This window comes from Moraxella caprae DSM 19149 (assembly GCF_000426885.1).
GTDB classification, from domain to species: Bacteria; Pseudomonadota; Gammaproteobacteria; order Pseudomonadales; family Moraxellaceae; genus Moraxella; species Moraxella caprae.
Map to the genome: position 1 here is coordinate 1 of NZ_AUGF01000004.1, position 57,671 is coordinate 57,671.

A 57,671-nucleotide genomic window follows, 5' to 3' on the forward strand; every position below is an offset into this window, starting at 1 on the left:
AATTGTCGTCTTCATAACCGTAAATTACCACTGTTTGGTTAAGTTGTCTTTTTAGTTTTTGTTACAGCATACTTTTTGAACCACTGCCCTTTTTTAATGAAAATTAAGAATGTTTATTCATCTATGAAATAGGTGTTTAATTGTGGTTTATTATAAAAATAAGTGAAATGCTTGATTAAAATGAAAGCTATTATCATCGGAGCAACAGGCAAAGCCTTAACCCAAATGTTATTAAATAATGAGCATTATCAAAGTGTGGTTGTCTTTGTACGAAAGCTTGTGGCAATTAACCACCCAAAATTAACCGTGCATTTGATTGATTTTGACAAACCTTCTGATTGGGCGGATAAAATAAAAGGCGATGTGCTGTTTTGCTGTCTTGGCACAACTTTAAAACAAACAGGCAATCAACAAAATCAACGCAAAATAGATTATGATTATCCGCTCGTATTTGCCCATATCGCCAAACAAAATGGCATTGCACGCTTTTTGGTCTTATCATCGGACGGAGCGAGTGCAGATAGCCGATTGTTTTATTATCGTTTAAAAGGAGAATTGGAAACGGCTTTGCAAAATATTGGCTTAACCCATTTAACTATTTTGCGACCGCCTTTATTAAAACGAGAAAACAGCGACCGTTTGGGCGAAATGGTCAGCGAAAAAGCCTTATCATTTTTAAATCAATTTGGTTTATTGTTATCCGCCAAACCTATGCCGACCGATGTTTTGGCAAAGGCGATGATACAAGCAGTTGCTGAGAATAAAACGGGGATTTTGGAGAAGGGGGGATTTGGGAGTTGGGTGCTGTTTATGAGAAAAATGGTGTAAAAAGAAGAGCTGTATAGCATTATAAATGCGTACACCACACCAAATATAGAATTTTGGTAAAATGCCATGCGGTGTACGCTTTATTTATTTTTTACATATTATCTACATCTCCTTGCAAGACAGCTCTTGACCTAAAAGATTCTATGGCTTTTGCCAACTTAAATTGGTCGTCTGGTGAAGAAGCCATTGTTCGTGCTATCAATTCTAATTGAAAACCAAAACTTGTTCGGCTGACACAGTAGCCTTTTAGCTCAAAAAAAGTTTTGGTAAATTCCCACATTTCCTGAGTGCTTCTTTGTCGGTTAAGTGCTTGTCTGATTTCATCTTCTGATATGTTGTATTTACCAACAAAATTAGGACCATATGTGTCCACTAACTGAAAGAAATGGCTTTTACATTGGGTGTCAAATTGTTCAAGTGACATAATTATCTCCTATATTGGATGTTTAATCAAAATTAATAGTAGCATTTGAGAATATAGTATCAAAATAAAACAAAATAGTAAAGAAATAATTAAATTTAATAATAAAATAATGTATAAGTTATTGTTTTTATTTAAAATTATTTTATTATTTATTCTGCCCCCTTGACTTTCCCCACATTCTCCCTTATAATAGGTTTAAATTTTTAAACATATCAACTTAAAAGAGACCTTTTATGCTATTTCAACCCTTTACTTTCCCCAACGGCACGACCGCCAAAAACCGCTTTTTTAAATCCGCCATGGAAGAACAGCTCGCCCACGACAGTAAGCCAACCGACACGCTTGTCCGCCTATATGACACTTGGGCGATGGGCGGGGCGAGCGTGCTGGTTACGGGCAATGTGATGGTGTCGCCAAACGGCAAAGGCTCGGTGGGCGATGTCGTGGTGTCGGACGACCGCTTTCTCCCTATGCTCAAAGCGGGGCGGACGCTGGCAAAACCGCAGGCACGCTGATGATTATGCAAATCAACCACGCCGGCAAACAGTCGCCCAAAGCCGTCAATCGTGAACCTGTCGCCCCAAGTGCCGTGCCACTTGTGGGTATGGACGGCTTTATCAATCCGCCACGCCAATTGCAAAATTCTGAAATTTACGATTTAATTCAAGCATTTATCAATACCGCCAAACTTGCCGAACAAGCAGGTTTTTCAGGTGTACAAATTCATGCGGCTCATGGGTGTCTCATCAGCCAATTTTTATCGCCACACCACAACCGCCGTGATGATGAATGGGGCGGAAGTCTTGCCAACCGTATGAGTTTTTTATTAAAAATTTATGAAGGCATTCGGGCGAATGTGGGGGCGGATTTTTTGGTGGGGGTAAAGCTCAATTCTGCCGATTTTCAAAAGGGCGGATTTGATGAAAGCGAAAGCATTACCGTGGTGCAAGCCCTGTCCGATTTAGGCATTGATTTTATTGAAATCTCTGGCGGTAATTATGAAAATCCACAAATGCTGTCGGCAAAATCAAGCACGCAAAAACGTGAAGCCTTTTTCTTGGACTATGCCGAAAAAGCTCGCAAGGTTTGCTCTGTACCACTTATCATTACAGGTGGATTTCGCTCTAAGCAGGCGATGAATGACGCACTGTCAAGCGGACATTTGGACATGGTGGGCGTGGCTCGTCCTTTTGCCCTTGTGCCTGATTTACCTAATCAAATCAAAAATGGCGCTTATGAAACGGTGCAAACCGAGCGGATTAAAACAGGCGTTAAACCGCTTGATGATAAAATCGGCTCGGTGCTAGAAATGGACTGGTATATGAGCCAAATGACACTCATCGGACAAGGCAAATCGCCCAATCCTAAGCTGTCGGCGTGGCGTGTGCTTGCCAAGATCATTTGGGAAAATGGCAAGGCGGGGCTTAGTACGGGGAGAAGTTAAGAAATAAGTTGGCTTTGGATTTTGGTGTTATTGGATGTTAAGATGATACCTATCATCATCAATCCTCACCACCAGTTTATCGCCACGTTCTATCTTGCCCACACCTTTTGGTGAGCCTGTCATGATGATGTCGCCTGCTTGTATACCGTAGAGATTATCCAAGTAATCCACCAGATAGTCAAATGAATACATCATCTTTTTGGTGCTGTCGTCTTGACGAATCTCGCCATTGACGGCTAAGGATAAATGATAATGGCGTTCGCTAAATGGCTTAAATCCCCCAAGCCAACACGCTCCCTTAAAACCTTTGGCTTTAAGCCACGGCAAGCCCTTAGCTTTGCACACGTCTTGCACGTCTCTGGCAGTCAAGTCAAGCCCTACCGTGTAGGCGATGATTTGCTTGTTCTTGCCGATGAGTAGCACAAGCTCGGTCTCGTGATGGACGTTCTCCGAAAAGTCGGGCAAGGTGAGCGTATCGCCTGTTGTGATACTGCTGTTGGGTTTTAAAAAAACCAACGGTTCGGCAGGGATTTCGTTGTTAAGCTCGTGGATATGCTCCACATAGCTACGCCCGACGCAGTAGATGGTGTTGATGGGGTGGGCTTGCTTGTTGATAAAGACAGTAGTCATGGCAAAATTTCAAAAATTGGGGCAAAGGCACAGGGTTTATGCTTGTGATAATAAATGTCCCACTATCAAACTTGCCAAATACGGCTGATAATACACCGGCAGGTCATGTGCCAAGCCGTCTACCGCTACGAATCGGCTGTTTGGGATGATTTTGGCAATGTGTTTACCGTGGCTTTGGTGCAGTAGCCCGTCTTTGTTGCCGTGAATGACGAGTGTGGGGGTGGTCACTTGACGAGTATACTGGAAAATCGAGCCTGTGGCAAGGATGGCGTTCATCTGCTGTGCCATGCCAAGCGGATGATGACAGCGATGATAGCGGATTGAGGCGATGTGGCGAGTGCCTTTGACGTCTAGATGACCGGGGGAGCCGACCGCTGTCATGAACCATACTGCATGACGGAGCATGTCCCGTTCGCTGTTGCTTTGGGCTTTTTTAAAAAAGGTAGAGAACTCTTTGGGTTTGGGTGGCACCAAAAAGGGGTGGTTGGTGCTACTAAACAGCAGGGCAAGCCTGTCGACATAATGGGGGTATTTGGCACAGACGATTTGGGCAATCATACCGCCCATGCTCGCCCCGACCAGATGTGTTTTGCCCAAATTCATCGCCCCAATCAGCCCTGCGACATCGTCCGCCATGTCGGGTAGGGTGTAGGCGACTTTTTCACGGGCGTTGGATAAGCCAATTTGGTTTTTGGCAATCATTTTTAGGATGTTGGTGTGTGGCAGTTTGGTTAGGTGCTTGATTTTGGTGGAAAGACCCGTATCACGGTTGTCAAATCTGATGACAAAAAACCCTGCGTCCATAAACTTTTTTAAAAAAGTATCCGACCAAAACAGCATTTGCGAGCCAAAGCCTGTGATGAACAGTAAAGGTGGATGGTCAGGGTTGCCCCCTGCTTCGACACACAGCGTAATACCACGCCCAACATCAACCATGCTTTGATAAAAATGGGGCGATAGGTCGGATGCTCGCCAGTCTTGGTTAAATCTATCCCAGCTTGGCGGTGGCGTGTGGGCGATGGGCGGTGGCAAATAGGCCATGAATGATTAAATCTCAACCATCTCAAAGTCTTCTTTGCTCACGCCACAGTCGGGGCATGTCCAGTCGTTTGGGATGTCTTCCCAACGTGTGCCAGCAGGCAAACCCTCTTCGGGACAGCCTAAGGCTTCATCATAAATCCAACCGCAGACGATACATTGATATTTTTTCATGGCAAAAACTTCATTGATAAATGGGCATATAGTTTACACTCATACGCCCATTTTGTAAAGACTTTTTTGATTTAAAAAATCAATCGTATTATTTTTTTCAGTTATTTTGTCAATTACTTTTCAAATAACTGTTTTCGTAAGTCCGCCCGAGCCTTGACAAAGCCGTCAATGCCTTTTAAAAGCAGTTCATTGACAGGAGTGTGGTCTTGTAAGTTTTTAAAGCCTTGTTCGTCAAGGGGTGTAGGACGTTCTAGCACCGTTTGGCTTGGGTTTAATTGGCGGGCAACGTCCGTCTCCATGCTGGCAAGCTCATCAAGCAAGGCAGGCGAGATGGTGAGTAAGTCGCACCCTGCTAGGGCAAGGATTTGGGCGGTGGAGCGAAAACTTGCCCCCATGATTTCGGTGGCATATCCGTGCGATTTATAAAATTCATAAATATTTTTGACTGAGTTTACGCCCAAATCATCATTTATGTCAATGCTTTGGCGGTTTTCATGTGCCTTTTGCCAGTCGGTCAGTCGCCCCACAAACGGCGAGATGAGCTTAACCCCAGCGTCAGCACACGCACGGGCTTGGGTGTCGGTAAAGAGCAGGGTTAGGTTGCAGTGAATGCCTTGTTTTTCTAGGATTTCGGCAGACTTAATGCCTTGCCAAGTGGCGGCGATTTTGATGAGAATGCGACTGGTGTCTACGCCCAGTTTGTCATAGAGTTCGATGAATGCTAGGGCATTTTGCAGGGTCTTGTCGGTGTCAAATGAGTGGCGTGCGTCCACTTCGGTGGAGACCCGTCCGTCGATGTGCGACAGTATCCGCTTGCCCAGTTCGGCAGTGAGACGGTCGATGGTGTCATCATCAGACAGTCCTAAGCCTTTGATTTGGCGAATAAGCTCGTCATGCTCACCTGAGAGTAGGGCGGAGGTGACTAGGCTTGGGTTGGTGGTGGCGTCTCGTGGACGCAAGCGGGCGATGGCGGTTAGGTCACCTGTATCAGCAACGATGGTGGTGTGCTTAGCGAGAGCGGTTAGGGCGTTCATGGTCATGGGTATCCTTGATAATAGAAGTGCTTTAACATACCACAAATACGGACGTTTGGCAAAATATTTGTTGGGAAAAGTTGGAGTATGTCTGCTGCGGATGATACACCCAACCAACTTGATATTTACCATGGGTTTGTAGGGGTGTGCTGAGCACACCCTTTGATGACATTACTATACAAGGCGTGCTCAGCACGCCCTTACGTCCACACATCATTGTATTTGTAGTAATTTTAAAGTTTCTTGGGTGTACTTTGGCGGAATCTGATAAAGATTAAAACCAATCTTCTAATAAAAAGGACGGCTTTTCATAACGCTTGGCTTCTTTGGGGGTGCATGGCTTGAGGGCTAGGCGATTTTTGATGGCAGGATTTTTGGCAAAGCTAATGTCATCGCACATCGCTCTGCCATGATAGGGGTGGATGGGCAGGTGCTTTTGTCGTAGGTTGGGCGTGTGTTCGGGGGTGTTGGGGTTAAGGTTTGGGTTTAGGGTGACGGGCAGGGGGCTATCCACCCACTGGATGTGTTGGCAGGCACTGAGCATGCCACAAAGTAGCACTAAGCCAAAACGCACGAGCAGATGAGTCGTGCGTTTTTTTAGGATGACTGACAAGTCCAAATCAGTTGATACCACCACGTGACCATGTTGGTTCACGCACCGTCCCTTGGGTGTCAATGGTAAAGGCTTGCCCTGTTTTTAGAGAGCGAATGGTCATCTGACCACGTCCGCCTTTGTGAGATGAATAAACGATGCGATTGCCATTGGGTGAGAAACTTGCTGATTCATCAATGCCTGTCGTGTCAATCGTGCCAGCTCCTGTTACCACTAGGCTACGCCCTGAGACGTAGGCGATTTTGCTACCATCTGGGCTGACTCGGGGGTTTGCCCCTGCACCGCCAATGGCTGATGCTTGCCCTGTGTTCATGTTGTAGCGGTAGAGGCGTGGCGTGCGTGAGCCATTGTCAGCGGTAAAGACAAAAGAGCGACCGTCTGGGGTGTACTGCGGTGAGTTTTCTGCCCCTTTCATGTTGGTTAGGCGTTTTAGATGACCTGAGGCGATGTGTAGCTCATAGATGGACGGGTCATTATTTTCATGACTGCCTGAGAAAAGAATGCTGGTGCCGTCAGGCGAGAACGATGCCCCTAGGTTGTTACCCTTAAATGGGGTGATGACTTGACCGCCACCACTGCTACTGGCACTTTGCAGATGAATGACTGGCAAGCCGTTAGGTTTTTGTACAGAGTAGGCGATACGCTGACCGTCAGGCGACCATGTGGGACTAAAAATAGAGCCTTGCGTGCTAAATAGCACACGGACGTTTTGCCCGTCAGCGTCCATCACTTTTAGGGTGGAGGTTTTATTGCGTGGGTCGCCTGTCTCTTCGACATAAGCGATACGCCCTGTAAAGTCGCCTGGTTCGCCTGTGATGATTTCATAAATCTTATCGCTCACAACATGAGCGGTGTGGCGAAGTTTGCTTTGGTTGTTCTCGCTGTATTTGGTTTGTCTGCCTTGCATGACACGTCCCGTGGCGACTTCGATGACTTCAAAGACGATGGCGATTTTGCCCCCTGTGACGTTTTGGGTTTGTCCAACCACGACATAATTAAAACCAGCATTTTGCCAATGTGATAGGTTTTGGCTAATCTCGGCAGAGGAGTGGGCACGTTGGGGTAGGTTTTGACTGGTGGTTTTTAGTTCGGTGTGGCTTAAGTTGTTGTTGATGGTGTTGCTGACCACACTGTCGCCAGCAAAGGGAATGAGAGCGACTTGGTAGGGGTTTTGCACACCATCGACGTCAATGTCAAAGTTAAGCTCGCTGTCATTGGTGTTGCCCAGTGAGCCATAACCCACGGCAAAAGCAGGGCTCGCCACGACTAGGGCGACAGCCAGGGTTAGGTGGGATAGGGGGGTTTTGATGTTCATGAGGTATCCTTAAAAATGTTTAAATATGATATTTGGAAATGCAGGGCGTGCTAAACTTTTGTATTTGCAATGAAAATCACGAAAAATCGCACGTTTTTCAAGGAAAAAACTTGAGGCTGTGAGTTTTCTATCAGACAAGTTTTCGCCTTCGAGCCACAAGATTTAGCCATTTTTCATGCAAAAACGATCAGTTTTTCTAAAATATTTCTATATTGTAAATAGTGTTATAAAGGGCAGGCACGCCCTATATATTCTAATTGATTTTAAAATTAAAATTCAAGTCACGATAATTCGTGCCAACAATGGGCGTGAGTGGACTGGCTCGACGCACGGTATCTTCTAGCTGTTCACGCAAATAATCATCACCGCCTGAGACTTGCACGCTCAGCACGTTACCACCGCCATCCACTTTGAGCTTGACTTGCAAGGTTTGGTTTTTACCAGTGGCTCGCCAATGTGAGCGAATGTGGCGTTGCAAGGCAGAGATGACTTCGTTGGGGTTGCTACTTTGTCCGCTACTGCCACTGCTATTACCGCCACTGACCGCTCCGCCACGTCCTACGGTGGGGGTGGTGGGCGTGTCTTTGAAGGTGCTTTCATCACTGCTTGAACTTTTGTTTTCTTGTTTGTTGGCACGCTCCATTTGGGCGATTGCCTCATCACGGCGTTCACGAGCTTTGTTAAGTCCTTCGATGTTTTCACGGGCAATCTCATCATTACTGCGTTCACGAGCTTGAAACTCTGCCACTGCCTCTTGGCGTTCTCGTTCCTCTGCCTCCATTGCCTCTCGTTGTAGCTCTATTTCTGAGAGTATCTCCTCATCTAGGCTTTTGGCGTATTCTGCCATCTGTGCCTCATAAGCCCGTTCTTTTTCAGCTAAGTCATTGTAATACGCCTCTAACTGCTCACTGCGAGTGTCTGTGCTGTCTTGGTTGGTTTCTTGTGCTTGGGCATTGGCTTGATTTTGGGCAAATTTTTCGGCAATCATCGCCTCTGCCCCTGCCAAATCATCGCCCGTTACCAAACTTGCCTCTAAGGACACTACCTCTGGTGAGGGTTTTTTTTGGGTGTAGGCAAAAATAATCCCGCCCACAATCAGCCCATGTACCAGTAGGCTTACCATCATAGAGAGGGTGGAGCTGGGTTGTTTGGTGTTGATGTCGGTGGGTGTGTAATTCATGGATATTTGGGTTTTTAAAGTGAATTGATGGTGTGTTTTATCAAGGAGTTAAATACAAAACGCCAGTGGCGACTGTGTTATTTTTTGGCTTTTTTGTTCTCTTTGCCATTTTGACTGCTTAATAAGCCCACTTTGGTAACGCCAGCCCCTTGCACCAGTGCCATGACGTGCATGACCGCTTCATAGGCGTTATCTTTATCGGCATTAATCAGTACTTGGAGCTGGCTACTGCTCTCGCCGATGTTCGCCTGTGCCATGTCGGTAAGCAAGGCAGACAGCTCGCTCTCGCTGATGGCTTGGTCAATGGCCCTCTCATGACTGACAAACAGCTCACCATCTTTGGTGAGAGAGACGATGACAGGGGTCAGCTCACTTTTGGTGATGTTACTGGTTTTCTCACTTGGCAAATTGACTTCTACCCCTGTCGTGAGCATGGGGGTGGTTACCATAAAGATGATGAGTAGCACGAGCATGACGTCAATGTAAGGGACGACATTCATCTCGCTATTTAGGGGTTTTTTGGCACGTGCGTAGCTGTTTTTCATGATGTCGCCTAACTCCGACCATTACGCTGTGCCATGGTGTACTCATGAGCAAATACACCCGTTAGCTCTTCACAAAATAGCGCCCGAGACTCGTACAACGCCCCTGCCTTGGCACTAAAATGGTTAAAGGCAAGACTGGCAGGAATGGCGGCAAATAACCCCATGGCGGTGGCAATCAAGGCTTCGGCAATACCAGGGGCGACGGTGGCAAGGCTCACGCTCTCAGCACTAGATAACCCAATAAAAGCGGTCATAATCCCCCACACTGTGCCAAACAGTCCGATATAAGGCGACACCGATGCGATACTGGCTAAGGTTGCCAAGCCTTGCTCTAATACGGCTTGTTGTTTGCCAATGGCGACTTTAAATTTACGCTCAACACTGTCTAGTGTGTCGGCTCGCATTGCCCCTGATTTTTGGGCTTTTAAAAACTCGCCATAACCGACAAAAAATACCTGCTCTAAGCCGGTGCGTTCAGGCTCATTGGCAACTGAGCTGTACTGTTTGGCAAGGGTGTTGCCTGACCATAGCCACGCTTCAAAATCATTATCAAAGCGTTTGGCACTGCCGAGTTTGGCGGACAGGCGAAAAATCAACCCCCAACCAATCAATGACAACAACAGTAGCAATCCCATGACCAGTTGCACCAGCAAACTGGCTTCTAAAATCAAATCTAAGACGTTAAGTTCGCTCATCGTATAAAATTTTGCCAAAAATGGCTTATTATAGCTGTTTTTTTAAAAAACCACACCAAAAAGTGTGCCTAAGTTTACAAACGGTATGAAAATTATCCTTAATGCCAGTGGCACGGCTTGTAAATCCTTGCATAAGCCCCATTTATCTGATTTTTAGAATGATTAATGATAACACAACAATGCCAAATACAACCCAAAATCCCAACACCATCCTACTCGCCAAAGACCGCCACATCGCTCATCGCTTAGAGCGTGAGTTGCGTGGCAATTTTCCGCCCGACATCAAAGCCAAAAAGCAAGCCCAGCTTGACAGTATCATTGAGCGTTCTAGTCAGGCGGTACAAGCTCGTATGGACAGCGTGCCGTCTGATTTAAAGGATAAGCTCAATGCCGATTTGCCCGTTACCGCCCGAGCCGATGAGATTATCCGTGCGATACAGGACAATCAAGTCATCATTGTCGCAGGCGAGACGGGTTCTGGCAAAACCACTCAGCTTCCCAAACTTGCCATGCTCGCAGGACAGGGCATCACAGGGCAAATCGGACACACTCAGCCCAGACGGCTTGCCGCTCGCAGTGTTGCTATGCGAATTGCAGACGAGCTTGGCGAGAGTTTGGGGCAGACGGTGAGTTTTAAGGTGCGATTTACCGAGCAGGGCAGTCGTGATAGTCTTATCAAACTCATGACGGACGGTATTTTGCTTGCCGAGCTGGGGTCGGACAAGTTTTTGACACGCTATGACACCATTATCATTGATGAAGCCCACGAACGTAGCCTAAATATTGACTTTATTTTGGGTTATCTAAAACGCCTACTGCCAAAACGCCCTGATTTAAAGGTCATCATCACGTCCGCCACCCTAGACACCGCCCGCTTTGCCGAGTATTTTAAAAGTGCGGGCAAAAATGGTATGGAGGGCGATGTGCCGATTATCAACGTAGAAGGGCGAAGCTATCCTGTGGAGACCCGCTATCGCCCCTTGATAGATGAGATTGTCAAAAGCCATGACGATGACGCTTTTGATGACATGGAAGACAAACTGCCCCGAGCCTTGATGTCTGCCGTTGCCGAGTGTTTTGAAGACGCACGCACCAAAGGACACCCCACGCAGTCGGACATATTGATTTTTGCCAGTACCGAAGCTGAGATTCGTGAGATACAGGACATTTTGACCGCTTACGCACCGCCCCATGCTCAGATTTTGCCCCTGTTTGCCCGCCAAAGTTTTGCCGAACAGCAGCGTATTTTTAAGCCCACAGGGGGCAGGCGGATTATCATTTCAACGAATGTGGCGGAGACCGCTCTTACCGTGCCAAACATCCGCTATGTGATAGATTTGGGCTTTGCCCGTGTGAGCCGTTATAATTACCGCTCACGCATTCAACGCTTGCCCATTGAAGCCATTAGCCAAGCGGCGGCGAACCAACGCCAAGGGCGGTGTGGACGGATTGGGGATGGTGTGTGTATACGTTTGTACTCAAAAGAAGATTTTGACAGCCGTCCGCCTTTTACCGAGCCTGAGATTTTGCGTACCAATTTGGCAAGCGTGATTTTGCAAATGGAGCATTTGGGGCTGGGCGATGTGGCAGAATTTGACTTTATCACACCGCCTGATTTACGCCTTATCAATGACGGACGCAAGCTCTTGCACGAGCTTGGGGCGTTATCCGACACGCCCACCAAAACCGCCTTTAAAAAAGCCCTAAAAGGAAAAACGAGCAAACAAAAACACTCCGCTTTGACCGACATTGGCAAAAAAATGGCTCGTATGCCGATAGACCCACGCCTTGCCCGTATGCTCATCGCAGGGCATGAATTTGCCTGCCTTGACAAAATGCTCATCATCGTCTCCGCCCTTGCCGTGCAAGACGTGCGTGAGCGACCTGCCGATAAACAGTCGCAAGCTGACCAAAAGCACGCCCTGTTTCGCCGTGAAAATTCGGACTTTTTGTTTTATGTAGAATTGTTTAACATACTGTTTAACGCCCATGAAATGCACGGTGGCAATAAGCTGACTGGCAACGGACGCAAGAATTTTGCCAAAAAGCATTATTTGTCATTTCCACGCATCAAAGAATGGCAAAAAACGCATGAACAGCTTAGTCAAATGGTGGCGGATTTGGGTTATCAGGTTGCTGATAATGACAATAAAATTGACGATAATAATGCCAAAAAAGCTGATGATAAAAAAGATGCCCCAAAAGGTCGCATTAGCTTAAAAGGCGGTAAAAAAGCTAAGGTGGGAAACAGTGCGATTTTAGCCAGTTTAAAAGAACAAGGCAAAACCAAACCGCAATTTAGCGAAGATTATGCCAGCATTCATCGGGCGTTATTGACCGCTCTGTTGTCCTTTGTTGCTCACAAAACCGACACGGTGGGCGAGTATCTCATGACCAAAAACCAAAAGGCACGTATTTTCCCTGCCAGCACCTTGCATAAAAAAGGCGTGGATTGGGTGCTTGCCTTTGAAGTAGTGGAAACTTCACAAGTGTATATGCGTACACTTGCCAAGATTGAGCCTGAGTGGATTTTGTTGGCAGGCAAAAATCTTTTAAAATATCATTATTTTGAGCCACATTGGTCAAAAAAAGCCGGAAGAGTGCAAGCCTATGCTCAGATTAGCCTGTTTGGGCTGATTATTGTTCATAAACAATTGGTTAATTATGAAACCATTGACCTGACCGCAAGCCGTGAGATATTTATCCGTGATGCTCTGGTGGGGGACGTACAGGACAGCCAAGCGGACGAGCGATACCCTAAAGCCCTGCCGTTTTTGACCCACAACCGCCAAAAAATCAAAGACGTGGGCGACACCGAAGACAAGCTAAGACGGCGAGATTTACTCGTGGACGAAGAGCGACTGTATGAATTTTATGATGATAAAATTCCGCCCCACATTGCGTCCGCCAAAGCCTTTGAAGATTGGCTTGGCAAAGTGGGCGATGATGAGTTTTTAAAATTTAAAGACGAAGATGTCGTAAACAATGTCGTCAATGTCGGACAAGAATTTCCCAAATTTTGGCAGGTGGGGGCAGTCAAATTCCCCTTGTCCTATGTCTTTGACCCAAGCTCGGACGATGACGGCGTAAGCGTCAAAGTGGGGGCAGGGGCGTTGTCTCAGCTTGATGGCGTGGATTTATTGTGGGGTGTGGCAGGGTGGCGGTATGAACTGGTGGCAAGCCTGTTAAAAACCTTGCCAAAAGACATTCGCAAAAAAATCGTCCCCATTCCTGACACTGCCCACGCTCTGATGGATAAGCTCGTGCAGGGCAATGGCGTGGGACTCTTAGACCAGCTTTGTGGACAGCTTCTTAGACTGGGCGTGAAGGTCGGTGCTGATGACTTTAAGCCAAGCAAGATTGACACTTATTTACAGCCCTTGATTTGTGTGCTTGATGACAAGGGGCGAGTGATTGAAAAAGGGCGAGATTTAGAAAAATTGCAAGCCAAGTACCGCACGCACGCCCAAGTACAGACCGTGTCCGAAGGCATTCACGACAGCTTCCCTGAGCATTTTGACTTTATCAAAACTCGTCATCATAAGGGCATGGTAACACAAGCCTTTTTTGCCCTAAGTCCTGATGAGACGGGCAAAGTGGCGGTGGTGGAGTTTGGCGACTTGGCAGGGGCATTAGCCATGCACAAAAAAGGCGTGTTGTCGCTTGTCAAGCTGACACTCGGAGCAAAACAAAAACAGCTGACTTCTCAAATTGATAAAGCCTTTAAAATGGCGTTCGCTCCTTTGGGTGATTTGGAAAAATTAAAAAGCGTTTTGGTGGATGCGACTTTGCAAGCGACTTTTGAAAAATACGCCAAGCCCTTTGTTGATACGAGCGTGCGTGAAAAGGTGGCGGGCTTTGTGCGTGATGATAAGATGGGCGATTTGCTTGACAAAGTGCCCCTAAATGCAGGCGAGTTTGGGGCGGTTAGGGAGCTGATAAGCGGTCAGTTTTTGAGCGTGGGACAAGAGATGTTAAAGGCGCTAAAAGAGATTTATACCACATGGCAAATCGTGCGTGGGCAACTGCTCATGCTTGACCGTGAGATTTTTGGCGAAAGCATTGATGACATTGAAGACCAGCTTGATGATTTGTGTTTGGGCGATTTTGTTTACCGTGTGCCTTATGACGCTTGGCGACAGTATCCCCGTTATTTGGGGGCATTAAAGGTGCGTCTTGACCGTTTGCCCAACAATCTGGACAATGATTTGGACGGGGTGTATGCCCTTGATGAGCATATGGAAAGGCTAGCAAACCGCATTCACGACCCAAAAATTAGCGAGTATCGCTGGCTTGTCGAAGAATACCGTATCCAGCTTTTTGCTCAGCCGATGAAAACGATGGGTTCGGTGTCGGCGAAGAAATTGGAGAAGTTGTGGGGGAGTTTAAATACTCGTTAAACACAAAAAACCATTATTGGTTTTTTAAACTATCATTAAAAATCACATTCACAGAATTTGAAAACTACCATAAGCTGTAAGGTGCGTAATACGCACCATTTAAGGTTATTTTTTATGGTGCGTGATATACACCTTGCACCAGAATTTATTTTGTGCCAATTTTAATATTCTTTGGGTGTGAATAAATGATTACAAACAAAACGGATTTAATTCGTCATTATTATCATCATTGGGTTTGATATTTACTTTTTCAAACTCCTCCAATACAGGCAAAAGACTGTTTGCCTCATGTGGTGGTAATACATCAAAGGCATTAAAATGATATTTGCCGAGTAGCTCTTTTAATTTGTCTTTGGCAAGGCGAACCGTGAGTATCTCATGTCCTGTATCGTCAAATTCGCTATGGGTGATGACCCCAAGCTCATGCAAGGCGTTTTTTAATTGTCCTGCGTGATAGGGTGGGGTTAAGTGAAAATCCGACAAGCCCCCCACCAAAAGTTCCTGCACCGCTTGGGTTAGTTCATCGATACCCAAATTTGCATGAGCCGACACATAAACACGGTGGGGTGTGGTAGCGTCCTTATAATGAATGGTGGGCTTTTCTTTGGTTTTGTCGATTTTGTTGTGGACAAGCAAGACAGGGGCGGTTGCACCAATTTCATGAAGGACGCTATTAACTGCGTCAATCTGCTCGTGCATGTTGGGACTGCTACTGTCAATAATATGCAATAACAAATCTGCTTCCAAAGTCTCTTCCAGTGTGGCGTGAAAGCTCTCCACCAGTTCGTGTGGCAGATTTTGCACAAAGCCGACCGTGTCCGCCAGCACCACTTTGCCCACGCCTTGCCAGTCAATTTGACGCAAAGTGGGATCAAGCGTGGCAAATAGCTGGTCGGCACTATAAATGTTCTCGTCCGTCAAGGCGTTGAACAGCGTGGATTTGCCTGCGTTGGTGTAGCCGACCAGCGAGACGGTGGGCGTGGACGATTTGGTGCGTTTGGCTCGTCCGATTTGGCGGGTTTGTTTGACTTTGGCGAGCTTGGCTTTGAGCTGATTTACCCGCACTTGGAGTAGCCGTCTATCGGTTTCAAGCTGAGTTTCGCCCGGCCCCCGAAGACCGATACCGCCTTTTTGTTGCCCAAGATGGGCATAGCCACGCACCAGCCTTGACGATAAATGGGTCAGCTGTGCCAATTCCACTTGCAATTTTCCTTCATAAGTCCTTGCTCGTTTGGCAAAAATGTCCAAAATTAGCCCCATACGGTCAATGACCTTACATTGCAAGATTTTTTCCAAATTGCGTTCTTGACTGGGCGTAAGTGTATGATTAAAAAGAACAATTTCCGCTCCCGTCTCAGCGACTTGCTTGGCGATTTCGTCCGCCTTGCCCATCCCTACAAAATATTTGGCAGAAGGTTTGTTCATTGTGCCTGTGATTTCGCCCAAAATCTGGGCATCGGCAGAAATGGCAAGTAGGCGAAATTCGTCCAAATCGTTTTGATTGTCGGCAAAATCCAAACTTTTAAAGGTGCAATGCACCAAAATCGCCCGCTCCCCGCTTTTGTGTTGTTCAAAATAGTGCAAAGTTTTTCCTTAACAAGGATTTTAAAATAAAGTATAATGGCATAATTAAAAATTTTTTTCAAGGTTTATTGTGTAATAAAAATTATTTTTTAAAGTTAATTAGATTGTGGTTTTTTTAAATGAAAAAAATAATAATTTTTCGGCTTTGGTTCAAAAAGTATGCTACAAAGAAAACCGTTCGTGGCGTGGTTGTCGAGCCATAACGGTTTTCCTACCCGCAGGCAGGCTCAGGGCGAACGGAAAACCTAGTTTGGCATACTTTTTAGACTACTACCAATTTTTCATTTTACTACTTTTTAAAATTAAGTTTGGCAAGGCGTGTATCAAGAACTATTAAAAGTTAATAACTACAAATGGCAATTTAATTATTTTATTTTTTAATTTGGAGTGTAAGGTGCGTATCACACACCATTAAAAATTATCATTATAAGATTATACCTTAATGGTTTTTATTTTAAAAAATACTTTATTATCAAAAAATAACCGATAAGTTAAATAAGGTGTTGTGTAATACGAACCTTATGATTTTAAAAATAAAAAACAATTTTAAAAAATACAATGTTTTTAATAAAATTATCTGCTATAATATTTTCAAAATTTAAAACCTATTTGGACAAATTGAAATGACCGACTTTAACGAAATCCAAAACCCATTATTCGCCCCTTTACCCAATTTTGCCTTATCCGCCAATGGCAAAATTTTAAATTTATCCAAACCCAGAATAATGGGAATTTTAAATGTAACGCCCGATTCTTTTTCGGACGGTGGGCAATTTACCGCCACCCACACCGCCCTTGCCCGAGTGGACGAGATGCTACAGCAAGGGGCAGACATTATTGACATTGGAGCGGAATCCACTCGCCCCAATGCCACGCCTGTTACAGACGAGTTGGAGCTGGCTCGCCTAACGCCCATTGTTACCGAAATCAAAAAAACCTACCCCAATCTTTGGCTATCCATTGACACGAGTAGTCCTGTCGTTATGGCACAAATGGCGGATTTGGGGGCGGACATTTGGAACGATGTGCGGGGCTTACAACGGGCAGGGGCGTGTGAGATGGCAAGCCGTTTGGCATTGCCTGTTGTCTTAATGCACAGTCGGGGCGAGCCTCTCACAATGAACAAAATGGCGGTGTATGACGATGTCCTAGCCGAAGTGTCGGCGGAGCTTGGCGGCTTGGCGGATAAGGCGTTGCAAGCAGGCGTTCGGCGAGAAAATATCGTCCTTGATGTGGGTATGGGCTTTGCCAAAGAATATGGACATCATATTGATATTGTTAAGAATTTGAGCGAATTTGGCAAACTAGGTTATCCGATGTTGTTTGGCGTGTCTCGTAAACGCTTTGTTGGCGAAATTCTAGCGGAGAGCGGTATTGAAATCCTAGCAAACACCAATCCTGCCGAGCGAGATACCGCCAGCACCGCTCTTGCAATGCTTGCGGTGGCACAGGGGGCGGGCATTGTGCGGACGCATAATGTGGCACAGGCGGCACAAAGTTTGGCGGTGTGGTATTCGCTTTCGGATAAGGTTGATGATGATTAAAACCTCTTGCACCCCTCAAAAAAATAGCGTATAATGGGGCGTTTTCATCCTAGTCTCGTCCGTTTTCAAGTGTTGGCAGGTCGCCAATCACGGCAGACAGGTTTCTTGGAGAGTACAGATGTACGCAGTTATCAAAAGTGGCGGTAAGCAACACCGTGTCAGCATTGGCGAGACTTTGAAAGTTGAGCTTCTAAAAGCAGAAGTTGGTGCAACCTTGAATATTGAGGAAGTGCTAATGGTAGTAAATGGCTCTGATGTAAAAATCGGTCAGCCTGTAGTTGTTGGTGCCAGCGTGGTTGCAGAAGTGGTTTCTCACGGTCGTGGTAAAAAAGTGCGTATCGTTAAGCATAAACGTCGCAAGCATTACCACAAAGAGCAAGGTCATCGCCAATGGTACACCGAGCTTAAAATCAACGCAATCAATGGTTAATTCATATACTTTATAAAAAGTATTCACAGGAGATATTCTCATGGCAACTAAAAAAGCTGGTGGTTCCACCAAAAATGGTCGCGATTCTAACCCAAAAATGCTCGGTGTAAAAGTATTTGGCGGTCAAGATGTCATCGCAGGTAACATCATCGTGCGTCAGCGTGGCACCGAGTTTCACGCAGGTGAAGGCGTAGGCATGGGTCGTGACCACACGCTATTTGCCTTGACTGATGGCGTGGTAAAATTTGAAAAGAAAGGCGAGTTCGGTCGCCGTTATGTGTCTGTTGTTGGCGAATAATTAGCCAAAGACCTCACACAAAGTCCCACGAGTATACACTAGTGGGATTTTTGTTTGGGTGATTAAAATTTATTTAACATAATACTTTTTGATGTTTGCGTGGTGTTTTGGATGGGGGGGTGGAATTGACTATAAAGTCTGCGTAAGGTTGATTTTGCGGTACTTTTAAAATTTTTGACCGTATTATTTTGACATGATGACCAACGTTTCCAACATCAAGGCGAAATTGTGTAAAAAATGCAAAAATATGGCAAAGGCAAGTGTTCCCCCTGCGGTTCTGGCAGAAACAAAAATAAAACTGCTGATAAAATAGAATATTACAGCGGTTGGGTCAAAGTTGTAGTGTGTAAAAGCAAAAACAGCACTGCTAAGAATTAAAGCAATGCGTTCGCTTTGAAAGGCATCTAAGGTTGCCCGCCATAAAAATCCACGAATCAAAATTTCTTCGCAAATGGGGGCGACAATCACGGTACTGATTAAGGTTGCCCAAAGTCCATAAGTTAAAATGTCTTCGCTTAACCTAATATGAATAGCTCGGGTGTGATTCGCCCATTGAAATGAATGCAAGCTGATAAAAATAATCGTCCATAATAATAAAAAATTCCAATTTGGTTTGTTAAATCCCAAATATGAAGACAAACTTTCATAAGAATAATGATAAAGGCGATAATGGACAAGCCAAATCACAACAAAGGTAAGTAAACATAAACTGCTTTTAAATAAAATCAAAAACCATAATTTCTCATTGTAAGCCAAAGGATAAATGACTTTAATAATTTCTTCATTAAAAAAATGAAAGATAAACGTTGAAAAAATGCCCAATGTGAGAGTTGCAATAGAAAAAATGAGAATTTCTATTTTTGAAAATAAGGGCTCTTCATATCCCCAGTTCTCATCAAAATTACCATCAAAATCATTGTCATGTGGTTCTAGGGGCATGGAGTCTCCTACTGATGAGCATGAGAAATAGGTGTGGTGGGGTATACATAGTAATGATTGCGATATTTCATATAACGCACAGGAATGCAAGCGGTAGCATAAAATTCATATAACGCTTCGTGTGAAGTGCTAAAGGAGCGATCAAATTTAGCAGAACGTTTGATGAGTTCATTGATGAAAGAATTTGTGATGTTATTTGTGCGATTGTCAATTGCCATAAGGTGATTCTCTTCAATGTGTGTGTTATTAAACTTGATAACTGCTTGAAATTCTTTTGAGATAAGTGAGGGCATGGTGGTTAGCTCCATTTGATGGGGTTGCTCATCTTTATCCCAGAAATATGTGTGTGAAAAACAAACGTGCCTGTAGTGAATACGTTTGTTGCCTATGTCATTAATGAGTGTTTGAGTCATGCTTTTAAAAATGAGCTTTGGTGCAGGTCATAATAGCGAAAAATCGGCTGAAAATATAATCTGGTTGCTAAGATTACTGCCATACAGCCAATACCAAGCAATATCAAGCCAATATTGTGTAAATTCATAAATATACGCCCAGTGTGATGAATGTATTGTAATCGTTCGGATATAATTTTTTCAACCAACAGATATTTTTTATAAACTGTGCTTTTATGATAAAGATTTTATAAAAAAAACGTGATATAATTACCAGTTAGATTAAAATATTTTGAGAAATTATGCGTTTTATTGATGAAGCTGTAATCAGCGTAAAAGCAGGCGATGGCGGTAATGGTATCGTGAGCTTTCGCCGTGAAAAATTCGTCCCCAAAGGCGGGCCCGATGGCGGAGACGGTGGCAAGGGTGGCGATGTTTATGTGATTGCTGATGACAACACCAACACGCTCGTGGATTTTCGTTATACTCGTAAATTTGAAGCCAAAAGGGGCGAAAACGGTCACTCAAAAAACTGCTCAGGCAAAGGGGCGGACGATGTTTATCTAAAAGTGCCTGTGGGGACGACCGTTATTGACACCGACCTTGATGTGGTGATTGGCGATTTGACCGAAGTGGGGCAAGTCGTGCTTGTTGCTAAAGGCGGAGACGGTGGGTTTGGTAATACCCGTTTTAAAACTTCTACCAACCAAGCTCCCCGTAAAGCTATTCCTGGTTTTGCTGGCGAAGCCAAAAATCTAAAATTAGAATTAAAGGTCGTGGCTGATGTCGGTTTGATTGGTTTACCCAATGCGGGCAAATCCACCTTTATCCGCCAAGTGTCGTCCGCTCGCCCAAAGGTGGCGGATTATCCTTTTACCACCCTTGTGCCAAACCTAGGCGTGGTGGATGTGGGGACGCACCAATCCTTTGTTATGGCGGACATTCCGGGTTTGATTGAAGGGGCGTCAGACGGGGCAGGGCTTGGCATTCGCTTTTTAAAGCACGTTGCCCGTACTCGCAGATTACTTCATATCGTGGACGTAAAGCCCATTGATGAGTCAAATCCTGTGGACAATGCACGGATTATCCTAAATGAGCTTGAAAAATTCTCTGCTGAATTGTCCAAATTGCCCCAAATTTTGGTGTTAAACAAAATTGACCAATTAGAAGATGATGAGATTGATGAAGTTTGTAATAATATCGTCAAAGAGCTAGACTGGCAGGGTGAAGTGTTTCGCACGTCTACCATTAGCGGACAAGGCGTGGATGAGATTAAGTATCATCTGATGAACGAAATTGAAGAAGAGCAAGAGCGTGAAGCGGACGATGAAGAGTTTGCCACAGCTCAAGCCGAGCGATTTGCCCGCTTAGAAGAAGAAGTTCGCCACAACACCGAGATTCAAAAAGAAGCCTACCGTGCCAAACGCAAAGCCGAACGAGAGGGCTTGTCCGATGAGGACGATGATGATTGGAATGATGACGACTATGATGTGGCAGTGGAATACGCTCCGTACTGATGATGAGCTGATATAAGGAAATAGCATGGATAATTCGCCAAAGCGTATCGTGGTAAAAATCGGCTCATCGCTACTGACCAACAACGGTCGGGGGCTTGACCGTACCGCCATTTATGAATGGGCAAGACAAATCGCCACCTTGCACGCTCGTGGGATTGAGGTGGTACTGGTATCTAGTGGGGCGGTGGCGGAAGGCGTGGTTCGTATGAACTTGCCCGAACGCCCCAAAAAATTGCCTGCCTTGCAAGCCTGTGCGTCCATTGGACAAATGGGGCTGATTGAGACATGGTGGCAAGCGTTAATCCAAAAAGGCGTACAGTCATCACAGATTCTCTTGACCCATGATGACCTAGTCCACCGCTCCCGTTATCTTAACATTAGCCAGACCATGAGCCAGCTTTTGGCGTGGCGTGTCGTGCCTGTCATCAATGAAAATGATACGGTCAGCTATGGCGAGATAAAATTTGGCGATAATGACACGCTTGGGGCGATGAGTGCGACCATGATAGGCGCGGATTTGTACATTATCCTAACCGACCAAGACGGTGTATTTACCGACAATCCACGCACCAATCCCAACGCCAAGCTTATCACAAGCGAGCGAGCGATGGCGGATTATCTGTTTGATGTGGCAGGGGACGGTGGTAAATGGGGGTCTGGCGGTATGCTAACCAAAATCCGTGCGGGGCGATTGACCGCCATGGCAAACTGCCCGACCATCATCGCCAATGGTAAGGTGGAAAATGTCATCGTGCGACTGGCGGATGGCGAGGCTATCGGCACACGACTCACGACCGACCATGCCGACCGCCTGATTGCCAAAAAACAATGGCTTGCCACGCACCTACGTATGGCGGGCACGCTCATCATCGATGATGGCGCAGTCAAGGCGATTACCGAACAGTACAAATCACTACTGCCTGTGGGCGTGCTAGACGTGCAAGGTGATTTTGACATGGGCGATGTGGTTGAGATTGTGAACGCCCAAAAAGTGCGATTGGCGGTGGGTCAAGTTGGTTTTGATAGCCATCAAGCCAAACAAATCATCCAAAAACACACCGATGAAGTCCTACAAATCCTAAACCTAAGCGACAACGACAAAGCCATTATGGTGCACCGTGATGACATGGCGGTTTTGTGATAGATATTTAAAACTTTGATATTGTTTAATAAAGATGCATTTTACAATTTGGGTGTGTAGGGACGAATTGCAATTTGCCCAAAAATCAACACGTTATTAAAGGGCAAGTGTCATTTGCCCTTACAAATTTACCCAAAGGTATAGTCAATTAACAATGAAAAAATTTTAAAAATTGATTTAACTAAAAGATAGTAGTCCAAAAAGTATGCTGAACTAGGTTTTCCGTTCGCCCTGAGCCTGCCTGCGGGTCGGAAAACCGTTAGGTTTCCCAAGCTCACCACGAAAGGTTTTCTTTGTAGCATACTTTTTGAACCAGAGCCAACTAAAAATTAACTTAACCAGTGGAATGACAATGACCCAGCAATTTGCCCTCCTAAAAAATGACCGCCTACTGCGTGCTTTGCGTTTTGAGCCCATTGATGTCACCCCTGTATGGATGATGAGGCAGGCAGGACGGTATCTACCAGAATACAAAGAAACCCGTGCCAAAGCAGGTGATTTTTTAAGCCTGTGTAAAGACACCGACATGGCGACCGAAGTTACGCTCCAACCTTTACGCCGTTTTGAGCTGGATGCGGCGATTTTGTTCAGTGATATTTTGACAATCCCTGATGCGTTTGGGCTTGGACTTTATTTTGAAGAAGGCGAAGGCCCTAAATTTAAATACACCGTACGCACACCGACCGACCTTGAACGTTTGCCAAAAATTGATGTAAACAGTCAGCTTGACTATGTCATGAAAGCGGTAACCAATATCCGTAAAGAGCTAAACGGACAAGTGCCACTGTTTGGATTTAGTGGCAGTCCTTGGACTTTGGCAACTTATATGGTGGAAGGCGGTTCTAGCCGTGAGTTTCGCCATACCAAAGAGATGATGTACGCCCGACCACAGTTTTTGCACGCCTTACTTGCCAAAATCTCGGACGCTGTCGTGGATTATCTGGACGCTCAAATCATCGCAGGGGCTCAGATTGTGCAGATTTTTGACAGTTGGGGTGGGGCGTTGGGTCATCGTCAATTTGTGGAATTTAGCCATAATTATAATCGTGAAATCATCGCCCGCTTAAAAGCCAAGCACCCCGATGTGCCTGTGGTCATGTTTACCAAAGGGGGCGGGCTGTGGCTTGACATACAGGCGGACAGCGAGGCGGATTGTTTGGGTCTTGACTGGACGACACCGCTTGATAGGGCAAGACGGGAGCTGAACAATGCTCAAAAAATCCTAACCATCAAGCACAAAAAGCTACAACGTCAAAAAGCCATTCAAGGTAACCTTGATCCTGCCACGCTTTACGGCTCGCCTGCCGACATCAAAAAGGCGGTACATGATATGCTATCAGATGTCTATGTGAATGACAAAACGGGCTATGTGGCAAATTTTGGGCATGGCATTACCCAGTGGGTCAAGCCCGAACACGCTAAGGTGTTTGTGGATAGCGTGCATGAGTTTAAACTGTAAGCTACTGTCAAAAGCAAAAAAACAGGGAGAAAATACTTCCTGTTTTTTTATGATTAAGCCAAGTGATTTTTTGTGATTTGGCTGTTTGATAAATTATCAGCGAAACGCCATAGGTAGACGACAGGGGCGAATGCCGTGTTCGCTGTTCATGACGCAAGCAAGGGTAATCACACCAATGGTGGCGACCTTGCCCTGATTAAAATCATCATCACTGCGGTAGATGTGCTGAGTCATGATGAGACTGGCGGATTTTTTGGCGACATCAGTAATGGCAACGACAAGGTTGTCATCAACCAAAAGTGGTAATTTATAGGTTAAATCAGCGCGACTGACCACAAAATGCAGCTTGCCTTGCTGTCCGTCTGTGCCATCTGCCGTCCCGTCCGTGTCAAAAAAATAACCATTAAAGCCGAGCGATGTCAGCCAATCCCGACGGCAGTTCTCAAAAAAAGTCAGATGATTGGCGTGATAGACGATGCCACCAGCGTCTGTGTGGTTGATATAGACCTTGTAGTGGTTGCTAAAAATGGGTTTTGCTTGAGCAATCATGGGTTATTCCTTAAATTTTTAACCATTGTACACCTAAATGTAAAAAATATCATCTTTATGTGGAAAGTGTTTTTGTTAAAAATTGAAAAATCAGGGTGTTTTTAACATGGTTTGTGTTAGAATGTAAGTATTCATTTTGTAAAAAGGAGTAGCCCATGACTTACGACAACACCAACATTTTCGCCAAAATCCTGCGTGGCGAGATTCCTTGCCATAAGGTTTATGAAGATGACAAAACCCTTGCCTTTATGGATGTCATGCCACAGGCAACAGGTCATGTGCTAGTCATTCCAAAGTGTGAAGCGGTGGAGCTGTCTGATTTGCCGTGCGAATATGCCTGTGCGGTGTTTAAAACCGCCCAAAAAGTCATGACCGCCCAACGCAAAGCCCTAGGCGTGGACGGCATTGTGCAGATGCAACTTAACCACGCGGGTGCAGGGCAAAGCGTGTTCCACTATCACATGCACCTAATCCCAACCCACGTCCACGAGCTGGGCAAGCACGAGAGTGTCATGGCAGACCAAGACGAGCTGGCGGAGCTGGCAAGTAAAATCCGTGCGGTCATTGACAGTAAGTAGGGCATTTTGAACATTTTCTACCTTGATCCTGACCCGATACACTGTGCCATTTTTCATGGTAATAAGCATGTGGTCAAGATGATATTGGAATACGCCCAGTTACTGTGTACCGCTCATCATCTAGGTGATAGCGTCCTTTGCGATGATGAGCGGGCGGTGCTGTATAAATGCACGCATCAAAACCACCCATGTGCAGTGTGGGTGCGTGGCTCAAAGTCGCATTATGACTGGCTTTACCAGCTGTTTGTCGCCCTATGTGATGAATATACGCACCGCTATGGCAAGGTTCATCTGACCGACCAAAAGCTCCGCCACATCCTGATAAATTGCCCTATCTCCGCCGACACGCCATTTGTAGCACCGCCACAGGTCATGCCCGATGAGTATCAAGGCGATGATACTGTTAGTGCCTATCGTGCCTATTATCGCTGTGGCAAAGCGGATATTTTGGCGTACACGGGTCGCCCAAGCCCTGATTGGCTATAGTTTAATTTAAGCATTAAGGTAAAATCTCAATCACCACATCTTCCACGACCGCCACAAACAGCTCGTCTATTTCGGGGTCAGTTACGGCGATACAGCCGTGTGTCCAGTCTTTGAGCAGATGATTTGCCCCGATGATGTCGCCAAGTCCGTTTTTTATGCCGTGAATCTTTATCGCCCCGCCTGCTAATTTGCCGTGAGCTTTGGCGTAGGCGATGTCGGCTTCATTGGGATAAGAGATGCCCAAATTTTTGTGATAACCGCTATTGGCATTACGGTCGTTTATGGTATAGACCCCTTCGGGCGTTTTCATGTCGCCTTCAAATTCTTTGTGTCCTATCGGGTTTTTGCCAAGCGATATCGGATAAATTTTTACCAAACTGCCTTGATGTAAAGCGTGCATTTCTCGTTTTGATTTGTAGACGATGAGTTTGTCAATCTGTGTGCCTATCGGTAGCGGTGGTTGATTGACAAGTTCAAGCTGTTTGGGCGATAGAGTGCTGGCGTGTGCCGTGGGATTGGTAGGCAAGTTTTGATAAAAATTAACTCCAAAGGCGGATAAAATGGCAATGGCAAATAAGGGCAGGGCAGTGTGTTTTTTTCATCATAATTTTCATGTTTAAAATTTATCATAGCATGGCAGTAGCTGATAAATTATGGAAAAATTATGAAAAGTGGATTTTGTAAAAATATAAAAACAAAAAACGCACCATAATAATAGTGCGTTTTATTATCAATGGGTCATCAGCCCACAAACGCCCGCTCTACCACATAATCGGCAGGTACGCCCATGCGTGGCGAAACGGTCAAGCCAAAGCTGTCTAAAATGGCAGACATATCGGCATTCATCGCCATACTACCGCAAATCATCGCACGGTCATCGTCTTTGTTCATGGGGGGCAGACCGATGTCTTCAAAGAGTTTACCTGATTTGATGATGTCGGTAACACGCCCTTGGTTTTTAAACTCATCACGGGTTACGGTGGGATAGTAGATGAGTTTTTCACGCACCCATTCACCAAAAATCTCATCGTTTGGCAGTTCATTTTCAAAAAAGTCTTTATACGCCAAATCTTCGGTATGACGCACGCCATGCACCAGAATGATTTTTTCAAAGCGTTCGTACATCTCAGGCTCACGCACGAGAGACAAAAATGGAGCAAGTCCTGTGCCTGTGGCAAGTAGGTATAAATGCTTGGCAGGAAGCAGGTCATCGAGTACGAGCGTACCAGTGGGCTTTTTGGAGACAAGCAGGGTGTCGCCCACTTGGATGTGTTGCAGGCGTGAAGTCAAAGGGCCGTCTTGGACTTTGATAGAGAAAAATTCAAGCTCTTCTGCCCAAGCGGGACTGGCGATAGAGTAAGCACGAACAAGCGGTTTGCCGTCCACTTCAATGCCAATCATGGCGAATTCGCCACTTCTAAAACGCAAGCTGTCGCTACGGGTGGTCTTAATGGTAAATAGGCGGTCTGTCCAGTGGTGGACGTAGGTTACTGTTTCGTTGATGAATTTTGACATGGCATTATCCAATTATTAAGAATGATTATCAAATCTGATATAATAGCAAATTTTGTGTATAATAGCGATTTTTTATGCCAAATTTTACTTAAAAATTGGCATATCTATTTGTCATTTTAGCATAAAACGCCCAAAAATACCATGAACACACACGTTTTGCCGATTATCGGTTATCATCACTCGCCCTTATCCCAAAAGTTTGGCATTCCACGCCAGCCCAACCTTGTCGCCATTAAAAGCCACATCCGCTTTATTGCCCCTTATGGCACGCCCGACGCCTTTGTCGGCATTGAGCGGTATAGCCATTTATGGGTATTGTGGCAATTTCATCACAACAAAGAACAAGCCAGTTTTCGTCCGCAGGTGCGTCCACCACGTTTGGGTGGTAATGACAAAATCGGGGTATTTGCCACACGCAGTATGTACCGCCCGTCTGGGGTGGGGTTGTCGGTGGTGGGGTTTGATAAGGTAGAAGTGGTTGATAGTCAAATGATTTTACATATCATAGGGGCGGACATGATGGACAGCACGCCGATACTAGACATCAAGCCGTATCTGCCCTATGTGGACGGTGTGAATGGGGCGATGGGATTTGACAAACCGACTGGTCGGAATGTTATCTTTAATGATAAGGCAAATGATGAATTTGAACAATTGATAAAGTTGGGCTTATTAACAGCTGATGACAAAGCACTCATTGGCGAGCTGATTGCCCAAGACCCACGCCCTGCCTATCGCCAATCTGAAATCGGGGTGGCGTGTGCCATGCGGTATGGGGCGGTGGACGTGGATTTTGTCATGAATGAGCAGGGGGTTATGGCGGTGTGTGGGGTGCGGGGTGCGGGTGGTTTAAAACCCCGACAAAATCTTTAAACTTGCCTTTAATAGGTTTGATGTGGTCAGCTCATCATCGGACAGCGACTGTTTGGCGGTCTTAATGGCGGATTGAGCTTCCTTTTCTTTGTAGCCTAGGCTCACCAACGCACTTTCGGTTTCAGCGATGACGTGCATGGGGTTGGCGGTGTGTGTTGGCTCATTTTGGGCGGTGGTTGGGGTAAATAAATCGTCCGATGTGCCGTCCAATTTGCCTTTTAATTCAATAATAAGCCGTTGGGCGGTTTTTTTGCCAATGCCTGCCACACGAGTTAGGGCAGACTCATCGCCATATTCTACCGCCTGATGTAGTTCGCTAGGCGGTAAGGTTGAGAGTATGGCAAGTGCCATTTTTGCCCCCACGCCATTGATTTTGATGAGTTTTTTAAAAATTTCTCGCTCAGACTTGTCAGTAAAACCAAACAGCAGATGAGCATCTTCACGCACGACCAGTTGCGTATAAAGCGTAACGTTCATGCCGACAGACAATGTACAAAACCCACCAATGGGCATTTCTATCTCATAGCCGACCCCGCCTGATGTCATGACACAAGCGACGGGAGCGGATAGATGGGCGACTTGCCCTGTAATCATACCAATCATGGTTTTTCCTTTAAAATACAAATAAGGGCGAATCTTGTCGCCCTTATTCACGATTTACACCAATTTATTTGTAATATTCTACCATTTTTTCCAATGAGATTGGGCGGATTTTGCTGGCATGACCTGCCGAGCCAAAGGCTTCATAGCGTTGTACGCAGATGTCTTTCATGGCGTTCATGCTGGCTTGTAAATATTTTCTTGGGTCAAATTCAGCAGGGTAGTCGTTCATAAATTTACGAATCGCCCCTGTGCTGGCTAGGCGTAAGTCGGTGTCAATGTTGATTTTGCGAACACCGTGCTTGATGGCTTCGACAAGTTGTTCTACTGGCACGCCATAGGTTTCGCCAATGTTACCGCCATTTTCGTTGATGATTTTTAGCCATTCTTGGGGAACGCTTGATGAACCATGCATGACAAGGTGAGTATTTGGCAGGGCTTCGTGGATTTCCTTAATGCGGTCAATCGCCAAAATGTCGCCAGTAGGCGGACGGGTGAATTTGTACGCCCCATGAGACGTACCCACTGCAATGGCAAGAGCGTCCACGTTGGTATCGGCGACAAATTGACGGGCTTCTTCGACCGATGTCAAAAGCTGGCTATGGTCAAGTACGCCTTCTGCACCCACGCCATCTTCTTCGCCCGCCATGCCGGTCTCTAAGCTACCCAAACAGCCGATTTCGCCTTCGACCGACACACCGCACGCATGAGCCATTTTGACGACTTCACGGGTTACACGCACGTTGTAGTCATAATCAGCAGGGGTTTTGCCGTCTTCTTTTAATGAACCGTCCATCATGACCGAGCTAAATCCAAGCTGAATGGAGCGTTGGCAGACGGCAGGGCTTGTGCCGTGGTCTTGGTGCATGACAACAGGAATGTGCGGCCACTCTTCAATGGCAGACAAAATAAGGTGGCGTAAAAAGGGAGCCCCTGCGTATTTTCTGGCTCCTGCTGATGCTTGCACGATGACAGGCGAGTCGGTCTCGTCCGCTGCCATCATGATGGCACGCATTTGTTCTAGGTTGTTTACGTTAAAGGCGGGCAGACCGTAAGCGTGTTCGCCTGCGTGGTCAAGAAGTTGGCGTAAGGATACAAGTGCCATGATAGCTCCAAAATGATTAAATTTGTCAAATTATATCAAAAAAAAACGTGAAAATCATGGTATTTTGTATCAAATCACGTAGTTATTGTGAACTTTCTAGACATCAAAGACGAATCAAATAAAAAAGTTATCAATAATCATTATTTTTGAAACAAATAATTTGCAACAAAATGTAATAAGCTTATGAAACCACTGTATCAAAATTAAATAACGTGTTATCATCATAAAAACTTAACAATTTGTTAGGTTAAATCAATCCCTTAGTTAGGAGAAGGAAGCTATGAAAAATTTCAATACCAAGGCAAAGTATGCCATTTTACCATTGATGTTGTCAGCGTTGATGGCATGTAGCGATAAAGCCCCTGAAACTGCCAGTGAGCCTAAGAGCGAGCCGGCACCTACCGCACAGCACCAGCCACGGGTGAGCAAGCTAGTACCAGTGCCACCGCACCCAACGCCCAAAGCTATGTGGTCGGTATTGACGCCAACTATCCCCCTTATGATTTTAAGGATGAAAATGGCAATGCCCAAGGCTTTGATGTGGATATCATCAAAGCCATTGCTGAAAATCAAGGCTTTGGTGTGGACGTCGTTCCTCAGGACTGGGAAGTGCTTGTTGAAGGTTTGGATAATGCCCAAAGCCATGTTGTGATGTCAGGTTTTTCAAGAAACGATGAGCGAGAAGCAAAATATTTACTTTCTAATACCTATGCATGGGGACGAGATGCGCTCGCTGTTTCTGCGGAAAACAACAGTATCAAAAACTTAAAAGATTTAAATGGCAAGAAAGTTGCAACATTGGCTGATAGTCCCTATATTCCGCAATTAGAAGAAGTGATTGGTCAAGGCAATCCTAGTATTATTGGAAAGCCATCTGCATTCTTAGCTTTTAAAGAATTGGCGACAGGCAATGCTGAGGCGGTATTGGCAGATGAAGGTGTGCTACGTTACTATGCCAAGCAGTTCCCCGAGGTTAACTTTAAAATCGTCGTCGGTGAAGGCGAGGCTTTTGAGTATTATGACATGATTATCATTACACCAAAGTCTGAAAATGAGCTGATGGAAAAAATCAATACAGGGCTTGCCAACATTGTCGCCGATGGTACTTATGCCAAAATTCATGAAAAATGGTTTGGCGTAGCACCCGAAAAATTACCCACTACAAAATAGGGTAAATGCTTAAAAAGACTTGGTGTTGCCAAGTCTTTTTTTATTGCTAAGATTTATAAAGTATCCAGATGGGTATTGATGGGAAAATACCCAAATCCCAATCCGCATTCCAACGCCCATTAACGAACCAAACACACTCAATGGGATAACTAAAGTCAAAAGCCATTGTAAATTTTTAAAGATAAAGGCTAGGAATTTGTCTTTAAAATTAGGATGTTGGGTTGTCATGATTTTCGCCTTTTTAAATTTATCAAAATCTCAAACTTATCATAATACAAAAATAAAACCACTCAAAGAGTGGTTTAGGATTTTAATGATGACCTTCTTTGGCGTGGTTTAGCGTGTGTTTTGGGATATAGACGGTTAGGTTTTCGTCAGCGACAACGCATTGGCACGATAGGCGAGAGTTTGGCTCCAAGCCCCACGCACGGTCAAGCAAGTCAGCTTCTATGTCGTCCATTTCTTCTAGGCTATCAAAACCTTCACGGACAACCACATGGCACGTGGTACACGCCTTTGAGCAGTCGCAAGCGTGTTCAATGTTAATGCCGTGTTCGTGCAAGCCTTCAAGCAGGTTTTCGCCTGCGTTTAGCTCAACGGTTGCCCCTTCTGGGCAGATTTCGTGGTGGGGAAGTACGGTGATTGTTACCATGATACTCACTTTTATTTTTTAATGGGTTTTTGGACAATTGCCCAACCTACGGATTTTTAACGATTAATTTTGACAATTAAGGATTGATTGGGCAATTGCAATTGCCCCCTACTTGATAGAAATGCAATCATTTCCAATCACTTGCCTTTGTTCCTGCCAATGCCTGTTTGACATTTTGGTTCATGATAACGGACGCAAAATTATCCGACAATGGTTTTAATTCGCTCACCGCCTTATCCAGCATTGCTTTATCATCGACAGTTTGGGCGGTGTCAATGGCGGATTTGACAGCGGTCATTTTTTCGTTTAATTTGGCTTTTTCATTGTCATCAAGCAAGTCGCCAAATTCGTCCAACGCCGATTGCAATGCCAAAATCTCACGCTCGGCTTCTACTTTGGCTTCGATAAGCATACGTTTTTCTTTATCGGCTTTGGCGTGGATAAAGCCTGCTTTTAGAAGTTCTTCTTGTTGCTCTTCGGTCAGTCCATAGCTTGGCACGACATCAATTTTACTGGCGACTTTGGTGGTCGTCTCCATTGCCGATACGGTCAGTTGTCCGTTGGCATCAATGGCAAAGGTAACTTCCACACGGGCAAGCCCTGCTTTCATCGGTGGAATGCCTGTCAGCGTAAAATTCGCCAAAGTGCGACAATCCGCCACGGTCTCACGCTCGCCTTGCACCACATGAATCACCATACCCGTCTGAGCGTCCGTGTGCGTGGTAAAGGTCTGTCTGCGTGCCACAGGAATGGGGGTGTTGCGTGGAATGATGACTTCGGTCAGTCCGCCCATGGTTTCAAGCCCAAGCGATAGGGGCGTAACATCAAGTAGGAGCAGGTTATCATCTTCTTTGTTGATGAGCTGATGAGCAAGCCTTGTCGCCCCAAGTGCCACCACTTCATCGGGGTTGATGGAGCAAAGGGGCTGTTTGTCAAAAAAAGTTTGTACCGCTTGCTTGATAATAGGCATGCGGGTTGAGCCACCAACCAGCACCACTTCATCAATGGCGGTCTTGTCAAGGCGTGCGTCAGTTAGCATTTGTTTGCAATTTTGCAAAGTTCGGCGAATGACAGGCTCACAAATTTGGGTTAAAGTTTCATTTGTCAAAATTGTGGTAAAGGGCACGCCGTTAATCTCAATATCTACCGACACCGCTTGACGCTGTGAGAGTTTTTGCTTGTAGCTTTTGGCAAGGTTGGCAAGGGTGCTTTTTTGGGCGTTGTCCACGTCTTTGGGGTCATGTCCTGCCGATTTGATAAAAAAGTTGGCAATCAAGCGGTCAATGTCATCTCCGCCCAAAGCCGAATTTCCGCCTGTGGCCAAGACTTCAAACACGCCGTCTTTTAGGGATAGCACCGACACATCAAACGTCCCTCCGCCTAGGTCATAAATCAGATAAGTGCCTGTTTTGGCGGATTTGTCAAGCCCATAGGCAATGGCGGCGGCGGTTGGCTCATTTAAAAGGCGTAAGACATTGAGTCCAATGCTCGCCCCTGCGTCTTTGGTGGCTTGGCGTTGGGCTTCGTCAAAATAGGCAGGCACGGTAATCACCGCCCCCTGTATGCTGTCAGGCGGTAGGCTTGCCTTGGCGTGGTTGTAGAGCTTGGCTAGGATGTGGGCAGACGTTTCAACGGGCGATTTGTCACCTTGTGCAGTAACGAACGCTGGCATGGCGTTGTCGCCCCCAACCAGCTCGTAAGGGTGGCTAAATTTAATATCGGCAAGCGAACGCCCCATAAAGCGTTTGGCAGAAATAATGGTATTTTTGGGGTCATTATAAGTCAAGGCGTGCTTGCCCACAATGGGAATGTCCGCCTTATCGCCATAATACACCACGCTCGGCAATAGGGGGCTGTCGCCAAAGGGCAACACGTCCGCCCGTCCTGAGCGTACCACGCCCACAAGCGAATGAGTCGTCCCTAAGTCTATGCCTAAGGCGTAGCGGTGCTCGTGGGGTTTGGCGGATTGGTTGGGTTCGCTGATTTGAAGTAGGGACATGGTATTATGGTATTTTATGGTTTTACAGGTTGGCTAAAATTTTAACATGGTTTTACCTATTTGGGATAAATTGGGTGTTAAAATTTTTGGTGTTTTATGGGTTGTTTAAGTTTTTTGAATTTTTAAAATAATAAAAAATCACACATATAAATCATCATCTTGCCCGTCATCTTGACTTGATGATTTGGACAAAGCGTCCGTCATGTCATCGTGCAATTTACCCAAAAAGCGTAATTTTTGGGCGATGATTTGGGCGGTTTGCCAGTCTTTTGCTTGATAAACGCTGTCAAAATCGTCTGCTGTTTGGCTCATTAAGGCATTGATATTGTTGGCAATTTGGCTGATTGTATGTTTGTCATTATCAAAAATGGCATCTTCTAGCTCCATGCGATAGCTCATCATCTGCATCAAAAACGGCTCATCGGCAATGGTTTTGTCCGAATTAAATGCCACGCCTGATAATTCAAGCAAATAGATTGCACGGCTGTCATCACGGTTTAGGGTGTCAAAAGCGTGATTAATCAAAGCGGTATTTTGCTCGGCTTGGGCGATATTGTCGGCATTGTCGGGGTGGTGCTGTTTTTGCAGGTGTAAAAAGGTCGCTTTTAGGGCGGATTTATCAATGCTAAACGCCACAGGCAGCCCAAACAATTCAAAAAAATTATTGGTTAATAACGCCATAAGTTACACCGTAAAGGATTCGCCACAACCGCATTCGCCTGTTTGGTTGGGGTTTGTGAATTTAAAGCCAGAATTTAGCCCTTCGGTAACGTAATCCATTTGTAAGCCGTCCAGATAGACAAGGCTTTTTGGATCAACGAACACACCCACGCCGTCATTATCAAAACGCTCATCGGTTTCGTTTGGCTCGTCCACAAATTCAAGCACATAGGCAAGACCTGAACACCCCGCCGTTCGTACGCCCACACGAATGCCCACACCGCTTCCACGATTTGCCAAAAAGTCTTTGACGTGCGTTATCGCTCGGTCTGTTAGAGTAATCATAAGTCTTTCCTATTTTTACAATTTTTTACAAGTTATTGATTTTTATAGGTAAATTTGCCTTATTTGACTTTGAATTTTATTTTAAAATTCGTAGGGGTGAGTTATATCCGCCAGTACAAAATACCAATAAAAAGCCAATTTGGGCTATTTAACAGAATTAAGATTAAGCAATTGCCGATTTGGCTTGATAATCTTCAATCGCCGCCTTAATCGCATCTTCTGCCAATACAGAGCAATGCACCTTGACAGGAGGCAAGGCAAGCTCTTGGGCAATGTCTAGGTTTTTAATGGCACGGGCTTCGTCAATGGTTTTGCCTTTGAGCCATTCGGTAACGAGTGAGCTTGATGCAATCGCCGAGCCACAGCCATAAGTTTTAAATTTTGCGTCTTCGATGATACCATCATCGCCCACTTGGATTTGCAAACGCATCACATCGCCACAGGCGGGGGCTCCGACCATGCCTGTGCCAACATTTTTGGCGTTTTTGTCTAGGCTACCCACATTGCGGGGGTTTTCGTAATGGTCAATGACCTTGTCTGAGTATGCCATAGTTTTTCTCTCTTTGTTTGGGATTATTGCCTTGCTCTATGGGCTTGGAATAATCAGTTAATTTGGTTAAATTAAATCACTTTTTAAAATTAAGGATATAAACTTGAATAGGTTAGCCACCAGACCAAGCATAAACAACTTTACTAAAATCTAAATTTTTTAAATCTTCGGGTGTGATAAAGAAGTTAGCAACACCACAATCTCCCCAAAGGGCTTTATAAGATTTTGTTGCCCTTGAATATTCGCTATCTAATTGAAATAATAGCTTATGGTGTTTATCCCACTTTTCCCAAAATGCCCAATAGAAAATATCACCCTGTACAAAAGTGGGCTCACCCCCAATTTGATGACGCAAAGGCTCACTTTTTCCCTCCAAAACTATTGTTCACTATGGAAGGTTATTGGAAATTCCCCACTCAATAAACTATATTCACCATAAGAATGATGACTTTCATAAGTGGGGTACTGCGAAAAATCGGATTGCAATTCACTTTCTGGTAAAATATCAGTGTGATAAATCACATCATAGCCAATTTTCTTGAAAATTTGTGGGTATAACTCTTCTCGCATATTTGGAGTAATTTCTGCAAAAGGAACACTACAATCACCACCCTGCCCATAATCTTCATCATCTCTATCCACAAAAAACTGTAAAATGCCTTTGGTGGGGTAGTCTGGCAATGGGGGCATTTCGGCAAAATTGATTTGTGCCAATAGCGTTAATGGATTGCCAGTTTTTCTATTTTTGGGGTATTCCATACCAATGGGCAAGTAGGGCTTTCCGCCCACTTTACTTTGAAATAAAGTGGTTGGAGAATTTTCGCCCAATTTCAGATAAACGACAGGGTGTTTTACATTATCTTCCATTAGTGTTCCTGCCACTCAACCTTACTAAAATCAACCCCTTCTTTAAACATATCCCAAAGAGGCGACAGCTCACGCAGTTTGTTTACCGCATCGGTGATTTGGGCAAGCACACGGTCAATGTCTTCATCAGTGGTGTAGCGACCGATACTAAAACGAATGGACGAGTGAGCCAGCTCATCGGGGCGTCCGATTGCTCTTAGCACGTAGGAGGGTTCTAAGGTTGCTGACGTACACGCCGAACCAGACGACACCGCCAAATCTTTTAGGCTCATCATTAGGCTCTCGCCTTCGATGAAGTTAAAGCTCACGTTTAGGATATTGGGAATGCCATGCTCAAAACTGCCGTTCAAATAAATCTCTTCAATGCCTTGCAAGCCATTCCACAGCTTATCACGCAGGCGAGTGATGTGGGCGTGGTCTTCATCAAAACGCTTAACCGACAAGGCAAACGCTTCGCCCATGCCAACAATCTGATGCGTAGCAAGCGTACCAGAACGCATACCACGTTCATGCCCACCACCATGTTGTTCGGCTTTGATACGCACACGGGGTTTACGGCGAACGTATAATGCACCAATCCCCTTAGGGCCGTAGATTTTGTGTCCTGAAAAGCTCATCAAATCCACTTTTAGCTCTTCTAGGTTAATCTTGATTTTGCCAACGGCTTGGGCTGCGTCCACATGGAATAGCACACCCTTAGCACGGGTAATCTCGCCAATCTTGGCAATGTCTGTTACCGTGCCAAGCTCGTTATTGACCGCCATAAGGCTGACCAAAATCGTATCGGGGCGAATGGCTTCTTCTACCTGCTCGGGTGTGATAATCCCTGTGGCTTCTTGGGGGATAAGATAGGTAACTTCAAAACCTTCTTCTTCTAATTGACGGCAGGTGTCTAGGATTGCTTTGTGTTCAATCTTTGATGTGATGATGTGTTTGCCTTTTTGATGATAAAAATGAGCCACACCTTTTAGGGCTAAGTTGTCCGACTCGGTTGCCCCACTGGTAAACACAATCTCACGGCTGTCGGCACCGACTGTCTCGGCAATCTGCAAACGGGCATTTTCTACCGCTTCTTCGGCTTGCCAACCAAAGCCGTGCGAGCGACTGGCAGGGTTACCAAAAATCCCGTCAAAGGTCATGTATTTGACCATTTTGTCGGCGACTTCTTGGGCGACTGGCGTGGTGGCGGCATAATCTAAATAAATAAGTGATGACTGGCTCATGCTGGATTGACCCCTAAGTTAATTGTATTGATTGAATTGGTTTTGTCGTTTTTCTCGCCAGAGATTTTTTGTTGTTGGCGGTCGGCGATGCACCCTGTGTGCTTGGATTCTAAAAGTTGGGCTAGGGTAACATTGCTCAGATACGCTTCGATGTGGTTGGATAAATCATGCCACAGGTCGTGCGTTAGGCACATCTCGCCATCTCGGCAGTCACCCTTGCCACCGCACTGCATGGCGTTAATGGACTCATCGACGGCGGTGATGATGCTCATGATGTCAATCTCGTCTAAGGGTTTGGCAAGATGATAACCGCCAGACGCCCCACGAGTACTGCTGACCAAGCCTTTTTTGCGTAGCTTTGAGAAAAGTTGTTCAAGATAAGAGATGGAGATGGATTGACGCTTTGCAATGTCAGACAAGGACACCGCCCCTTGATGGCGACTTTCTTGTACCGCCAAATCAAGTAGGGCAGTCACTGCATAGCGTCCACGAGTTGTCAATCGCATAATATGGTTTCCAAATTGCCTAGCCTAACGTTGATGGCAACTAAGCTAGGCGTGGGTAGATAATATGTGGCTATTATAATAATTCCCAGTAATCCAGTCAAGATTATTTTTTATCAAAGTAATTGATTTTTGCCATTGATAAAATTCATCATAAATTTATCTTTTGAATTACTTGTCAAATATAGGGCGTGCCTGCCGTTGGTATTTGCAATGAAAAATCTATTTCAAGCGTTAAGTTTTCACTACATCTTTTTAAAATGTTGTCAATGGTAGGCATGCCCCAACTCCAATCAAGCCAAAACTAAAAATTGACATTTATCATAGCATGACAGACGTGGTTTGCAATCCGACTAAGGGGGTAGGAATTGATATTTGTCGTTAGGACGAAAAATCAAGCCAATAAAATAAATAACCAGTAAAATAAATAAAAAGGCGGAAAGTTCGCCTTTTTATGCGTAAAAATAATCAAACAAAGTTCATGATGATGGCAACCAGTGCGATGATGCCCACGACAACAAGGGCGATAAAGGTGCTTTTTTGTTTGCCTTGTAGTTCGATGAGGGCGGTATTTAGCTTATGGTTATGCACTGTTAGCTCATCAATGCGAGCAGACTGCTCGGCGATTTTGGCTTTGTAGTTTTCTTGTTTTTCGGCTTTTTGTTCGGGGGTGGGGGCAGGTTTTCCCTTGACTTTGCCCAGTAGATTTTGAATGACACCGCCCACGCCCAACTGCACCAAAAACGCCTTAAAATCATGCATATCTTCATGACTGCCACGAATTTGTAGCGACTCAACACTGCCACTGCTATGCGTGGTAATGGCATTGATGAGCTGAAAACTGTAAGCGTTTACCGTCATGTCGGGCGTGGTCTTGTCATTGGGCAGGCGGTCATCAAGTAGCACCCCGCGATAGCCAAATGTAGCATAAAACTGCACGTGAGGCAGGTAGGTGCGAATGCAGACCACCGTACCACGCTCGGCAAGTGGGTAGGCAAGCTGTCGCAGTTTGGGGTCAAAGCGGAGAATTAGAGTGATGGCTGATTCTAAAAACACCAATAGAACATTTAACAACCCACGAGAGACACCGCCATTATCGCCATCATCGGTGCGATAGGTTGGTTGTGGATTACTGGGTTTGGTGTTGTGAGTCGGCTGTGAGTCGGTCATGCGTGATTATCTGATCAAAAAATAATGCTAATGATAAAATGATATCCAAAAAAAGTAAACCACCTTAATGTAACCAATGCGTGATTTTTTGGTAAAAAAGGATAAAAGTAAGCTTTTATCGTAAATATCACGCCTTTGATGGGGTATTTTTGTAAAAAAGATAAAAATATTTTGCCATACCCCTTGTAAAATGGGCAATACCCTTATACAATGCACTCAAAATAAGCCCAAGCATGCAGCATGTGTTGTAGGCTTAGATTTGCTTTTGCTGACTTTATTGCTATTGCAAGACTTGGCAAATGTAAATTCATTTCACATTCTTATCATCAACACCATGAGGACAAATCATGAATAAATCAGAATTAGTAGATGCTGTTGCCAGCGAAGCAGGTCTTACCAAAGAGCAAGCCACCAAAGCCATTAATGCTTTTACTTCTAGCGTACAAGGTGCCTTGGAGCGTGGTGATGACGTGGTATTGGTCGGCTTTGGTACTTTTAGCGTTAAAGAGCGTGCTGCCCGTACAGGTCGCAACCCTAAGACTGGTGAGCCACTACAAATCGCTGCCAGCAAAGTGCCTGGATTTAAAGCAGGTAAAGGTCTAAAAGACGCGGTAAACCCTACCGAAAAATCCGCTAAAAAAGGCAAAAAATAATTTTAACATCGTTAAAATGTTTAAAAAATAAACTAACCCCCAATTCTTATCCAGCAATCTAGCATTAATTGCTGAGTTAAGATGGGGGTTGGTTTATTATTAGACTTTGGTTGGATCTAGTTGGGCTAAGTTTCTGTGCTTAACGGAACTTGGTTCTTTTGGTGTAGGGCGTATCTGTCTTTGGTGTTTGCAATGACAAGCAAAATTTAGCCATTTTTCATGCAAAAACACCATTTTATTTCTATGAAATTTCTAAATATTAAAATGTGTTATAAAGTTTCAACACGCCCTAATCAATACGCTCAATGCTGACATTGCCCACGCCTTTTTGGGTTAGCCCAATGGCTTTGGCAGCACCATAAGACAAATCCAAGATACGGTTGGCTTGGGCAGGGCGGTCATTGACTTTAACGACGACAGATTTGCCGTTGTCCTTATTGGTGACTTTGATGTAGCAGTTCATCGGTAAGGAGCTGTGAGCGGCGGTCATGGCATTCATGTCAAAGGTTTCGCCACTGGCGGTAGGTTTGCCATGGAACTGACGACCGTACCATGATGCCATGCCTGATTGTTTAAATTTGCTGACGGTATTAGAAGCAACAGCAGAGAGCTGTCCTAGCATGTCCGAGTCTTTTTGAGAGTCACTCTTAGCGTCCTTGATTAAAGAGCTTGATAACGCCAATGAAGTGTTGCCACGAGTCGATTTGACAAGGCTTGATGCGTTGTTGTGCTGACGGCTAAGCTCGCCCAATACTTTATCAATATTGGCACTTGTGTTTGCCGCATTGACCGCTTGAACAGGAGCGACTGTTCCTAGGGTTGTTGCAAGTGCAATCGCACCAGTTTTTAGATATTTCATGTGAGAACCTATAAAGGAATGCCTGACATTTTTTTATTCATACTTACAAAAGCAATGATGGCATTCTGGTGGGTTAATGATTGGTGTTAAGTCAATTTAAGCAAGCCAATCGTTAGTTAGCTTAATAAGATGGGGGGTTCTTTTTATTTTGCAAGATTGTTCTATAAGTCACTTTACAAATTTGCAAAGGTTAAAATGAAATCCGTCCCATGACATAAAATTAATTGTTGCAAGTTTTATGCCAAATAATCACAACGATGTTAGGGCGTGCCTGCCATTGATAACATTTTTATAAAATAAGATGAAAATTTAACGCTTTTATCTATTTTTGCATGAAAAATGGCTATCCAACCACCTAATTTAAAAAGTTAAGTAAATTCTTAGATTTACCCAGTTAAGTGGTCGGATTGTTTTTCATAATAAAAACTTGTCTGATAGAAAACTCACAGCCTCAAGTTTTTTCCTTGAAAAACGGGTGATTCCCCTGCTTTTTTAACAGGCATTTTCATTGCAAATACCAAATACCAAAGGCAGGCACGCCCTATTGTTTTTAAAAATTTAACAAATAAAGGGTTTCCCCAACCATTATTTATGATTTTTTGTCATAAATCTGTCATGTTCTTATCTTAACATGATTTATAACAAAACCGTACATCATTTTATGACATGCGGTTTTAAAACAGCGACAGAAGGTATTGTGTCCTACTGCTTGGTATGAGTATGCACGCAGGTTAGCAGTCCAAAGCCTGCCATTAGGGTAATCACCGCCGTACCACCATAACTGATAAATGGCAAAGGCACACCAACCACGGGCAGTATGCCACTGACCATGCCCATATTTACAAAAATATAGACAAAAAATGACATGGTCAATGCCCCAGCGAGCAGACGACAATAAGTGTCAGGATTAACAACGGCAATATAAAAAGAGCGAGCCAGCAAGCACAGATAAAAGAACAGCAACAGACCCACGCCTGCCAAACCAAACTCTTCGCTAAATGCTGCGATGGCAAAGTCGGTATGACCTTCGGGCAAAAAGTGTAAATGTGACTGCGTGCCTTCAAGATAGCCTTTGCCTGTCAAGCCACCCGAACCGATGGCGGTTTTTGATTGGATGATGTTCCAACCTGCCCCCAAGGCGTCCGCTTCGGGGTCAACTAGGGTCATGACACGGGTTTTTTGGTAGTCGTGCATGTAAAAATTCCACAAGCCCCACACAAAAGGAATGAACACCGCAATCGCCCCACCAATCATCCACCAAGGCAACCCCGATAAAAACAGCACAAACATACCACTGCCTGCCACCAAAATAGACGTTCCCAAATCAGGTTCTTTGGCGATGAGTATCACAGGCACAGCGATGATGGTAAGCGTGGTAAAGACCGTGGGAATGCTTGGTGGTAGCTCCTTTCTGGATAGATACCACGCACACATCATCGGCATGCCAAGTTTCATGAATTCAGACGGCTGAACGCTACCAAAGCCAGGGATGTCAATCCAACGCCTTGCCCCCATGCGAACTTCGCCAATAATCTCAACCAGTACCAACAAAATCAGCCCCAATACATAAAAAATGGGGCTTAGCGTGCGATAAAAAGTCGGGGGAATCTGTGCCATGACTGCCATGACCACAAAGGCAATGCCATAGCTCACCATTTGTCGGATGACCATGGCGGTGTTTTGCGTGGACGCACTGTATAGCACCGTCAAGCCCACAAAGCAGATACTGAACAAAATCAGGGTCAGCCACGGGTCGATGTGAATGCGTTGCCACACGCTCGGCTCTAAATCTCGCCCAACGAAATGATGGCTTTGGCGTGAAAATCGGTACTGTTCTTCTCTCATGGCAAATCGTGGTGCGGTTGGATGAACTTTTGATAAAATTTATCAAAAAATTGCTGATAGTTGGCGGATTTCATGATAAATTATAAGATGGTCGTGTAAGTTACTTGATGTATCAGCGACTGATATTTTTATCAAAACATACTATTTTAATTCATCTTGATGATTTTTAACAGTAAAATTTTGTGTTAGGGCAAAATTTCGTAAAAATAAGGAAAAATTATGGCCATCATCGTAACGCTCATCATATTGGCAGTTATCATCGGCTTTTTGATAGCGGTGTATAACGCACTGGTTCGTCTAAGAAACCAAGTGGCAAATGGATTGGCACAGATTGATGTTCAGCTCAAACGTCGCCACGACCTAATACCCAATCTCGTCAATGTCGCCAAACGCTACATGACCCACGAAGAGCAGGTGCTAACCCAAGTGACCGAAGCCAGAAACATCGCCAAAAGTGGATTGGATACCCTTAAAGGTGCAGGGCTGTCAGGCACGGATGGGCTTACCAAACTGGCAAATGCTGAGAGCAACCTGTCTCGGGCGTTGGGCAGTTTTTATGCCGTGGTAGAAAATTACCCTGAATTAAAAGCCGATTCTGCCCTAAAAGAGCTCTCTGATGAGATTAAAAATACTGAAAATCGCATTGGATTTGCCCGTCAGTTTTATAATGACAGCGTGATGTTTTATAATAACCAACGTGAGAGTTTTCCTAATAATTTAGTGGCAAATTGGTTTGGGTTTATGCCAATAGCACAATTAGAATTTGCTGATAAATCCGCCATTGATGTTGCACCAACGGTCAGTCTTTGATGTATTGGTGATGTATGCCACAGCGAATTTATCAAAACTTTTTTGAATTACAACGCCATTACAAAAGAAACAGCATGGTGTTATATGCGTTATTTGTCATGGCGATGATGATTCATGTATTGCTTGCCTTATTATTTTTTATGATAATATGGTATGTTATTTTTGGTGATTTGGGTGGTTTTGCATGGTTTTGGGTGCTGATTCTTGTGCCCAGTTATTTTATCATGAGTGTATTATATCATTATAATAAAATTAGCCATGATAATGACTTTTTACTAAAAGACATTGATGTCACACGCTTATTTATTAATATCTCAGGCGTGGATTTGCCTATTAATCATTTTAATGATGAAGATAATAATAAAAAGAGAAAAAGACAGCAGGTGATTTATGCCAAAGACATCAAAGACTTTGAACCAAAATATCGGCGGTATTATGAATTTGCCGAGCAGTTAGCCATTGCCTCAAATATCACTTTACCCAAATTATACGTCATGGATGAGACAGGGGTGAATGCCTTTGTGGCAGGGGTCAATCAAGCAAATATGATGCTCGTTGTCAGTAAAGGAGCGTTGGAATTAGATAATGAAAGTCTTTATGGGCTTATTGGACATGAATATGGGCATATTTTACATGGCGATGCCAAATTAAATGTGCAAATGTATGTCTTAATGTCAGGTCTGTCTTGGCTTTATGATGTTGCCGATGGCTTAGAATGGCTGTCCAAATGGCGACAAAAACCCAAAGCCAAACGCTATCAATACCAAGATGATAAAGGTGAACGCCAAGAATATGTGATTGTGATGGGTACGGGGCGATTGTCCATAGAGTTTATTTCTTTGGTGATTCGCTTATTGGGCTTTTTAGGCATGGCAAGTAGCGAATGGATAAAACAGCATTTTAATCGTCAGCGTGAGTTTTTGGCGGATGCAACATCGGTGCAATTAACCCGTAGCGATGGCGTGGCAAAATTATTACAAACCCTGCAGCGAACGCCGTATTTGGCACATGCCCAAAAACGCTATACCACGCATTTGAGTTATTTTTTCTTTCTAAATCCCCAAGATACCCAGACGTCTATCAACTGGCGGGAGCGAATGGGGCATACGGGTAGCACGCACCCGAGCAATCATGAGCGAATACTGGCGTTGAATGAGCATTATTATGATGACTTTGCCAAGATGGTGATTGATGACTTGGATGTGGATGTATTACAACAAACCCATGATAAGATGATGCTCGTTGATTGGCATGAAAAATCAGGCGTGAGTGATTATAAAACCGTGGAGTTTGTATTATGTGATAATAAAGATATAGGTAAAGATAAAGATGCTCATTTATTTGTGAATTCTGGTAATAATCAAAAAGTGATTGATATCGCCATTTATAAAAATGACATTGAAATATCACAAGATAAAGTGGTTAATGGCAGGCTGGTTGTGGATAAATCATGGCAAGCCCAAGGTGAGATGATGTACCCCAAACAAGCCAGAGCCGATTATGAATTAAAAAATATTCATCATGTTAATATGATTCATGTCAAAAGCATGACATTGCCCCTTATCATCGCTCGTTATTTACGTAATGATGACCTACATCGCCCCATGAGTAAATTATTTTCGCTGTTTTATGCGATTGTCTTTTGCCATGATAATGATGGGTTTTATTTATCCGACTCGCTTAATTTGGCAAATATTTTTTATATAAAATCAGATAATAGTGATACCATAAAAATAGATAAGTCTTTACTAAAAACTGTGGCAGAGATGGATAGACGCATTGATAATGGTTTATTAATGCTGATTTATCAGCGTATTATCAAGGATTTGGAACATGATGATAAACGGGCTTTATTAAAAAATGACGTTCATCATCTGTTGGATTTTATCAATGGGTTACATCATCAAGACAATCATCACGATGATTTGAGTCTATTATGGCAGGGCGTGCATTTATATCGTTTATTGGTGATATTTGCCGATGATATGTATATTGCTGACAAGATATTATTGCAAAAGCTGACATTCATGTATCATAAATATGACATGAATATGAATGATTGGGTAATGATAACAGTAATGATATATATGGTTATGGCTCATTATGATGATGGCGATGACATAAAATGCCGTGCAAGCATACAACGGCTGATTCGGCTTATCAATCATGAGATTGTGATTGATGAGACAGACATGACAAAATTAATGCAAGTCATGAGTGCATTTAGTGCGATAGATATGGCGTTATGGCTGTTAAAATATCAGCAGAAAAATACATTGACGGCTAAGCGATATATTGATACACTACATACTGCTTTATTGGGCGATGGGATATTGTGTGAGCGTGATTATGAAATATTATTAACCTTACATCAATATTGGTGTCCTGATGATGAATTTGTTTTGTATTGATTTATCCTAACTTTAAATTAACTGATAAAATTGCCTTGGCAAAACGCATAACATGAATACCCTGTCCGACTGTCCGCCAAAGATTGCCCAAAGTCGCCATATCCTAGCATTGGCGGGCATACCTTTGTGGGCAAAAAAACACCCGACAGCAGGGCAAAGTAGGGCAGGGATTATAACCCTACCGCCTGCGTATGACCGCCTGCAACCCAATCCACGCTTGACCCATTTGTTGCCCAATGAGTTGCTTACCAAGCAACATGATAAGCCAAACACGATACCAATTACCACACCAAATACCACGCCAACATCGGACAAATCGCAAATCTCATCTGCTGTGGATGTCAGAGCGTTGCTCAGTCCTGCGAGTTTATCAGCTGATAATCCGTCATCTGTCGAATTAACACCAGCCACGCCCGAATCACAAAGAGAGTTGGGGGGCAATACAACAGGCGAGCAAGCCCAACCCCTAATCCAATCCCCAGCCCAACCAAACCCCATAACCAACCTTGTCCAAGTCCAACCCTTTGCTCCGCCTGCCCATCTTGACATTCGCTTTGCTCTACAAGGCGTGCGGTTCGGGCAGTGGGTGCTGATTGTGGATATGCTACTGATGAGCCGTGATGAGCAGTCGCTGTGGCAGTCGCTCAAAAATGCCCTAAGCAATCAAGCCAATCATCAGCCCATTACCGCCTTTTATCGTGAGATTGGTTATCCATTGGTTAAAAATGATTTTCGCTCGGATATAGGGCTAAATCCTGCCCAATATACCTTTGACGGCTTTGTCATTGGGCTTTGTGTGTCATCTGGTCATCATCAAGCTGTGCAAGTGGCGTTCTTGACAGATACGCCCGCAGGTGTCATTGCCCAGACCACCCAAACCCTGCCGAGTATCCGCCAAATGATGACGAGTCCTGCCCTAAAAAAGCAGTTTTGGCAAACGGTGGTGGGTTAAGTTGTGGTTAAATATGCCGATGACTGTTAAAATTTTGTCAAAAATCTGCTACAATGCTAGGGCATTTTGAGTATTTACCAAAGTTCAATACACCCTATCATTCCCCACCTTTAAAGGACAGCTATGAACCGTCTTGCCAATTTTTGTGCTGGCCCTGCCACCATGCCCACCGAAGTCCTACAAAAAGCCCAAGCTGAGCTGTTAGACTGGCGTGGCAAGGGCACCTCCGTCATGGAGATTAGTCACCGCAGTGCCGATTATATTGAGATTGCCACCAAAGCCGAGCAGGATTTACGCACGCTCATGGGCATCTCGGATGATTATGCCGTGCTGTTTTTGCAAGGCGGTGCGTCATTGCAATTTTCCGCCATTCCCTTTAATTTGTTAAATGGCGGTACGGCGGATTATCTAAATACTGGCACATGGTCCCAAAAGGCTTATAAAGAAGCCAAACGCTATGAAACACTGGGCTTAGGCAGTATTAACCTAGTCGCACAAGGGGGTGGTAAAGACGTACCCACGCCCGACACTTGGGAGCTGACAGACGGTGCGTCTTATTTTCATTATTGCCCCAACGAGACCATTCACGGCGTGCAGATTTTTGATACGCCGAAAGTAAACGCCCCCATTGTGGCGGATATGTCGTCTTGCATCTTATCCGAGCCGATTAACGTTAGCGATTTTGGGCTGATTTACGCAGGGGCTCAAAAGAACATCGGGCCTGCTGGCTTGACCCTTGTCATCGTCCGTAAAGACCTAATGGAGCGGGCAAGTGCGTGGTGTCCTAGTATTTTAAATTATAAAAATCAAGCAGATAGCGACAGCATGCTCAACACCCCGTCCACGTTTGCGTGGTATTTGTCGGGATTGGTATTTGAATGGTTATTGGCAAATGGCGGAGTGGAAGGCATTGCCAAAACCAACCGAGCCAAAGCTGAACTACTATATCAAGTCATTGATAATTCTAGCTTTTATGATAATGCCGTCAATCCACGCCACCGCTCTATCATGAACGTGCCGTTTACGCTTGCCGACAGCGAGCTTGATAAGGTCTTTTTGGAAAAATCCAAAAATGCAGGGCTGTTAAACCTAAAAGGTCATCGTGTGGTTGGCGGTATGCGAGCGAGCATTTATAATGCCGTAACCTATGAGCAGGTGCAAGCGTTGGCGGACTTTATGAAAGAATTTGAAAAAACGCACGCTTGATTTGTACCAATGCATAGACCAACCCCAAATCACAAATTCATGATATATGGACGTAGGGGCGTGCTGAGCACGCCTAGCTCTATCAAAGGGCGTGTGCAACACGCCCCTACAAAACCTATGGCAAATATCAGGTTTATTAGGTTAACATAAGGGCGGATTTGGTTTGCCCTTATTTTTATAACCGACCAGTCGGTTTTTTATATTTTGGAAAAACTCATGCACATTATCCCTATACCAATTTTAAATGACAACTACGTTTGGCTTATCGTGAAGGATAATAACGCCATTGCTGTGGATATTGGCGATGATAAGCCTGTGCTTGATTATTTACATGAGCACAATCTTACCCTATCTGCCATTTTAATCACGCATCATCACGATGACCATATTGGCGGTGTGGCAAATGCCAAATCCGCTTATCCCAACGCCAAGATTTACGCCCATAAGTCGCACCTTAATGCCATTGGCATAGCCCCTGATGTGGCGTGCGATGAAGGTAGTGAATTTGACCTGCTCGGCTTGACGTTTAAAGTATGGAAAACGGCAGGACATACTGACACGCATTTGTCCTATCTGTGTGATATGGACGACAAGACCCATTTATTTTGTGGCGATACGCTATTTAGTGGCGGTTGTGGACGGGTGTTTACAGGGACGATTGGGGAGCTGTTTGATAGCATGGAGCGGTTTGGGGGTTTGCCTGAGGAGGCTTTATTTTATCCCACGCATGAATATACGCTCTCCAATCTTAACTTTGGCTTGTCGGTATGTGATGAGATGACCAAAAAAGAAATTTTGAGTTATAAAAATACCGTGGAAAATGAGTTAAAAAACAATATTCCGTCTTTGCCAACTTCTTTACAACAAGAACGGCTAATTAACGTCTTTTTGCAAACCGACAATGGGGCGATGATAAATAATATCAAGCAAATTTATCCCTTAAATCATGACGATAAATTATCGGTATTTTCGGCACTGCGTGAATTAAAAAATAAGTTTTAGGCGAATAGATAAATCACCGTCCAAAACATGTCCAAATATGGTAGGGTGAGTACCACACACCTTTAAAAGAAAATCTTATGGGTGTGTAATACGCACCTTACTGTAACTATCTATCACTCTTCTTCTGTCTCATAAGTAAATGATTTAAACAATAAAAATATCCCAAAAGCGACAATCACGCTAAGTAACGGCAATGACAATAATAAGCATAAAGCATAAATCATTGCAAAAAACATAAATAGCATGAAAATACCAATCAATATTCTTAAACTTAAATTAGCCATAGGGTGTAGCCAGTGCATTTTGTCATTATGGGCAAATAGATGAATACCAATCGGCAAACAAATAATAACCCACAATAAAGGCGTATATGCCATGATGAATTTTTTAACTTCCAAATCCTGAGTTAATAAAACCACGCTCGGATAAAATATTGCCAATATCAAAAACACAAATACCGCCAACCAATACGCCTGTATGACAAAAGGATTGCCATAGCGATTGGTTCGCATGAGCGACCACCACAGCCCAAATCCTGCCAAATGAGTCAAAAAATAGCTTGGTTTGTCATACAACTCAACAATATTCGTTACGCCGTCTATGACAACTTCATGTTCTTTCCAAATCCGATAAAATGAAAATAGCAGAGTGCCAAAAATTAACGGCAATGAAATATATAAACTTCTTAAAAGATGAGCATTGGGCTGATAGGCATAATCTTGATAAGAAAACTCACTGGGATTGGCAAATAAATACCAACGTAATTGCCAAAAAATCATCATGGCAAATACAAATAAAGCAATCGGCAAAACATGGCGATTTAACCATGACAAATCGCCAGCAATGATTAAAGAGAATATTAAACCTATTAAAAACACCCCGCCAAAAGCAAATGCCAGATAAATGGGTCTAAATACGCCTTTATTAACAAATTGATTTAATAAGCCATATTCTTTATCATGATTTAGGATATTATGATACAGGTTATTGCCATTTGAGTTTTCTTGTTCTTGATTGGCGTGTCGGGTTAATAATTCATTGACCTTTTGTAAATCATGGTTTAATGCAAGCAGATATTCAGGATAAAAAGATTTTTTGATAAAATGCCATAAAAATACCGCCCGGTTTCTGGGTTTTGGCGAATAATAATTATATAAGACAGGGTAATTATCCATTAAAAATTCATGAAATTTACCATAAGCCGAAAAGGGTGGTGCTTGGTACTGATACCGTTCTTGTAAATCAATCAACCGAGACCACGGATAACGCTCTATTTGCCATGATTGTATGATTTCATGCCAAGAAAACGCCTCAAACGCATGGCGATAGCTTTTGGGATATTCGGCATTTGACCATGTAAAAAAGTCCAACAATGCCTGTTCATAATCCATACGCTCATCAAGGGCGAATGTGTACAAGCTGTCGGTTTGGGTGTGGAGCACGTCAAGTAGGACTTGGTCTTTGTCCGCCACGTCATCATCATTGTCAATGTCATACCACAACGAGCCAAAATGCGGACTGTCGCCCACGTTCCACCAATTATCATCGCTGTTATGGCTGTCATCGGCTGTCTCATCATAAGGCGTATCGTGCAAATGTTCGTCATCATTTGCCAATGGCGATTTATCCAGTAGCGACTCATCAAACGCACTGGTATAACTTGTGATGATAAGCCCGTGTTGGCTAGGCTCGGCTGTATCCTTTATATCATGATGATTGTTATCAAGATGATTAGATTTGTTATCGTCCGCACACTCATTACCCACATTGTCATCGCTCACATTGCTATCTGGGTCATCATCATCTTGATAATCATCGTCATAATAATAGCGTGTGGCAAGGGCGGTTTCATAGGCTTCACGCAACGCCTTAAAGCCGTCTGGATTTTTGTCGGGCTTGTTGTGTTTGAGCTGTTTGGCATAAGCCTTTTTAATGGCGGATTCGTCATCGGTCGGCTCTATGCCCAGTATTTGCCATGCCGTCATCGCCAGTCTTCCCTGCTTTCTATGTTATCCAAAAACTCGCCGAATTTGACTTGGGCGTGGCGGATTTTGTCGGTGTCTTGGCTGTCAAGCACGCTCTCAAACCATGCGATGAGTCGCCCCACTTCGTCCCTGTCATGCCCTAGTCGTTGAGAATACAAGCGTTCGGCTCGTGCGATGAGCGTGCGACTTTCTAGCGTGTCTCGTGGGTGGATTTTTAGGGCGGAAAGTTTGTCTTTGGACGCTTTTAGCTCGGTGTCGGTTAGGCGTTTTGCCCCATTTTCTATCACAAGATTGTGCTGATTGCCCCCTGCGTCTATGTCTACTTCCAAAAGCCCGTTCACGTCATAAGAAAAACGCACGTCTATGGATAGCTCGGTGGCTTTGCCTTTGTAGGCGTGGGGGACTTTGACGGTGATTTCGCCCAGTTTGATATTATCCTTGACCAGCCGAGCTTCGCCTTGATAAATGCCAAATCGCACTTCGGTTTGGTCATTATAAACAGGACTAAAATTTTGCACACGACTGGTAGGAATGACCGTATTTCGCTCAATGATGGGGGCAAAAATGCCGTCTCGTCTCTCGGTTTCGCTTATCTGCATAGTGGTTTGCACCCCAAGCGAATAGGGCGATACGTCTGTCAGTACCAGCTCATCTAAGGCAGAATCTTCGGCGATAAGACCTGCCTGAATGCTCGCCCCAATGCCAATGGCTTCATCAGGATTTAGGCTTGCGGTGGGAAAACGCCCAAGCAAACGGACTATCATCTTTTTAAACATGGGCATACGAGTAGAACCGCCAACCAGTACAATTGCATCCAAATCTCGCACTTTTAGCCCTGCATCTCGCACCGTGCGTTCTATGGGGGCGGTGATTTTGGCAAATAGGGGCTGGCAGAGTGTTTCAAACTTATCGTCATTTAGTGTGTAACTGTACTCTTTTTCATCAAGCGTTAGGCGAATCTCGGTGCTATCTTGGGTGGATAAGGTGCGTTTGGCAGACTCGCAAGCATTGTACAGTAGGGCGTAATGACGTTGCCAAAAGTCGGCAGGCGTGCCTTGTTTTTCGTGATGAGTGATAAAATCTTTGATGATGATGTCGGTAAAGTCTTCTCCGCCCAACAGGTTATCGCCTGCGGACGCTTTGACTTCCATGACCCCTGCAAAAAGTTCAAGCAAGGTAACGTCAAACGTCCCTCCGCCCAAATCCAGCACCAAAAATTTGCGTTCATCATCGTCATCATACTCATGCAAGCCATACGCCATAGCGGCGGCGGTCGGCTCGTTGATGAGACGGACGACATTTAGCCCTGCAAGTGTTGCCGATGTTTTGGTGGCTTCTCGTTGGTGGTCGTTAAAGTAGGCAGGCACCGTGATGACCACGTCCGTAACGTCATGCCCCAGATGTGTTTGTGCGTCTTGTTTGAGTGATTTTAGGATAAGAGCCGACAGCTCTTCGGGGCTAAACTTTTGGCTATGCTTACCTGTGGCAAGCGTGTAGGTTTTTTGGCTTCCCATAAAGCGTTTAAAGGTGCTGGCGGTGGCGGTTGGGTGGCTAATCAAGCGTTCTTTGGCAGGCTCGCCAACCAAAATCCGCCCGTCATCGTCCACACTCACCACAGACGGCGTTAGCACCTTGCCAAGTGCGTTTGGGATAAGTGTGGTTTTGCCGTCTTTAAAATAACTGATAAGACTGTTGGTCGTCCCCAAATCAATACTGACTATCATAATCATCCTATTTTTAAAATGAAAATAAGAATTATAACACACTTTTGGCGGTAAAATGGGTTATTTTAAAAGCTTAAATCATGTGCCAAAATTATACCGTCAAATAAATCACCGCCCAAAATATGCCCAAGACAGCACAGGCGATGAGTAAATTTTCGGCTAATTTTTTATGGTAATTTATCATCGCCTGTTTGTCTTTTCTGATTTGAAAAATTCTAATCAAGTATTTTAAAAATCCCATCACAAAAAACGCCCCAATCATACCGACAAATATATGCCCAAGATGATAGGTTTTAAAAGATATGGGGATAACCTTACCGTCTTTGATTTGATATTCAGATTTGGTTATTATCAAAGGGCTGTCATTAATATATAAATAATTCCCATTGTCCAATATCTTTAAACAATCTTCTACACAGTTCTTATCAGGGGTGGTTAATGGCGGTTTGGGGTTGATTTGATATTCTTGCCAAGTTTGGCGATAATAGCCATTATCGGTATCTGTGGCGATTACCATAAACCTTTCATTGGGCGTATCGGTGGGGGTGTAATGTTCTTTTTCTAATTTACTAAGGCTGATTGCAATAAGGGCGGTTAATAAACACCAAAGGCAAACGATGCCGATGGTTTTTATTAAGGATAAAATGGCGTGGATAAATTTTTTCATTGTTTTAGAAAGTAAGGTGTGTATTACGCACCGTTTTTAATACCGATATTTAATGTTATTAAAATTCAATATCATCATAAATATCCGCCACTTTTACCGAATAATCCACGCTTTTTAAATATAAGTCATCATCAATATTTAGACATTCGGCTTGCCAATTATTATCTTTGCGATAAATAAAAATTTGCGGATTATTTAAATCTACCACCACATATTCTTGTAAAGTTTCTAGGGTTTGATAATGTTCAAATTTGGCATTTAATAGGTGTTTGTTTTTATGGGTTAAAATTTCAAAAATAATGATTGGCTCTGTGGAATAAGGCTTATCACTATTAACGGTTTGTCTTTTTTCAAGAATTGCTTTTGGTAAATAAATATTATCATCGTCAATTTTTACATCAAAATATTGTAAAAATAAATGGTCGTCAGATGATTTTCTGTATAAATTAATTAAATTTCCTGTAATTTTAGAATTAATTCTTCCATAATGTAGCGTTAAAATTACCATACCATTGATAATTTCATAACGAGTATTTTCAAGTCCATTGGGCGTGTATTCTGTCCAAAGTTTCATTTTGCCAGCATCATCACGCAATTTTTCAAGCAATTCTTGTTCATTGTCAAATCTTGGCATCTCTTTTCTCCAAAAAATAAAGGAACGATTACTCGCTCCCTTATTCTACCACTTTATCACCAATTATTCTACTTGACTTACGTCCCTCACCGCCCCTGTATCGGCACTTGTCGCCATGGCGGCATAGGCTCGTAGGGCTTGGGAGACATAGCGTTCACGATTGACAGGTTTCCACGCTTGTTTGCCACGTTCATTCATGGTAGTACGGCGTTTGGCAAGCTCATTGTCCGAAACGTCCAGATGAATGGTGCGGTTTGGAATGTCAATTTTGATGATGTCAAACTCTTCTACAAGTCCGATTGCACCGCCCTCTGCCGCCTCGGGACTAGCGTGTCCGATAGAAAGACCTGATGTCCCACCGCTAAATCTGCCGTCTGTGAGCAAAGCACACGCCTTACCCAAGCCTTTTGATTTTAGATAAGACGTGGGATAGAGCATTTCTTGCATACCCGGCCCGCCTTTGGGGCCTTCATAGCGGATAATGACGATGTCGCCTGCCACGATTTTGTCCGCCAAAATCGCCTCCACTGCAGAATCTTGGCTTTCAAAAACTCTGGCACGTCCTGTAAAGGTCAAAATGCTCTCATCCACGCCTGCGGTTTTGACGACACAGCCACGCTCGGCAATGTTGCCAAACAGCACCGCCAAGCCACCGTCCTGACTGTATGCAAATTCTTTGGAGCGGATACAGCCTGATTCACGGTTCAAATCAAGGTTACCCCAGACTTTGTTTTGGCTAAATGCTTGCGTGGTGCGCACGCCCGCAGGGGCGGCGATGTACAGCTCTCGGGCGGTTTGGTTGTCGGGGTTCATCACGTCCCATTTGGCAAGGGCGTCCGCTAGGGTTGGGCTATGCACGGTTGGCACGCCCGTACGGATTAGCCCTGCTCTATCAAGCTCCGCCAAAATCCCCATCACGCCCCCTGCACGGTGTACGTCTTCCATGTGGTATTTTTGCGTGGCAGGGGCGACTTTGGATAGGCACGGCACGGCACGAGACAGGCGGTCAATGTCCGCCATTTTAAAGTCCACGCCTGCCTCGCTTGCCGCCGCCAAAAGGTGCAAAATGGTGTTGGTGCTACCACCCATGGCAATATCAAGGCTCATGGCGTTCAAAAATGCGTCTTTGGTGGCGATACTTCTTGGCAAAACACTATAATCATCTTGTTCATAATGACGTTTGGCAAGCTCTACAATCAGCCGACCTGCTTGCAAAAATAACTCTTTTCGCTTGGCATGCGTGGCAAGTAGCGAACCGTTGGCAGGTAGCGACAAGCCTAGTGCTTCGGTTAAGCAGTTCATGGAATTGGCGGTAAACATACCAGAGCATGAGCCACAAGTTGGGCAAGCAGAACGCTCCACGTTTGCCACGTCTTCATCGCTGATTAGGTCATCGGCAGCGTCAATCATGGCGTCCACTAGGTCAAGTTTACGCACCTTTTTACCACTCTCATTGGTTATGGTCTCATGGGTCATGTGTCCGTCATGCACTTCGCTTGCCAGCACTTTACCAGCTTCCATAGGACCGCCCGAGACGAACACCACAGGGATATTTAGACGTAAGGCAGCCATAAGCATACCAGGGGTGATTTTATCACAGTTGGAGATACACACCAAAGCGTCCGCACAGTGGGCGTTTACCATATATTCCACGCTATCAGCAATCAAATCACGGCTTGGCAAGCTATATAGCATGCCGCCATGCCCCATCGCAATGCCGTCATCTACGGCAATGGTGTTAAACTCTTTGGCAACGCCCCCTGCTTTTTCAATCTCACGAGCGACAAGCTGTCCTAAGTCTTTTAAATGAACGTGTCCCGGCACAAACTGCGTAAATGAATTGGCAATGGCAATGATTGGCTTATTAAAATCATCGTCCGTCATGCCTGTGGCACGCCATAAGGCTCTTGCCCCTGCCATGTTGCGACCTTGTGTGGAAGTTTTTGAGCGGTATTGTGGCATAATTTTTCCTAAATTGGCGGTTGGCTAAAAGGGTTATTTTAGCACTTTTTAAAGGATAATATTTGAAAAATTTTATTTATAATTTTTATAAATTTAAAAACTTTTAATTATAAAAATAAATTCACCATTTCACAAAAACCCCTTGCCAAATTCGCCATTTTGGGCTACATTTGCACTTTTATTGATAGCATTCATCTAAGTGCCTGCCATGACCAAATCTTACAAATCCGCCATTGTCTTTTTTGTCGCCCTTGTCCTATTTTTGATGAGTTTTTATTATCTCATTCAAGTGTGGCTTATGGTGTTTGCGTCCATTTTGGTGGCGGTTTTTTTGCTAAGTTTGGCACAGCTCACCTGCCAAATTCCCAAAGTGGGCAACTACTTTGCCAAACTGCCCCACGGTGTGCAAGTCGGTGCGGTAACGGTGGCGGTGCTGTCGGTGGCGGCAGGGTTTTTGGCGATGTTTGGCTCGGAGCTTGTCGCTCAGTTTCAAGAGATGAAAGAGCTTGCCCCCAAGTCCTTTGATGCCATAAAAGAGTACGCCAAAGGCTATCCTGTCGTCTATGAATGGCTGACCCAAAATGCGTGGGCGGTGGAATTCCAACAAGACCCCAAGGCGTTCTTTGCCAAATTTCAAGACAGCATTGTCGGTGGTCTGCCTGCATTTTTTGGGGGCATGCTAAGTGGTGTGGGGACGTTTTTTGTGATTTTGGTGGTGGGGCTGTTTTTGGCATTATCGCCAAGCGTGTACACCAAAAGTGCCATTGCCCTTGTGCCAAAGCCGTATCGAGACAAGGGTGAATACCTGCTAAAACGCAGTTATGGGGCGATAGAGCAATGGCTCATCGGGCAGTTTGTGGTCATGGCGTTTGTGGGCGTGGCGACAGGGGTAGCTTTGTGGCTGATGGGTATTCCGTTTGCGTTGGCAATGGGCGTGATTGCCTTTGTGCTGGATTTTGTGCCTGTGATTGGTCCGTGGCTGTCGGCGGTGCCGATTCTGCTCCTTGTGCTGATTGTCTCACCTGATTTGCTACTGTGGACACTTGTTATGATTGTCGTGGTTCAGCAGTTAGAAAGCTATGTGGTCGCCCCAATGGTGCAACAACGACTCATCGACCTGCCCCCTGTGGCTCTACTGCTCTCGCAAATCATCATGGGAACGCTCACAGGCGTGCTTGGTATTGCCATGGCGACACCGCTTATGGTGGTGGCGATTGTGTGGGTGCAGGTGGTGTATGTGAAGTTTGTCTTACAAGACTATTCAATCAAAGTGCTTGACCAAAACGAAAACGACATGAAAACCGACCCCTATGCCGATTATGACGCTTATAAGGCAAAAAGCCAGCCGAAAGTGGTGGTGTTATCCCCAAAGCAAGATGTAAATAATACAGACAAGAAGTCTTAAATGTGAAAATTTTAAAAATAATCATTCTTAACCCCTTGCAATTTTGCACAAAATTTGAGATAATGTACCAATTGATAATTGTTATCGTTTCTTACTTTTTTATCCGTTTTGTATAACTTTTTGTTATGATGAATGCTGTTTAAATCCAAAAACAGCGTTTTTCTTTTGTGGGTTTGTGATGATGACCTTTGAGCATTCTAATAAATACAAGGTGTTGGCGGCGGCTGTGGCGATTATTTTGCATGGCGTGGCAGGCGTGGGTTTGGCAACCATGCAAATGCTTCATATTGAGCCACCTAAAATCACGCCACCGCTTGAAATTCAGATGATTAAGCTTAACAACGAAGAGTCGCCTGAACCACCCAAGCCCGAACCTAAGCCAATGCCCATCCCTGCACAGTCTGTGTCGGCACCTGCCCCACCCAAGGCAGGTCCACCACCAAAAGCTCCCAAGCCTGAGCCTAGACTTGAACCCCAAAAAGAGTTACCAAAACCTAAACCGCCAAAACCTGAGCTTAAACAAGAACATGTTAAACTCGAACCCAAAGAGCCACCCAAGGTCACAGAACCACAGGTGGACATCATCGCTCAGGAGCGAGCTCAAAAAGCCTTTGAACTGCAACAGAAAAGAGAGCGAGAACAGCGTGAACGTGAGCAACAAGAAAGAGAGCGTCAAGCCGAACGTGAACGCCAAGCCGAGCGAGACAGACAAGCCGAGTTAGCACGCCAACAAGCCGAGCGAGACAGACAGGCAGAATTGGCACGCCAAAAAGCAGAAGCTGATGCCAAAGCCCGTGCCGAAGCGGACGCAAGAGCGAAAGCCAAAGCCGAAGCCGATGCCAAAGCCCGTGCCGAACAAGGTCAAGGCAGGGGCGGTGATGGTAAAGACACCAAAACCGACAATAAAACTGGCAATAAAGACACGACAAAAAGCGGTGGTGCTGGCGGTGGTGAGCTAAAAGGTCAAAATTTATCCATCTCCAATGCCAGTTGGAAAAGCAAACCTAACTGGAATGGATTGACGTCCGAAAAATTAAGCGGTTCGGCAAATTTTGTTGCCACGCTCACCATTGATGCTAATGGTAAG

General features: G+C 44.6%; 59 protein-coding genes (1 of these 59 running past the window's edge). 22 read left to right on the plus strand and 37 right to left on the minus strand.

The annotated features are described in order from the left end of the window. Positions 1 to 180: 180 nt before the first annotated feature. On the plus strand, positions 181 to 828 hold the full coding sequence (locus K941_RS14275) for an NAD(P)H-binding protein (RefSeq protein ID WP_051225770.1): 648 nt from the start codon (positions 181 to 183) through the stop codon (positions 826 to 828). A 91-nt stretch (positions 829 to 919) separates the two neighbouring features. Here K941_RS14275 and K941_RS0100840 read toward each other — a convergent pair whose 3' ends face one another. Then, positions 920 to 1,252 (minus strand): hypothetical protein, encoded by a 333-nt coding sequence (locus K941_RS0100840; protein WP_029102099.1) that lies wholly within the window; start codon positions 1,250 to 1,252, stop codon positions 920 to 922. 233 nt (positions 1,253 to 1,485) lie between these two features. Here K941_RS0100840 and K941_RS17930 point away from each other — a divergent pair, with 233 nt between their 5' ends. Then, a complete protein-coding gene (locus K941_RS17930) occupies positions 1,486 to 1,767 on the plus strand; it encodes an oxidoreductase (RefSeq protein ID WP_208854342.1) in 282 nt (93 codons plus the stop codon). Then, complete coding sequence (locus K941_RS14280; RefSeq protein ID WP_208854343.1) at positions 1,767 to 2,696, plus strand: oxidoreductase; 930 nt, start codon at positions 1,767 to 1,769, stop codon at positions 2,694 to 2,696. The genes K941_RS17930 and K941_RS14280 overlap by 1 nt, the downstream gene beginning before the upstream one ends. A 27-nt stretch (positions 2,697 to 2,723) precedes the next feature. On the opposite strand, the gene K941_RS0100850 is transcribed toward K941_RS14280, so the two are convergent. From K941_RS0100850 to tolQ, 9 genes are all read right to left on the minus strand, one after another. Continuing rightward, complete coding sequence (locus tag K941_RS0100850; protein WP_029102100.1) at positions 2,724 to 3,326, minus strand: fumarylacetoacetate hydrolase family protein; 603 nt, start codon at positions 3,324 to 3,326, stop codon at positions 2,724 to 2,726. A 36-nt stretch (positions 3,327 to 3,362) separates the two neighbouring features. Further along, the gene (locus K941_RS0100855; protein WP_029102101.1) at positions 3,363 to 4,367 is read right to left on the minus strand and encodes an alpha/beta fold hydrolase; all 1,005 of its coding nucleotides are present in this window, start codon (positions 4,365 to 4,367) and stop codon (positions 3,363 to 3,365) included. A gap of 6 nt (positions 4,368 to 4,373) precedes the next feature. Next, positions 4,374 to 4,538, minus strand: coding sequence for a rubredoxin (locus tag K941_RS0100860; protein ID WP_029102102.1), 165 nt, complete (start codon positions 4,536 to 4,538; stop codon positions 4,374 to 4,376). A gap of 113 nt (positions 4,539 to 4,651) precedes the next feature. Beyond that, positions 4,652 to 5,572 (minus strand): transaldolase family protein, encoded by a 921-nt coding sequence (locus K941_RS0100865; protein WP_029102103.1) that lies wholly within the window; start codon positions 5,570 to 5,572, stop codon positions 4,652 to 4,654. Positions 5,573 to 5,846: 274 nt separating this feature from the next. Beyond that, positions 5,847 to 6,227 (minus strand): hypothetical protein, encoded by a 381-nt coding sequence (locus K941_RS0100870; protein ID WP_029102104.1) that lies wholly within the window; start codon positions 6,225 to 6,227, stop codon positions 5,847 to 5,849. Then, positions 6,193 to 7,500 carry a PD40 domain-containing protein gene (locus K941_RS14285; protein WP_051225771.1) on the minus strand — a complete coding sequence of 436 codons (1,308 nt, stop codon included), beginning with the start codon at positions 7,498 to 7,500 and terminating at the stop codon, positions 6,193 to 6,195. Before K941_RS14285 ends, K941_RS0100870 begins: the two co-directional genes overlap by 35 nt. A 253-nt stretch (positions 7,501 to 7,753) precedes the next feature. Continuing rightward, positions 7,754 to 8,680 (minus strand): cell envelope integrity protein TolA, encoded by a 927-nt coding sequence (locus K941_RS0100880; RefSeq protein ID WP_029102105.1) that lies wholly within the window; start codon positions 8,678 to 8,680, stop codon positions 7,754 to 7,756. A 77-nt stretch (positions 8,681 to 8,757) separates the two neighbouring features. Continuing rightward, positions 8,758 to 9,225, minus strand: a complete 468-nt coding sequence (gene tolR / locus K941_RS0100885) for a protein TolR (protein ID WP_029102106.1) — start codon at positions 9,223 to 9,225, stop codon at positions 8,758 to 8,760. Between the two features lie 8 nt (positions 9,226 to 9,233). After that, a complete protein-coding gene (tolQ, locus tag K941_RS0100890) occupies positions 9,234 to 9,920 on the minus strand; it encodes a protein TolQ (protein ID WP_029102107.1) in 687 nt (228 codons plus the stop codon). A gap of 179 nt (positions 9,921 to 10,099) precedes the next feature. Here tolQ and hrpA point away from each other — a divergent pair, with 179 nt between their 5' ends. Continuing rightward, the gene (gene hrpA / locus K941_RS0100895) at positions 10,100 to 14,320 is read left to right on the plus strand and encodes an ATP-dependent RNA helicase HrpA (RefSeq protein ID WP_029102108.1); all 4,221 of its coding nucleotides are present in this window, start codon (positions 10,100 to 10,102) and stop codon (positions 14,318 to 14,320) included. A gap of 189 nt (positions 14,321 to 14,509) precedes the next feature. Here hrpA and hflX read toward each other — a convergent pair whose 3' ends face one another. Continuing rightward, the gene (gene hflX, locus K941_RS0100900; RefSeq protein WP_029102109.1) at positions 14,510 to 15,904 is read right to left on the minus strand and encodes a ribosome rescue GTPase HflX; all 1,395 of its coding nucleotides are present in this window, start codon (positions 15,902 to 15,904) and stop codon (positions 14,510 to 14,512) included. A 623-nt stretch (positions 15,905 to 16,527) separates the two neighbouring features. Here hflX and folP point away from each other — a divergent pair. The 3 genes from folP (at position 16,528) to rpmA (ending at position 18,176) form a co-directional block, all read left to right on the plus strand. Next, on the plus strand, positions 16,528 to 17,448 hold the full coding sequence (folP, locus tag K941_RS0100905; protein ID WP_084137632.1) for a dihydropteroate synthase: 921 nt from the start codon (positions 16,528 to 16,530) through the stop codon (positions 17,446 to 17,448). 118 nt (positions 17,449 to 17,566) lie between these two features. Next, on the plus strand, positions 17,567 to 17,878 hold the full coding sequence (gene rplU / locus K941_RS0100910; protein WP_029102111.1) for a 50S ribosomal protein L21: 312 nt from the start codon (positions 17,567 to 17,569) through the stop codon (positions 17,876 to 17,878). A 40-nt stretch (positions 17,879 to 17,918) separates the two neighbouring features. Then, positions 17,919 to 18,176 carry a 50S ribosomal protein L27 gene (gene rpmA, locus K941_RS0100915; RefSeq protein ID WP_029102112.1) on the plus strand — a complete coding sequence of 86 codons (258 nt, stop codon included), beginning with the start codon at positions 17,919 to 17,921 and terminating at the stop codon, positions 18,174 to 18,176. A 183-nt stretch (positions 18,177 to 18,359) separates the two neighbouring features. On the opposite strand, the gene K941_RS0100920 is transcribed toward rpmA, so the two are convergent. From K941_RS0100920 to K941_RS17935, 3 genes are all read right to left on the minus strand, one after another. After that, positions 18,360 to 19,205, minus strand: coding sequence for a CPBP family intramembrane glutamic endopeptidase (locus K941_RS0100920; RefSeq protein ID WP_147287567.1), 846 nt, complete (start codon positions 19,203 to 19,205; stop codon positions 18,360 to 18,362). Next, a complete protein-coding gene (locus tag K941_RS0100925) occupies positions 19,124 to 19,423 on the minus strand; it encodes a hypothetical protein (protein WP_156892284.1) in 300 nt (99 codons plus the stop codon). The genes K941_RS0100920 and K941_RS0100925 overlap by 82 nt, the downstream gene beginning before the upstream one ends. Positions 19,424 to 19,524: 101 nt before the next feature. Beyond that, positions 19,525 to 19,656 (minus strand): hypothetical protein, encoded by a 132-nt coding sequence (locus K941_RS17935; RefSeq protein WP_265596805.1) that lies wholly within the window; start codon positions 19,654 to 19,656, stop codon positions 19,525 to 19,527. Positions 19,657 to 19,809: 153 nt separating this feature from the next. Between K941_RS17935 and cgtA the strand changes: the two genes are divergently transcribed. From cgtA to hemE, 3 genes are all read left to right on the plus strand, one after another. Further along, on the plus strand, positions 19,810 to 21,024 hold the full coding sequence (gene cgtA / locus K941_RS0100935) for an Obg family GTPase CgtA (protein ID WP_029102115.1): 1,215 nt from the start codon (positions 19,810 to 19,812) through the stop codon (positions 21,022 to 21,024). Between the two features lie 25 nt (positions 21,025 to 21,049). Next, positions 21,050 to 22,165, plus strand: coding sequence for a glutamate 5-kinase (gene proB / locus K941_RS0100940; RefSeq protein WP_029102116.1), 1,116 nt, complete (start codon positions 21,050 to 21,052; stop codon positions 22,163 to 22,165). 352 nt (positions 22,166 to 22,517) lie between these two features. Next, positions 22,518 to 23,624, plus strand: coding sequence for a uroporphyrinogen decarboxylase (gene hemE, locus K941_RS0100945; protein ID WP_029102117.1), 1,107 nt, complete (start codon positions 22,518 to 22,520; stop codon positions 23,622 to 23,624). A gap of 96 nt (positions 23,625 to 23,720) precedes the next feature. On the opposite strand, the gene K941_RS0100950 is transcribed toward hemE, so the two are convergent. Next, on the minus strand, positions 23,721 to 24,173 hold the full coding sequence (locus K941_RS0100950) for a thioesterase family protein (RefSeq protein ID WP_051225772.1): 453 nt from the start codon (positions 24,171 to 24,173) through the stop codon (positions 23,721 to 23,723). A 155-nt stretch (positions 24,174 to 24,328) separates the two neighbouring features. Here K941_RS0100950 and K941_RS0100955 point away from each other — a divergent pair, with 155 nt between their 5' ends. After that, positions 24,329 to 24,751 carry an HIT family protein gene (locus K941_RS0100955; RefSeq protein ID WP_029102119.1) on the plus strand — a complete coding sequence of 141 codons (423 nt, stop codon included), beginning with the start codon at positions 24,329 to 24,331 and terminating at the stop codon, positions 24,749 to 24,751. A gap of 6 nt (positions 24,752 to 24,757) precedes the next feature. Beyond that, complete coding sequence (locus tag K941_RS0100960) at positions 24,758 to 25,237, plus strand: pyrimidine dimer DNA glycosylase/endonuclease V (protein WP_029102120.1); 480 nt, start codon at positions 24,758 to 24,760, stop codon at positions 25,235 to 25,237. A 13-nt stretch (positions 25,238 to 25,250) separates the two neighbouring features. Here K941_RS0100960 and K941_RS0100965 read toward each other — a convergent pair whose 3' ends face one another. Next, positions 25,251 to 25,763 carry a L,D-transpeptidase family protein gene (locus K941_RS0100965; RefSeq protein ID WP_228130342.1) on the minus strand — a complete coding sequence of 171 codons (513 nt, stop codon included), beginning with the start codon at positions 25,761 to 25,763 and terminating at the stop codon, positions 25,251 to 25,253. Positions 25,764 to 25,978: 215 nt separating this feature from the next. Continuing rightward, entirely contained in the window at positions 25,979 to 26,752 is a 774-nt protein-coding gene (locus K941_RS0100970; RefSeq protein WP_029102122.1) for a ferredoxin--NADP reductase, read from the minus strand. Between the two features lie 141 nt (positions 26,753 to 26,893). Here K941_RS0100970 and tsaA point away from each other — a divergent pair, with 141 nt between their 5' ends. Further along, positions 26,894 to 27,625 (plus strand): tRNA (N6-threonylcarbamoyladenosine(37)-N6)-methyltransferase TrmO, encoded by a 732-nt coding sequence (gene tsaA / locus K941_RS14290; protein ID WP_051225773.1) that lies wholly within the window; start codon positions 26,894 to 26,896, stop codon positions 27,623 to 27,625. On the opposite strand, the gene ruvA is transcribed toward tsaA, so the two are convergent. Both ruvA and fba read right to left on the minus strand, forming a co-directional pair. After that, complete coding sequence (gene ruvA, locus K941_RS0100980; protein WP_029102123.1) at positions 27,602 to 28,228, minus strand: Holliday junction branch migration protein RuvA; 627 nt, start codon at positions 28,226 to 28,228, stop codon at positions 27,602 to 27,604. The genes tsaA and ruvA overlap by 24 nt on opposite strands. Positions 28,229 to 28,292: 64 nt before the next feature. Beyond that, positions 28,293 to 29,330, minus strand: coding sequence for a class II fructose-bisphosphate aldolase (gene fba, locus K941_RS0100985; RefSeq protein ID WP_029102124.1), 1,038 nt, complete (start codon positions 29,328 to 29,330; stop codon positions 28,293 to 28,295). Between the two features lie 468 nt (positions 29,331 to 29,798). Between fba and K941_RS0100990 the strand changes: the two genes are divergently transcribed. Continuing rightward, complete coding sequence (locus tag K941_RS0100990) at positions 29,799 to 30,500, plus strand: substrate-binding periplasmic protein (protein WP_029102125.1); 702 nt, start codon at positions 29,799 to 29,801, stop codon at positions 30,498 to 30,500. A 9-nt stretch (positions 30,501 to 30,509) separates the two neighbouring features. On the opposite strand, the gene K941_RS0100995 is transcribed toward K941_RS0100990, so the two are convergent. From K941_RS0100995 to K941_RS0101045, 11 genes are all read right to left on the minus strand, one after another. After that, positions 30,510 to 30,728, minus strand: coding sequence for a hypothetical protein (locus tag K941_RS0100995; RefSeq protein WP_029102126.1), 219 nt, complete (start codon positions 30,726 to 30,728; stop codon positions 30,510 to 30,512). Between the two features lie 82 nt (positions 30,729 to 30,810). Then, complete coding sequence (gene fdx / locus K941_RS0101000; protein ID WP_029102127.1) at positions 30,811 to 31,152, minus strand: ISC system 2Fe-2S type ferredoxin; 342 nt, start codon at positions 31,150 to 31,152, stop codon at positions 30,811 to 30,813. A 127-nt stretch (positions 31,153 to 31,279) separates the two neighbouring features. Then, complete coding sequence (hscA, locus tag K941_RS0101005; RefSeq protein ID WP_029102128.1) at positions 31,280 to 33,151, minus strand: Fe-S protein assembly chaperone HscA; 1,872 nt, start codon at positions 33,149 to 33,151, stop codon at positions 31,280 to 31,282. 138 nt (positions 33,152 to 33,289) lie between these two features. Beyond that, the gene (gene hscB, locus K941_RS0101010) at positions 33,290 to 33,832 is read right to left on the minus strand and encodes a Fe-S protein assembly co-chaperone HscB (protein ID WP_029102129.1); all 543 of its coding nucleotides are present in this window, start codon (positions 33,830 to 33,832) and stop codon (positions 33,290 to 33,292) included. A gap of 3 nt (positions 33,833 to 33,835) precedes the next feature. Beyond that, positions 33,836 to 34,156, minus strand: coding sequence for an iron-sulfur cluster assembly protein IscA (iscA, locus tag K941_RS0101015; protein WP_029102130.1), 321 nt, complete (start codon positions 34,154 to 34,156; stop codon positions 33,836 to 33,838). A gap of 163 nt (positions 34,157 to 34,319) precedes the next feature. Next, a complete protein-coding gene (iscU, locus tag K941_RS0101020) occupies positions 34,320 to 34,706 on the minus strand; it encodes a Fe-S cluster assembly scaffold IscU (RefSeq protein ID WP_029102131.1) in 387 nt (128 codons plus the stop codon). A 112-nt stretch (positions 34,707 to 34,818) separates the two neighbouring features. Further along, positions 34,819 to 35,061, minus strand: a complete 243-nt coding sequence (locus tag K941_RS0101025) for a DUF1963 domain-containing protein (RefSeq protein ID WP_029102132.1) — start codon at positions 35,059 to 35,061, stop codon at positions 34,819 to 34,821. A gap of 23 nt (positions 35,062 to 35,084) precedes the next feature. After that, on the minus strand, positions 35,085 to 35,573 hold the full coding sequence (locus tag K941_RS14295) for a DUF1963 domain-containing protein (protein WP_029102133.1): 489 nt from the start codon (positions 35,571 to 35,573) through the stop codon (positions 35,085 to 35,087). Further along, positions 35,573 to 36,796, minus strand: a complete 1,224-nt coding sequence (locus K941_RS0101035; RefSeq protein WP_029102134.1) for an IscS subfamily cysteine desulfurase — start codon at positions 36,794 to 36,796, stop codon at positions 35,573 to 35,575. The genes K941_RS14295 and K941_RS0101035 overlap by 1 nt, the downstream gene beginning before the upstream one ends. Next, positions 36,793 to 37,302, minus strand: a complete 510-nt coding sequence (locus K941_RS0101040) for an Rrf2 family transcriptional regulator (protein WP_029102135.1) — start codon at positions 37,300 to 37,302, stop codon at positions 36,793 to 36,795. Before K941_RS0101040 ends, K941_RS0101035 begins: the two co-directional genes overlap by 4 nt. A gap of 465 nt (positions 37,303 to 37,767) precedes the next feature. Next, complete coding sequence (locus K941_RS0101045; RefSeq protein WP_228130343.1) at positions 37,768 to 38,469, minus strand: hypothetical protein; 702 nt, start codon at positions 38,467 to 38,469, stop codon at positions 37,768 to 37,770. 347 nt (positions 38,470 to 38,816) lie between these two features. On the opposite strand from K941_RS0101045, the gene K941_RS0101055 reads away from it, so the two are divergent. After that, complete coding sequence (locus K941_RS0101055; RefSeq protein WP_029102137.1) at positions 38,817 to 39,122, plus strand: HU family DNA-binding protein; 306 nt, start codon at positions 38,817 to 38,819, stop codon at positions 39,120 to 39,122. A gap of 289 nt (positions 39,123 to 39,411) precedes the next feature. Here the strand turns inward: K941_RS0101055 and K941_RS0101060 are convergent, their stop codons facing one another. Continuing rightward, positions 39,412 to 39,981 (minus strand): septal ring lytic transglycosylase RlpA family protein, encoded by a 570-nt coding sequence (locus K941_RS0101060; protein ID WP_029102138.1) that lies wholly within the window; start codon positions 39,979 to 39,981, stop codon positions 39,412 to 39,414. A 702-nt stretch (positions 39,982 to 40,683) separates the two neighbouring features. Next, complete coding sequence (gene rodA, locus K941_RS0101065) at positions 40,684 to 41,826, minus strand: rod shape-determining protein RodA (RefSeq protein WP_029102139.1); 1,143 nt, start codon at positions 41,824 to 41,826, stop codon at positions 40,684 to 40,686. A gap of 219 nt (positions 41,827 to 42,045) precedes the next feature. On the opposite strand from rodA, the gene K941_RS0101070 reads away from it, so the two are divergent. From K941_RS0101070 to gloB, 5 genes are all read left to right on the plus strand, one after another. Further along, entirely contained in the window at positions 42,046 to 42,636 is a 591-nt protein-coding gene (locus tag K941_RS0101070; RefSeq protein WP_029102140.1) for a LemA family protein, read from the plus strand. 14 nt (positions 42,637 to 42,650) lie between these two features. Then, positions 42,651 to 45,047: a M48 family metalloprotease gene (locus K941_RS0101075; protein WP_029102141.1), complete on the plus strand. Its 2,397-nt coding sequence runs from the start codon at positions 42,651 to 42,653 to the stop codon at positions 45,045 to 45,047. Between the two features lie 52 nt (positions 45,048 to 45,099). Then, positions 45,100 to 45,999, plus strand: coding sequence for a hypothetical protein (locus K941_RS0101080; RefSeq protein WP_029102142.1), 900 nt, complete (start codon positions 45,100 to 45,102; stop codon positions 45,997 to 45,999). A gap of 123 nt (positions 46,000 to 46,122) precedes the next feature. Continuing rightward, entirely contained in the window at positions 46,123 to 47,205 is a 1,083-nt protein-coding gene (gene serC, locus K941_RS0101085; RefSeq protein ID WP_029102143.1) for a 3-phosphoserine/phosphohydroxythreonine transaminase, read from the plus strand. Positions 47,206 to 47,421: 216 nt separating this feature from the next. Then, a complete protein-coding gene (gene gloB / locus K941_RS0101090; protein ID WP_029102144.1) occupies positions 47,422 to 48,207 on the plus strand; it encodes a hydroxyacylglutathione hydrolase in 786 nt (261 codons plus the stop codon). A 113-nt stretch (positions 48,208 to 48,320) separates the two neighbouring features. Here the strand turns inward: gloB and K941_RS0101095 are convergent, their stop codons facing one another. The 5 genes from K941_RS0101095 to ilvD form a co-directional block, all read right to left on the minus strand. Then, the gene (locus tag K941_RS0101095) at positions 48,321 to 50,192 is read right to left on the minus strand and encodes a J domain-containing protein (RefSeq protein ID WP_029102145.1); all 1,872 of its coding nucleotides are present in this window, start codon (positions 50,190 to 50,192) and stop codon (positions 48,321 to 48,323) included. After that, positions 50,189 to 51,916: an Hsp70 family protein gene (locus K941_RS0101100; RefSeq protein ID WP_084137634.1), complete on the minus strand. Its 1,728-nt coding sequence runs from the start codon at positions 51,914 to 51,916 to the stop codon at positions 50,189 to 50,191. Before K941_RS0101100 ends, K941_RS0101095 begins: the two co-directional genes overlap by 4 nt. Positions 51,917 to 52,007: 91 nt before the next feature. Then, positions 52,008 to 52,583 (minus strand): hypothetical protein, encoded by a 576-nt coding sequence (locus K941_RS0101105; RefSeq protein ID WP_029102147.1) that lies wholly within the window; start codon positions 52,581 to 52,583, stop codon positions 52,008 to 52,010. Between the two features lie 58 nt (positions 52,584 to 52,641). After that, positions 52,642 to 53,217 carry a Uma2 family endonuclease gene (locus tag K941_RS16275; RefSeq protein WP_051225774.1) on the minus strand — a complete coding sequence of 192 codons (576 nt, stop codon included), beginning with the start codon at positions 53,215 to 53,217 and terminating at the stop codon, positions 52,642 to 52,644. 63 nt (positions 53,218 to 53,280) lie between these two features. Next, a complete protein-coding gene (gene ilvD, locus K941_RS0101115; RefSeq protein ID WP_029102148.1) occupies positions 53,281 to 55,179 on the minus strand; it encodes a dihydroxy-acid dehydratase in 1,899 nt (632 codons plus the stop codon). A 208-nt stretch (positions 55,180 to 55,387) separates the two neighbouring features. On the opposite strand from ilvD, the gene K941_RS14305 reads away from it, so the two are divergent. Both K941_RS14305 and tolA read left to right on the plus strand, forming a co-directional pair. Then, positions 55,388 to 56,584: an AI-2E family transporter gene (locus K941_RS14305; RefSeq protein WP_084137635.1), complete on the plus strand. Its 1,197-nt coding sequence runs from the start codon at positions 55,388 to 55,390 to the stop codon at positions 56,582 to 56,584. Positions 56,585 to 56,762: 178 nt separating this feature from the next. Then, a protein-coding gene (tolA, locus tag K941_RS0101125) for a cell envelope integrity protein TolA (RefSeq protein ID WP_036387158.1) crosses the window boundary here: on the plus strand, positions 56,763 to 57,671 show its 5' portion. 153 nt of this gene lie beyond the right edge of the window; the window shows 909 of its 1,062 coding nt (coding positions 1-909); its start codon is at positions 56,763 to 56,765; the stop codon falls past the right edge of the window.

Bases quoted from the DNA above. Each gene is read 5' to 3' on its own strand.
- K941_RS0101070 (WP_029102140.1), top strand. From the start codon at position 42,046: ATGGCCATCATCGTAACGCTCATCATATTGGCAGTTATCATCGGCTTT.
- tolQ (WP_029102107.1), bottom strand. From the start codon at position 9,920: ATGAGCGAACTTAACGTCTTAGATTTGATTTTAGAAGCCAGTTTGCTG.
- K941_RS0101040 (WP_029102135.1), bottom strand. From the start codon at position 37,302: ATGCGATTGACAACTCGTGGACGCTATGCAGTGACTGCCCTACTTGAT.
- K941_RS0101095 (WP_029102145.1), bottom strand. From the start codon at position 50,192: ATGACGGCATGGCAAATACTGGGCATAGAGCCGACCGATGACGAATCC.
- ruvA (WP_029102123.1), bottom strand. From the start codon at position 28,228: ATGATTGGTATGATTACAGGGCAAGTCGCCCATCTATCCGCTCCCGTC.
- K941_RS0100880 (WP_029102105.1), bottom strand. From the start codon at position 8,680: ATGAATTACACACCCACCGACATCAACACCAAACAACCCAGCTCCACC.
- K941_RS0100865 (WP_029102103.1), bottom strand. From the start codon at position 5,572: ATGAACGCCCTAACCGCTCTCGCTAAGCACACCACCATCGTTGCTGAT.
- iscU (WP_029102131.1), bottom strand. From the start codon at position 34,706: ATGGCATACTCAGACAAGGTCATTGACCATTACGAAAACCCCCGCAAT.
- K941_RS17935 (WP_265596805.1), bottom strand. From the start codon at position 19,656: ATGAATTTACACAATATTGGCTTGATATTGCTTGGTATTGGCTGTATG.
- K941_RS0100925 (WP_156892284.1), bottom strand. From the start codon at position 19,423: ATGGAGCTAACCACCATGCCCTCACTTATCTCAAAAGAATTTCAAGCA.
- K941_RS0101060 (WP_029102138.1), bottom strand. From the start codon at position 39,981: ATGAAATATCTAAAAACTGGTGCGATTGCACTTGCAACAACCCTAGGA.
- K941_RS0101075 (WP_029102141.1), top strand. From the start codon at position 42,651: ATGCCACAGCGAATTTATCAAAACTTTTTTGAATTACAACGCCATTAC.
- K941_RS14295 (WP_029102133.1), bottom strand. From the start codon at position 35,573: ATGGAAGATAATGTAAAACACCCTGTCGTTTATCTGAAATTGGGCGAA.
- rpmA (WP_029102112.1), top strand. From the start codon at position 17,919: ATGGCAACTAAAAAAGCTGGTGGTTCCACCAAAAATGGTCGCGATTCT.
- K941_RS14285 (WP_051225771.1), bottom strand. From the start codon at position 7,500: ATGAACATCAAAACCCCCCTATCCCACCTAACCCTGGCTGTCGCCCTA.
- K941_RS0101100 (WP_084137634.1), bottom strand. From the start codon at position 51,916: ATGATAGTCAGTATTGATTTGGGGACGACCAACAGTCTTATCAGTTAT.
- fdx (WP_029102127.1), bottom strand. From the start codon at position 31,152: ATGGTAACAATCACCGTACTTCCCCACCACGAAATCTGCCCAGAAGGG.
- proB (WP_029102116.1), top strand. From the start codon at position 21,050: ATGGATAATTCGCCAAAGCGTATCGTGGTAAAAATCGGCTCATCGCTA.
- rodA (WP_029102139.1), bottom strand. From the start codon at position 41,826: ATGAGAGAAGAACAGTACCGATTTTCACGCCAAAGCCATCATTTCGTT.
- K941_RS0100855 (WP_029102101.1), bottom strand. From the start codon at position 4,367: ATGGCCTATTTGCCACCGCCCATCGCCCACACGCCACCGCCAAGCTGG.
- K941_RS0100840 (WP_029102099.1), bottom strand. From the start codon at position 1,252: ATGTCACTTGAACAATTTGACACCCAATGTAAAAGCCATTTCTTTCAG.
- tsaA (WP_051225773.1), top strand. From the start codon at position 26,894: ATGAACACACACGTTTTGCCGATTATCGGTTATCATCACTCGCCCTTA.
- serC (WP_029102143.1), top strand. From the start codon at position 46,123: ATGAACCGTCTTGCCAATTTTTGTGCTGGCCCTGCCACCATGCCCACC.
- K941_RS14275 (WP_051225770.1), top strand. From the start codon at position 181: ATGAAAGCTATTATCATCGGAGCAACAGGCAAAGCCTTAACCCAAATG.
- iscA (WP_029102130.1), bottom strand. From the start codon at position 34,156: ATGATTACTCTAACAGACCGAGCGATAACGCACGTCAAAGACTTTTTG.
- hemE (WP_029102117.1), top strand. From the start codon at position 22,518: ATGACCCAGCAATTTGCCCTCCTAAAAAATGACCGCCTACTGCGTGCT.
- K941_RS16275 (WP_051225774.1), bottom strand. From the start codon at position 53,217: ATGCCAAGATTTGACAATGAACAAGAATTGCTTGAAAAATTGCGTGAT.
- K941_RS0101105 (WP_029102147.1), bottom strand. From the start codon at position 52,583: ATGAAAAAATTTATCCACGCCATTTTATCCTTAATAAAAACCATCGGC.
- K941_RS14305 (WP_084137635.1), top strand. From the start codon at position 55,388: ATGACCAAATCTTACAAATCCGCCATTGTCTTTTTTGTCGCCCTTGTC.
- K941_RS0100860 (WP_029102102.1), bottom strand. From the start codon at position 4,538: ATGAAAAAATATCAATGTATCGTCTGCGGTTGGATTTATGATGAAGCC.
- K941_RS17930 (WP_208854342.1), top strand. From the start codon at position 1,486: ATGCTATTTCAACCCTTTACTTTCCCCAACGGCACGACCGCCAAAAAC.
- cgtA (WP_029102115.1), top strand. From the start codon at position 19,810: ATGCGTTTTATTGATGAAGCTGTAATCAGCGTAAAAGCAGGCGATGGC.
- fba (WP_029102124.1), bottom strand. From the start codon at position 29,330: ATGGCACTTGTATCCTTACGCCAACTTCTTGACCACGCAGGCGAACAC.
- K941_RS0100950 (WP_051225772.1), bottom strand. From the start codon at position 24,173: ATGATTGCTCAAGCAAAACCCATTTTTAGCAACCACTACAAGGTCTAT.
- ilvD (WP_029102148.1), bottom strand. From the start codon at position 55,179: ATGCCACAATACCGCTCAAAAACTTCCACACAAGGTCGCAACATGGCA.
- hrpA (WP_029102108.1), top strand. From the start codon at position 10,100: ATGCCAAATACAACCCAAAATCCCAACACCATCCTACTCGCCAAAGAC.
- rplU (WP_029102111.1), top strand. From the start codon at position 17,567: ATGTACGCAGTTATCAAAAGTGGCGGTAAGCAACACCGTGTCAGCATT.
- K941_RS0101055 (WP_029102137.1), top strand. From the start codon at position 38,817: ATGAATAAATCAGAATTAGTAGATGCTGTTGCCAGCGAAGCAGGTCTT.
- folP (WP_084137632.1), top strand. From the start codon at position 16,528: ATGACCGACTTTAACGAAATCCAAAACCCATTATTCGCCCCTTTACCC.
- K941_RS14280 (WP_208854343.1), top strand. From the start codon at position 1,767: ATGATTATGCAAATCAACCACGCCGGCAAACAGTCGCCCAAAGCCGTC.
- K941_RS0100970 (WP_029102122.1), bottom strand. From the start codon at position 26,752: ATGTCAAAATTCATCAACGAAACAGTAACCTACGTCCACCACTGGACA.
- hscA (WP_029102128.1), bottom strand. From the start codon at position 33,151: ATGTCCCTACTTCAAATCAGCGAACCCAACCAATCCGCCAAACCCCAC.
- gloB (WP_029102144.1), top strand. From the start codon at position 47,422: ATGCACATTATCCCTATACCAATTTTAAATGACAACTACGTTTGGCTT.
- hscB (WP_029102129.1), bottom strand. From the start codon at position 33,832: ATGGCGTTATTAACCAATAATTTTTTTGAATTGTTTGGGCTGCCTGTG.
- tolR (WP_029102106.1), bottom strand. From the start codon at position 9,225: ATGAAAAACAGCTACGCACGTGCCAAAAAACCCCTAAATAGCGAGATG.
- K941_RS0101080 (WP_029102142.1), top strand. From the start codon at position 45,100: ATGAATACCCTGTCCGACTGTCCGCCAAAGATTGCCCAAAGTCGCCAT.
- K941_RS0100995 (WP_029102126.1), bottom strand. From the start codon at position 30,728: ATGACAACCCAACATCCTAATTTTAAAGACAAATTCCTAGCCTTTATC.
- K941_RS0101045 (WP_228130343.1), bottom strand. From the start codon at position 38,469: ATGACCGACTCACAGCCGACTCACAACACCAAACCCAGTAATCCACAA.
- K941_RS0100850 (WP_029102100.1), bottom strand. From the start codon at position 3,326: ATGACTACTGTCTTTATCAACAAGCAAGCCCACCCCATCAACACCATC.
- K941_RS0101035 (WP_029102134.1), bottom strand. From the start codon at position 36,796: ATGAGCCAGTCATCACTTATTTATTTAGATTATGCCGCCACCACGCCA.
- K941_RS0100955 (WP_029102119.1), top strand. From the start codon at position 24,329: ATGACTTACGACAACACCAACATTTTCGCCAAAATCCTGCGTGGCGAG.